Source organism: Amphritea sp., from assembly GCF_050300915.1.
GTDB lineage: Bacteria > Pseudomonadota > Gammaproteobacteria > Pseudomonadales > Balneatricaceae > Amphritea.
This window is the reverse complement of sequence record NZ_JBNKYN010000024.1, coordinates 1-55,720: the sequence shown is the minus strand read 5'-3', so window position 1 is coordinate 55,720 and position 55,720 is coordinate 1. Positions and strand designations below refer to the sequence as shown.

At 47.9% G+C, this 55,720-nt stretch carries 42 protein-coding genes and 1 pseudogene; 8 read left to right on the top strand and 35 right to left on the bottom strand.

Annotated features, from left to right (window positions below):
• Nucleotides 1–341, top strand: a pseudogene (locus tag ACQY8X_RS08655) (VF530 family DNA-binding protein); the annotation flags it as partial.
• 79 nt (nucleotides 342–420) lie between these two features.
• Here ACQY8X_RS08655 and ACQY8X_RS08650 read toward each other — a convergent pair.
• The 4 genes from ACQY8X_RS08650 to ACQY8X_RS08635 all read right to left on the bottom strand — a co-directional run bounded on the left by ACQY8X_RS08650 (nucleotide 421) and on the right by ACQY8X_RS08635 (nucleotide 5,129).
• Entirely contained in the window at nucleotides 421–801 is a 381-nt protein-coding gene (locus ACQY8X_RS08650; protein WP_091360061.1) for a RidA family protein, read from the bottom strand.
• 169 nt (nucleotides 802–970) lie between these two features.
• Complete coding sequence (locus tag ACQY8X_RS08645) at nucleotides 971–2,551, bottom strand: BCCT family transporter (RefSeq protein WP_428034747.1); 1,581 nt, start codon at nucleotides 2,549–2,551, stop codon at nucleotides 971–973.
• A 91-nt stretch (nucleotides 2,552–2,642) separates the two neighbouring features.
• Nucleotides 2,643–3,638, bottom strand: a complete 996-nt coding sequence (locus ACQY8X_RS08640; RefSeq protein WP_428034748.1) for a dipeptidase — start codon at nucleotides 3,636–3,638, stop codon at nucleotides 2,643–2,645.
• A 45-nt stretch (nucleotides 3,639–3,683) separates the two neighbouring features.
• Complete coding sequence (locus ACQY8X_RS08635) at nucleotides 3,684–5,129, bottom strand: aldehyde dehydrogenase family protein (protein WP_091360064.1); 1,446 nt, start codon at nucleotides 5,127–5,129, stop codon at nucleotides 3,684–3,686.
• A 134-nt stretch (nucleotides 5,130–5,263) separates the two neighbouring features.
• Between ACQY8X_RS08635 and ACQY8X_RS08630 the strand changes: the two genes are divergently transcribed.
• The 6 genes from ACQY8X_RS08630 (at nucleotide 5,264) to ACQY8X_RS08605 (ending at nucleotide 12,051) form a co-directional block, all read left to right on the top strand.
• Nucleotides 5,264–6,160: a LysR family transcriptional regulator gene (locus ACQY8X_RS08630; RefSeq protein ID WP_091360066.1), complete on the top strand. Its 897-nt coding sequence runs from the start codon at nucleotides 5,264–5,266 to the stop codon at nucleotides 6,158–6,160.
• A 335-nt stretch (nucleotides 6,161–6,495) separates the two neighbouring features.
• Nucleotides 6,496–8,217, top strand: a complete 1,722-nt coding sequence (locus tag ACQY8X_RS08625) for a hypothetical protein (protein ID WP_428034746.1) — start codon at nucleotides 6,496–6,498, stop codon at nucleotides 8,215–8,217.
• Nucleotides 8,217–8,966 carry a DUF3726 domain-containing protein gene (locus tag ACQY8X_RS08620; RefSeq protein ID WP_205209871.1) on the top strand — a complete coding sequence of 250 codons (750 nt, stop codon included), beginning with the start codon at nucleotides 8,217–8,219 and terminating at the stop codon, nucleotides 8,964–8,966. The genes ACQY8X_RS08625 and ACQY8X_RS08620 overlap by 1 nt, the downstream gene beginning before the upstream one ends.
• Nucleotides 8,967–9,144: 178 nt before the next feature.
• On the top strand, nucleotides 9,145–9,879 hold the full coding sequence (locus ACQY8X_RS08615; protein WP_428034745.1) for a sulfite exporter TauE/SafE family protein: 735 nt from the start codon (nucleotides 9,145–9,147) through the stop codon (nucleotides 9,877–9,879).
• Nucleotides 9,880–9,959: 80 nt separating this feature from the next.
• Nucleotides 9,960–11,141 (top strand): formate-dependent phosphoribosylglycinamide formyltransferase, encoded by a 1,182-nt coding sequence (gene purT, locus ACQY8X_RS08610; RefSeq protein ID WP_428034744.1) that lies wholly within the window; start codon nucleotides 9,960–9,962, stop codon nucleotides 11,139–11,141.
• 238 nt (nucleotides 11,142–11,379) lie between these two features.
• A complete protein-coding gene (locus ACQY8X_RS08605) occupies nucleotides 11,380–12,051 on the top strand; it encodes an ion transporter (RefSeq protein ID WP_428034743.1) in 672 nt (223 codons plus the stop codon).
• A gap of 41 nt (nucleotides 12,052–12,092) precedes the next feature.
• Here the strand turns inward: ACQY8X_RS08605 and ACQY8X_RS08600 are convergent, their stop codons facing one another.
• From ACQY8X_RS08600 to ACQY8X_RS08550, 11 genes are all read right to left on the bottom strand, one after another.
• Nucleotides 12,093–13,118, bottom strand: a complete 1,026-nt coding sequence (locus ACQY8X_RS08600; RefSeq protein WP_428034742.1) for a CobW family GTP-binding protein — start codon at nucleotides 13,116–13,118, stop codon at nucleotides 12,093–12,095.
• Nucleotides 13,119–13,258: 140 nt separating this feature from the next.
• Nucleotides 13,259–13,933: a hypothetical protein gene (locus ACQY8X_RS08595; RefSeq protein ID WP_428034741.1), complete on the bottom strand. Its 675-nt coding sequence runs from the start codon at nucleotides 13,931–13,933 to the stop codon at nucleotides 13,259–13,261.
• An 11-nt stretch (nucleotides 13,934–13,944) separates the two neighbouring features.
• Nucleotides 13,945–18,609: a protein kinase domain-containing protein gene (locus tag ACQY8X_RS08590; RefSeq protein ID WP_428034740.1), complete on the bottom strand. Its 4,665-nt coding sequence runs from the start codon at nucleotides 18,607–18,609 to the stop codon at nucleotides 13,945–13,947.
• 22 nt (nucleotides 18,610–18,631) lie between these two features.
• A complete protein-coding gene (locus ACQY8X_RS08585) occupies nucleotides 18,632–19,381 on the bottom strand; it encodes a PP2C family protein-serine/threonine phosphatase (RefSeq protein ID WP_428034739.1) in 750 nt (249 codons plus the stop codon).
• 25 nt (nucleotides 19,382–19,406) lie between these two features.
• On the bottom strand, nucleotides 19,407–20,063 hold the full coding sequence (tagF, locus tag ACQY8X_RS08580; protein WP_428034738.1) for a type VI secretion system-associated protein TagF: 657 nt from the start codon (nucleotides 20,061–20,063) through the stop codon (nucleotides 19,407–19,409).
• 1 nt (nucleotide 20,064) lies between these two features.
• Nucleotides 20,065–23,640, bottom strand: coding sequence for a type VI secretion system membrane subunit TssM (gene tssM, locus ACQY8X_RS08575; RefSeq protein WP_428034737.1), 3,576 nt, complete (start codon nucleotides 23,638–23,640; stop codon nucleotides 20,065–20,067).
• A 49-nt stretch (nucleotides 23,641–23,689) separates the two neighbouring features.
• Nucleotides 23,690–24,967: a type IVB secretion system protein IcmH/DotU gene (icmH, locus tag ACQY8X_RS08570; RefSeq protein WP_428034736.1), complete on the bottom strand. Its 1,278-nt coding sequence runs from the start codon at nucleotides 24,965–24,967 to the stop codon at nucleotides 23,690–23,692.
• A gap of 151 nt (nucleotides 24,968–25,118) precedes the next feature.
• Nucleotides 25,119–26,471 (bottom strand): type VI secretion system baseplate subunit TssK, encoded by a 1,353-nt coding sequence (gene tssK / locus ACQY8X_RS08565; RefSeq protein WP_428034735.1) that lies wholly within the window; start codon nucleotides 26,469–26,471, stop codon nucleotides 25,119–25,121.
• Nucleotides 26,472–26,526: 55 nt separating this feature from the next.
• The gene (gene tssJ, locus ACQY8X_RS08560; RefSeq protein ID WP_428034734.1) at nucleotides 26,527–26,994 is read right to left on the bottom strand and encodes a type VI secretion system lipoprotein TssJ; all 468 of its coding nucleotides are present in this window, start codon (nucleotides 26,992–26,994) and stop codon (nucleotides 26,527–26,529) included.
• 167 nt (nucleotides 26,995–27,161) lie between these two features.
• Entirely contained in the window at nucleotides 27,162–27,677 is a 516-nt protein-coding gene (locus ACQY8X_RS08555) for an Hcp family type VI secretion system effector (RefSeq protein WP_428034733.1), read from the bottom strand.
• 178 nt (nucleotides 27,678–27,855) lie between these two features.
• The gene (locus ACQY8X_RS08550) at nucleotides 27,856–28,626 is read right to left on the bottom strand and encodes a hypothetical protein (RefSeq protein ID WP_428034732.1); all 771 of its coding nucleotides are present in this window, start codon (nucleotides 28,624–28,626) and stop codon (nucleotides 27,856–27,858) included.
• A 230-nt stretch (nucleotides 28,627–28,856) separates the two neighbouring features.
• On the opposite strand from ACQY8X_RS08550, the gene ACQY8X_RS08545 reads away from it, so the two are divergent.
• Entirely contained in the window at nucleotides 28,857–29,696 is an 840-nt protein-coding gene (locus ACQY8X_RS08545) for a hypothetical protein (protein WP_428034731.1), read from the top strand.
• Nucleotides 29,697–29,753: 57 nt separating this feature from the next.
• Here the strand turns inward: ACQY8X_RS08545 and ACQY8X_RS08540 are convergent, their stop codons facing one another.
• The 20 genes from ACQY8X_RS08540 to ACQY8X_RS08445 form a co-directional block, all read right to left on the bottom strand.
• Entirely contained in the window at nucleotides 29,754–30,041 is a 288-nt protein-coding gene (locus tag ACQY8X_RS08540) for a type VI secretion system PAAR protein (protein ID WP_428034730.1), read from the bottom strand.
• A gap of 31 nt (nucleotides 30,042–30,072) precedes the next feature.
• Nucleotides 30,073–31,146 (bottom strand): hypothetical protein, encoded by a 1,074-nt coding sequence (locus ACQY8X_RS08535; protein ID WP_428034729.1) that lies wholly within the window; start codon nucleotides 31,144–31,146, stop codon nucleotides 30,073–30,075.
• Nucleotides 31,147–31,192: 46 nt separating this feature from the next.
• Nucleotides 31,193–32,191, bottom strand: coding sequence for a hypothetical protein (locus tag ACQY8X_RS08530; RefSeq protein ID WP_428034728.1), 999 nt, complete (start codon nucleotides 32,189–32,191; stop codon nucleotides 31,193–31,195).
• A complete protein-coding gene (locus ACQY8X_RS08525; protein ID WP_428034727.1) occupies nucleotides 32,188–34,074 on the bottom strand; it encodes a LysM peptidoglycan-binding domain-containing protein in 1,887 nt (628 codons plus the stop codon). Before ACQY8X_RS08525 ends, ACQY8X_RS08530 begins: the two co-directional genes overlap by 4 nt.
• A gap of 79 nt (nucleotides 34,075–34,153) precedes the next feature.
• Entirely contained in the window at nucleotides 34,154–35,044 is an 891-nt protein-coding gene (locus ACQY8X_RS08520; protein ID WP_428034726.1) for a DUF4123 domain-containing protein, read from the bottom strand.
• Nucleotides 35,045–35,110: 66 nt separating this feature from the next.
• Nucleotides 35,111–35,899, bottom strand: coding sequence for an ankyrin repeat domain-containing protein (locus ACQY8X_RS08515; protein WP_428034725.1), 789 nt, complete (start codon nucleotides 35,897–35,899; stop codon nucleotides 35,111–35,113).
• Nucleotides 35,899–37,386 (bottom strand): hypothetical protein, encoded by a 1,488-nt coding sequence (locus ACQY8X_RS08510; protein ID WP_428034724.1) that lies wholly within the window; start codon nucleotides 37,384–37,386, stop codon nucleotides 35,899–35,901. The genes ACQY8X_RS08515 and ACQY8X_RS08510 overlap by 1 nt, the downstream gene beginning before the upstream one ends.
• A 4-nt stretch (nucleotides 37,387–37,390) precedes the next feature.
• Nucleotides 37,391–37,735 carry a hypothetical protein gene (locus ACQY8X_RS08505; protein WP_428034723.1) on the bottom strand — a complete coding sequence of 115 codons (345 nt, stop codon included), beginning with the start codon at nucleotides 37,733–37,735 and terminating at the stop codon, nucleotides 37,391–37,393.
• A 49-nt stretch (nucleotides 37,736–37,784) separates the two neighbouring features.
• Entirely contained in the window at nucleotides 37,785–38,330 is a 546-nt protein-coding gene (locus ACQY8X_RS08500) for a DUF4123 domain-containing protein (protein ID WP_428034722.1), read from the bottom strand.
• Entirely contained in the window at nucleotides 38,330–40,519 is a 2,190-nt protein-coding gene (locus ACQY8X_RS08495) for a type VI secretion system Vgr family protein (protein WP_428034721.1), read from the bottom strand. Before ACQY8X_RS08495 ends, ACQY8X_RS08500 begins: the two co-directional genes overlap by 1 nt.
• Before the next feature lie 87 nt (nucleotides 40,520–40,606).
• Complete coding sequence (locus ACQY8X_RS08490) at nucleotides 40,607–42,253, bottom strand: sigma 54-interacting transcriptional regulator (protein WP_428034720.1); 1,647 nt, start codon at nucleotides 42,251–42,253, stop codon at nucleotides 40,607–40,609.
• The gene (tssH, locus tag ACQY8X_RS08485; RefSeq protein WP_428034719.1) at nucleotides 42,246–44,978 is read right to left on the bottom strand and encodes a type VI secretion system ATPase TssH; all 2,733 of its coding nucleotides are present in this window, start codon (nucleotides 44,976–44,978) and stop codon (nucleotides 42,246–42,248) included. Before tssH ends, ACQY8X_RS08490 begins: the two co-directional genes overlap by 8 nt.
• Before the next feature lie 45 nt (nucleotides 44,979–45,023).
• Nucleotides 45,024–46,295 carry a type VI secretion system baseplate subunit TssG gene (tssG, locus tag ACQY8X_RS08480; RefSeq protein WP_428034718.1) on the bottom strand — a complete coding sequence of 424 codons (1,272 nt, stop codon included), beginning with the start codon at nucleotides 46,293–46,295 and terminating at the stop codon, nucleotides 45,024–45,026.
• The gene (tssF, locus tag ACQY8X_RS08475; protein ID WP_428034717.1) at nucleotides 46,259–48,046 is read right to left on the bottom strand and encodes a type VI secretion system baseplate subunit TssF; all 1,788 of its coding nucleotides are present in this window, start codon (nucleotides 48,044–48,046) and stop codon (nucleotides 46,259–46,261) included. Before tssF ends, tssG begins: the two co-directional genes overlap by 37 nt.
• Nucleotide 48,047: 1 nt before the next feature.
• Nucleotides 48,048–48,467 (bottom strand): type VI secretion system baseplate subunit TssE, encoded by a 420-nt coding sequence (tssE, locus tag ACQY8X_RS08470; RefSeq protein WP_428034716.1) that lies wholly within the window; start codon nucleotides 48,465–48,467, stop codon nucleotides 48,048–48,050.
• 56 nt (nucleotides 48,468–48,523) lie between these two features.
• On the bottom strand, nucleotides 48,524–50,008 hold the full coding sequence (tssC, locus tag ACQY8X_RS08465) for a type VI secretion system contractile sheath large subunit (RefSeq protein WP_428034715.1): 1,485 nt from the start codon (nucleotides 50,006–50,008) through the stop codon (nucleotides 48,524–48,526).
• A gap of 51 nt (nucleotides 50,009–50,059) precedes the next feature.
• Nucleotides 50,060–50,545, bottom strand: coding sequence for a type VI secretion system contractile sheath small subunit (gene tssB, locus ACQY8X_RS08460; protein WP_428034714.1), 486 nt, complete (start codon nucleotides 50,543–50,545; stop codon nucleotides 50,060–50,062).
• A 22-nt stretch (nucleotides 50,546–50,567) separates the two neighbouring features.
• Nucleotides 50,568–52,220, bottom strand: a complete 1,653-nt coding sequence (gene tssA / locus ACQY8X_RS08455) for a type VI secretion system protein TssA (RefSeq protein ID WP_428034713.1) — start codon at nucleotides 52,218–52,220, stop codon at nucleotides 50,568–50,570.
• A 16-nt stretch (nucleotides 52,221–52,236) separates the two neighbouring features.
• On the bottom strand, nucleotides 52,237–52,959 hold the full coding sequence (locus ACQY8X_RS08450) for a SapC family protein (protein WP_428034712.1): 723 nt from the start codon (nucleotides 52,957–52,959) through the stop codon (nucleotides 52,237–52,239).
• A gap of 43 nt (nucleotides 52,960–53,002) precedes the next feature.
• The coding region (locus ACQY8X_RS08445) for a beta strand repeat-containing protein (protein ID WP_428034711.1) at nucleotides 53,003–55,720 on the bottom strand (2,718 nt) is incomplete at its 5' end.

The window sequence follows — 55,720 nt, the reverse complement described above, 5'->3', positions numbered from 1 at the left end:
TGTTCTACCTGTACAAGTTTAAAAACCTGCCAAGAGTGTCATCTGAACAGTTTGCCCTGTCACCCAGAGACCGGATTATTCCTGAAGGCCAGACACCCCGCGAACCGGCTGAACTGAGCCTGGAAGATGCTGAGCGGATGCGGGAAAAGCAGGCCAAAAAAGCCGCCGAGCATGGCAAAACCAAAAGCTATAAAGCAAACAGAAAGCCAGGTGGCTATTCCAGCAAACAGGAAAACGCCCGGGATAAGCAGGAGCGCTGGAAACCCGGGAGAAAAGCATCTGATGCTCCGAACCGCTCATCTGACTACGATGATGACCCATGGGCAAAGTGGCGGAAATAATGACCTGTCTATAACAACAAAAACCGCCTACAAAGGCGGTTTTTATCAGCTAAACGGACTTAGCCAGACATTATTTGACTCATGCGCCAGGAACCGCAGCGTATGCAACAATTTCACAAAGCATCTCTTCCCGGGCTAACCCTGCGACAACCATTGCAGCACGATTCGGATAGGGGGCGTTAAAGTACTCCGCATAAACCTGATTAAACACCGGTAGATACTCGCGATCGGTAACATAGATCAGTACCTGAGTGACATCATCCATAGTCAGCTCTGCCGCACCAAGGGTGTGTTTAAAGTTTTCCATGGTCTGGCGCGCCTGAGCTTCAATTCCGCCCTCTACAACCTGACCTTCAGCATTGATCGGGATCTGTGCCGTTGATAACTGGCCATTGGCAATAACCGCCCACTCAAGCGGGGCTTTGGAGGCAAACAGGTCAGTTTTTACAGCTTGTTTCATAGCAATTCACTTATATAAAAAATAGCAATTTGAAGTCCGAACACTGTACTTATCTGAGCGTTGCCCGTGCAGCTTGTCCGATAAGAACAAGAATAAAGTCAGGCACTGTGTCTGTCCGCTTTCTCGGAACTCGGACAAACACAGTGTTCGGACTAGGATTTCGTATTAATTAAAGTCCCTGCTCATCCGCCATTTTGCGAGCGATCTGAGGTGCGGTCCAGAGAGAAGGCAGCAAAACCAGCGAGACGGGCACCGCTGTCACCACAATGAATGACTGCAGCGCAGAGATACCGCCAGAACCTATTGAGATCAGCAAAGCGGCAACAACCCCCATCATGATGCCCCAGAAAACTCTGATAGAACTTTGTGGGTGATCCGTTCCGGTCATCACCATAGAAACGGCATAGGTCATTGAGTCACCGGTAGTCGCCACAAAGATCGTTGTCAGAATCAAAAACAGCACGGAGATCATAAAGCCCATCGGCAACTGCTCAGTAATCGCCAGTAACGCAGCAGGAAGATTGAATCCGGTAAAGGGCTCAGAGATCACTCCGGGATTCGCCAACTCATAAGCCAGCCCGCTGCCGCCAACAATCGTAAACCAGAAGCAGGTGATTACCGGAGCCACGACAGAGATCAGCAGGATCATCTCGCGGATGGTACGACCTTTGGAGATACGTGCAACAAACATGGCCATCAAAGGCCCATAGCCCAGAAACCAGCCCCAGAAGAACACAGTCCACCAGTCCAGCCAGCCGGTATCAGCCCGGAACGTTGCCATCGGAATAAACTGATCCAGATAGACCCCAAAGGATTGCAGGAAACCATCAATAATGAATGCTGTCGGGCCAAAGACCAGGATAAACGCCATCAAAATAACCGCCAGAATAACGTTAGCCCGACTAAGCATCTGAATACCTTTGGTGACGCCACTCACCGCAGAAAGGGTATAGATACCGATCAGACCTGCGAGGATCATCAACTGAGTTGAATAGGTATTGGGAATGCCAAACAGTTTCTCCAGACCAAAGCTAACCTGTAACCCAAGAAAGCCGATCGGACCAACGGTGCCCGCAACCACTGCCAGCACGCAGCTGGAATCGACAATAGCGCCCAGAGGACCGCTCATCACTTTGTCACCAAACACCGGGTACAGCAGCGTGCGGGGTTTAAGAGGCAACCCTTTTTCATAATGCAGGTACATAAACACAATACCGGTCAGGCTTCCCAGTATTGCCCAGGCCAGAAATCCCCAGTGCATAAAACTCTGCGCCAGGGCGTTATAAGCAGCCTGAGCAGTACCCGCTTCAGTAGCCGCAAAAAGCGGCGGCGCCGAGGTAAAATGCGCCATCGGCTCAGCAGCAGCCCAGAATACTCCGCCACCCGCCAGCAAAGTACACATAATCACAGAAACCCACTGAAACAGCGGCATCTCGGGGACTTTCACGCCGCCCAGCACCACTGACCCAGTGCGTCCCAACGTCAGAAACAGGCCGATCACAAAGGTTAGTAGCAGCAAAATCTGCCAGTAAGCACCGAAATATTTAGTGGAGGTAGCAAAGGCGGCGTTAACCCAGCCAGACATCATTTCTATATCATAAAGAGCCAGTACGGCAAACAGTACCAGTACACCACCACTGATCAGAAATACTGGAAGATCAACACCTGCCAGTAGTTTTTTTCCGGCCATCTCAGCCTCGTTATTGCATATCTGCTGCCCGGCAACAGTCGCTTGCGTTGTGTTACTCATTTTCGTCTCCTGATGGATCTTTATACTTATTCGTTATCAGGTAAACCTATGGCTCAGACAGGACTCTCAAAGGTTTGAGCCATAGACCTATTTACATGCTTGATTGCGGTTTAAGCCCGGCGTCAAGAAAGTTCAGCCAGTTCAAACCCATGATTTTGGCCACATCCTCACGGCTAAACCCCCGCTCCAGTAGTCCATTCGTCAGATTTGGGAAGTCTCTGCTATCCCGAAACCAGGACAGCGGTCGCGGCCAGTCGGCATTACTTTTTGAACCTTCGCCATAATCCATAGACTTTGACCAGCGTCCATTTCGCATCCATTCCAGGACAGAAAGAGGTTGCTCCTGACACAGATCGGTGCCGATACCGATCTGATCAATGCCCATCATATCGGCGGTGCTGGCGACCATGTCACAGAAGTCACCGAGGGTGCAGTCCGGGCCATTTTTCAGATGAAATGGATACAGACTGAAGCCTAATAACCCTCCGGACTCTCCCAGAGCCCGGAGCACCCGATCTGATTTATTCCGCTTTGCTTCATGAAAACTGAGCGGATTTGCATGGGAGATGACAATGGGACGATCAGAGATTTCGATCGCATCCAGTGTGCTGCGCTCACCGCTGTGGCTCATATCGACAATCATGCCCACCCGGTTCATCTCTTTAATCGCCTGACGCCCAAAGCGGGTAACACCACTGTCTTCTGCCTCATAACAACCACAGGCAAGCAGGCTCTGATTGTTATAGGTCAGCTGCATGATCATCAGATTCAGCTCACGCATCACCTCAATCATGCCGATATCATCCTCAATGGGAGAGCAGTTTTGCGCGCCGAACATGATGCCAACCTTACCCAACTGCTTTGCCAGGCGGATATCCGCGGCACTGCGCACCGGCATGATCAGATCACTGTTCAGTTCGAACAGACGATTCCACTCGGCAATGCGGGTCAGCGTTTCCCTGATCTGTTCGTGATAAACAATGGTGGCATGCACCATCGTTACGCCACCTTCACGCAGCTGTTCGAAGATCTTCCGGTCCCAGTTGGAGTACTGCAGGCCGTCGATAACGATCAACTCTGAATGCAGTGCCTGAGCGTGTTGTTCTTGTATTGATTGCATTAGTCGCCTCCGTTAACCACGGATATAGGTAGTCTTAACGACGGTATAAAACTCTTTCGCATAGCTACCCTGTTCCCGCGGCCCGAAGCTTGAATCTTTACGGCCACCAAACGGCACATGGTAATCAGTTCCCGCCGTTGGGAGGTTTACCATCACACAACCAGTTTTGGCGTTACGTTTGAAATCTGTCGCGTATTTCAAAGACTCTGTGCAGATACCGCCGGTCAGACCGAAGTTGGTATCATTCAGGGTTGCCAACGCTTCGTTATAATCTTTAACCCGGATAATACTGGCGATCGGGGCAAACGCTTCTTCACGGTTAATGGTCATTTGATTTGTGGTTTCAGTGAACAGTGCCGGCTGCATGTAGTAACCTTCCGTCTCCTCAGTCAGCACTTCGCCACCGAATATGAGGTTGCCGCCCTCTTTCTTAGCGATCTCAAGATAGTGAAGGTTTTGCTCCATCTGTCGGGCATCAGCCACGGCCCCGATATGGACCCCGGGTTTCAGTGGATGACCGACAACCAGTTTCTTCATACGCTCTATCATCGCCTCAACGAAACGGTCATGAATCCCTTCAGTGACGATCAGGCGGGAAGACGCGGTACACTTCTGCCCCGTACCACCAAAAGCGCCACCCACCGCACATTCGACTGCGTTATCCAGATCCGCATCATCGAGCACAACCAGTGCATTTTTACTGCCCATTTCCAACTGACACTTGACCAGATTGATCGCAGTAGCAGCAGCCACTTTACGACCCGTTTCAAGAGAACCGGTAAAGGTCAGCGCGTTAATGCCGCGGGAATTGATCAGCACATCACCCACTTCTGAACCCGGCCCCATCACCAGATTAAACGTTCCGGCAGGCAGTCCCTGTCGTGAGATGATTTCAGTCAGCGCCCAGGCTGATGCGGGTACCTGATTAGCGGGTTTCCAGACAACAGCGTTACCAAAAGCCAGCGCCGGAGCGATCTTCCAGGCACCGGTAGCGGTAGGAAAATTCCAGGGCGTGATAATACCGACTACACCCACCGGTTCCCGACGGGTTTCAATCTCAATACCGGGACGCACAGAGTCAGCAGTCTCGCCCATCTGGCGAAGTACTTCTGCCGCGTAATAGTGGAAAAACTGACCTGAACGATAGGTTTCACCCACTCCTTCCGCCAGTGTCTTGCCCTCTTCCCGGGCCAGCAGCTCACCCAACTCATCTTTACGGGCGATCAGCTCATCGCCAATCGCCATTAATACTGAGTAACGTTGCTCCAGACCACTCTTTGCCCACTCAGCCTGACCGACAGCTGCCGCCGCAATCGCCGCCTCAGTCTGCACCTTATCGGCCTGAGCATAGTTGCCAATCACATCGCTGATATCGGCCGGGCTGATATTTATCACCTGACCCTTATTACCCTCAACCCACTCACCTGCAATGTAATTGCGAAAAACTGAATCAGACATATCGACCTCCTGAATGTAGATGGATCAATCATAGGCCCTGTGCTTTAATAAGAATAATTAATAAATAATATCTACTGATAAGGCTTCCTTATCACACTTTATCAACGACTCCCGATGCATCTGAGGGATATGCCATGCTGCCTGAATTTAAAATTACTCAATTACGTCACTTTGTCTGGGTCGCTGAACTGAAAGGCTTTCATGCTGCCGCGGAAAAAGCTCACCGCACTCAACCGGCGATTTCGCTGTCTATTCGTGATCTTGAAAATAAACTCAGCGAATCGCTGTTTGAAAAGCGTAACGCCAAAACAGCCAAGACAGAGCTGACACCCTTTGGCGAGTATTTTCTGCCTAAAGCGAAAGAACTTATCGAACATCACGACCGGATTTCGGAAGATATGACACTGCTGGCCGAGCATAAGACAGGCCATCTGCGTCTGGCATCAGTGCCTTCCATTGCAAGCCAGGTATTACCCGAGCTGTTATTGGAGTTTGTTAACAATACGCCCGATCTGCATATCAGTTTCTTTGACGATAACTCTTCCGCGGTATACCGGATGGTAGAAAATCAACAGGTAGATTTCGGTATCGCTCACCTGTTTCATGAACAGGAACACAGCGATAAAACCTTTATTCCGATCTGGGAAGATCAGATTGGAGTGGTATGTCCAAAGGATCATCCACTAGCAGAATTCAAAGAGTTACACTGGAAAGAGTTACGCAACCATCGATTGATTGGTAACGGTACCTCCCGCCTGCTGGAAGACAGTGAAGCACGACCTCTGATCGGGCACTCACAATTCTACATCTCCAACATGATATCGCTGATCGCCATGTTAGAGGCCGGTTTTGGCGTAACGACACTACCCCGGTATGCGGTCCCCAAAGAGAGTGAAACCCTGTGCTTTATTCCGTTGAGTACGCCGGTGGTTGTGCGGCGAATCGGTATCGTCACACTGACAAACAGATCGCTGACGCCACCCGCTCAGGCATTGGTGGACTTTATTCTGGCCAGAAGTCGCCCGGCGTAAGCAGGTTCAGAATAAATTTTCAGATCTTTGCCATCTGAAACATCGCTCAGATGCATAGGAAAAATAATAGCTTGAGCTATTTTGATAAGTTTTGTTTATTAGCCGATATAACCTTCTGATTTGTATGTGATCCCTTTTATAGCCCATGATAAATCGCATACAGGCAGGGCATGACAGACAATGGCCGTGATCTCCTCCCTGTAGTGCGCCCTGTATACAATAATTACAAACGAAACCTGTAGCGCGCAGACAGGAGCCTGGACTCCTGAAGGTTTCGGACACATCTATGCTGTTAACTATAAAAAGATGTGCTGCTATTTATGAGGATAACAATAATGACCACGTCTGCTGCAATACAGGCTTCCCTGAGAGGCGATAATGCACTGCCACTGCGCCCGGTTGATCAGGTTATGGATCTGGAACGTCTGGGCGCTATTCATCAGAGCCGACTCAGTTTTATGCGCACCCTGGTCCGCCGGATCATGCGTGAGCGCTGGCAAATCGAACCAGTTCGCTTTGAACTCGACCCGCAGGGCTATGGCTCTGTCGTCTACGAAATCACAACACCCAATAAGTGCTATAGCTTTGTTCTGTTTTCCGATTACCTCTCCCCGGACGAGCGCAACGACCGGGTGATCGCCACAAAGTGGGATCTGACCATGGCGCTGGCAGATGGCCAGGTTGATGATATCTACCTGGAAAAACTGCGCCAGAATGTCCCTAAGCAGGAAGCTGGCCGCGTCGATGCGCGGGTATTCGTACTCTCCCGTGCCAATCGTAGTGCCCGGAATTTCGACTATGTTGTTGATCAGTTAGCCTGTGGCAAACAACCCGATGTCGCCCAGATAGCCCGTGTAGGCTATCTGTATCGAACCACTGCGGTTTACGGTAGCGGTAAGCTGGGTATGGCCGACTGGGAAAAGGTGTCTACCCGCCACCCCGATTTCAACCGTCCTTTCGCTGCAGAGATGTTTGTCTGTCTGATGCTGCGGAACTTCAGTCTGCTTCAGGCGGAGCATATTGCACAGCACCGCACCCCAGAAACCTATCATCCGATGCTGCCAGAGATTAAACGTTTCTTCGGTATCGGCAATTCAACCGGTCTGGGTATGGCTCCCTACCTGATCAACCACCCGTTACTGATTAACCAATGGGTGGAGATGCGGGAACTGGCGCTGGCAAGGGTGCGGGTGCTGGGTAACATCAACAAGCGTATTACTCAGCAATTTCCTGAATTACTGGAACGCTGTGCTATTCATACAGAACAAACCGTCACCGAAGATGCCTGGCAGACAGCCAATAACCTGCAGGTTCTTAAAGATCTGGAAGCGATTCGTGAGCATACGGCTAACGGCATCGGCAGCTGGGATGCTCTGCTCAGATGGAGTGAAGAAAACTGTTCACTGCAGGGACAGGAGATACTGGTGTCAGTAATGCTGGAACTCTACCCAGAACTGGTCGATGAGCTGGAAGATTATCACACCGCCGAGGAGTTTCTGGATCTGGACCCGGTGATGCCCCTGCAGCAGCTGAAGCAGGTCATCGAGCAACGTTACCAGTGGGCGCTGGTGCTGGACTTTTCTGCGGACGGCGCAAAAGACACTTTCTGGTACCGATCTGAAGAGAAAATGGAACCTCGCCTGGGTGATGCCCGGGAGGAGGATGGAAAAGAGAAACAGATGGCACTGGGGGTGGGTTATGCCGTACGCAAATGCTATGACCAGCTGTGTCAGTACATCAGTGAACATCCGCAACACTCCACTGCCCGGTTTATGGTTGCACAGCCGAAACTGCGCGGTATTGTCCGGCGGATTCAGAGTATGAACCGCTGCATCTATGGCGATATACAGGCTAATCTGCTGGACCGGGATATCCTCCCCATGCATCTGTTAAGAGCTAAACTGGCCTTTTTTGGTGTCGGTAAGTTTGATCCCCGGTCAAAACTATGGGTGCGCAATACCATGTTCCAGGGGGCTCCGCTATTGGACGATATTGGTCACACATTCAATGATGACTGGTTCATGCCTCTGGCCCCAGCGCAGCAAGGAGAACTCTGATGCATGTATCTATGATTGAGCTGAAAGCCGCCCTGCGTCGTTGCTTTGAAGCCACCGGTTACTATGTTGGCAACTATGAAGATGCTGCCAATATGATTCTCTGGCTGGAAAAACATGGCCTTAAGGGACTGGATGAGTTGCAGCGCGCCCTGCCCTATATTGGCGATGACAGCAGTAAACCCCTGAGTACTGTGATCTACGAAGACAGCACCTCAGCAATTATCGACAGTAACGGCCGCAGCGCACTGAACTGTATCGCCGCATCTGTCGATCTCGCCCATGCTAAAGCGTTGGAAAATGGCATCGCAACGGTGACAGTGCATAACTGCCATAACCGGATGTTTATCCTTAAAGCGCTGACCGATTGCGGTCGCCGTGGTATCAGTGTGGCCGCCTACTGGAAAAATGGCAATCAGACGGTAACCGAACATACGGCAGCTATTAAAGCTGGCGAACGCTATCCAAGTTACAGTGAAGCGATCACCAGCCTGCCAGCCAACGCGGAAGATAAACAGACGATGACGATTGTTTGCAGTTCGCGGGTTGATCTGACCTCATCACTGCAGCAATCGAAAGGCAACCGGAATGCCCGTTATATAAGCGCTGAGCAGATCCGACTCAATAAAGAGCACAGTGTCGATTTCGGTATCGATATCGATGAAACGCTGTGGGCCGAAATCAATAGAATCGGCGAAGGTGTTCTGGTGGAAAATAGCGAGCGTTCCCGGCAGGGAGCGGGTGGTCGCTAACTCTTCGATATCTGTGAGAGTATGGTCGGTCTGATGTTAATCGGGCTGACCCTGCCGATGACCCGGTTACAGGTTGCACCGCCTGCAACCGGGTCATCTTTTCCTTATTAACGTATACCGCTCCATCTCATCCGCTGGCATACTGACTAATTATTCACCTCAATACAGCGCCCACACCATGTTATATACCCTGCCGGAACTCCTGGCCGTCCTGATCGTAACCTGCGGTATCGCCCTGCAAACAGTGGTGGGAATCGGCTATGGCCTGGTGGCAGCGCCTCTGCTCTATCTGATCGATCCGGTCTATGTACCTGGCCCTATCCTGTTAGTGGGTTTAGGGCTGGCGCTGATGATGGTGATTCGCGAGCGCCGGGAGTTACGCTGGAAGAGGGTAATGCCCGCTATCATTGCCAGAGTTCCGGGAGCCTGGTGCGGGGCCGCTCTGCTGGTCGCGATACCACAGTATGCCCTGAGTCTGTTTTTCGGCTTTTCGGTACTCAGTGCCGTGCTGCTCAGTCTGTGGCGTTTGAGCATTCCCACCACACCGATCAACCTGACCATTGCCGGTTTTATGTCCGGCGTTACCGGTACCGCCACCTCCGTGGGGGGGCCGCCGATCGCGCTGGTGTATCAACAGCAGGACCGGATTACCGCCCGCAGTGAGATCGCCGCCTTTCTGCTGATTGGTACACCGGTATCTATCATCATGCTGATCCATCAGGGCAGCCTCGACTGGCACACCGCCCACCTCAGTCTGAAGATATTGCCGGGGTTATTTTTAGGTTTTTTCCTGGCGCGCCTGATCGACGGAAAGCTAACGACCACCTCGGCTAAACCACTACTACTGGCGGTCTCCGGCGCATCGGCATTGATGGTGACCGTTAAGGGAGTAATTGGCTGGCTGGGGCTCTGACCGCCAGGCTGTGCAATTTTAAGATTAGAGCTGATGGCGATCTTGAAATATAATGCCCCTTTTTCCAACAGGACTCCCCCATGGCAACTATCGGTACTCCCTTCTCTTCGTCGGCCACTAAAATTCTACTTTGCGGTTCTGGCGAACTGGGTAAAGAGGTGGTGATTGAACTGCAACGATACGGTTGTGAAGTGATCGCCTGTGACCGGTATGAGAACGCGCCTGCGATGCAGGTAGCGGATCGTTCCTATACCTTTTCCATGCTGGATGGCGCTGAACTGCGCCGGGTGATTGAACTGGAAAAACCCGATTATATCGTGCCGGAGATCGAAGCGATCTCAACCGATACCCTGGTTGAACTGGAACAGGAAGGTTTTCATGTGGTGCCTACCGCTAATGCCGCGCGCCTGACCATGAACCGCGAAGGTATCCGCCGTCTGGCTGCTGAGGAGTTAGGCATTCCGACCTCCCACTATCAGTTTGTCGATAACTTCACGGACTTTGAAAACGCCGTTGCCGAAATTGGTATGCCCTGTGTGGTGAAACCGATTATGAGCTCATCCGGCAAAGGACAGAGCACCATTAAAAGCGCTGCGGATATTGAAACCAGCTGGACCTACGCTCAGGAAGGCGGTCGCGCCGGCGCTGGCCGGGTGATTGTCGAAGGATTTGTCGATTTCGATTATGAGATCACCCTGCTGACCATCCGCCATATTCAGGGCACCAGCTTCTGCCAGCCGATCGGACACCGGCAGGAAGATGGTGATTATCGTGAGTCCTGGCAGCCGCAGGCAATGAGCGAGATAGCACTAAGCCGGGCGAAAGAGATCGCCGAAAAAGTCACTGGCGCACTCGGCGGCCGGGGTATCTTCGGGGTTGAACTGTTTATCAAGGGTGATGAGGTGTACTTCAGCGAAGTATCCCCCCGGCCACATGATACCGGCATGGTCACCATGATCTCCCAGGACCTGTCCCAGTTCGCCCTGCACGCCCGTGCTATCTTAGGCCTGCCGATCCCCAACATCGTGCAGCATGGCCCATCCGCCTCCGCCGTGATACTGGTCGAAGGCGAATCACAGAACCTGAGCTTTTCTAACCTGGAAGCCGCCCTCGCCGTCCCCGACACTCAGTTACGCCTGTTTGGTAAACCTGAAGTGAAGGGTAAACGTCGCATGGGTGTCGCGCTGGCGCGGGGGGTGGATATCGATGATGCTAAGGAAAAGGCTTTAGCCGCCGCAGCGGCTGTTAAAACAAGTTGTTAGACGTCGCTTCGCCTAAGAGCAGCAGCTAGACGTCGCTTCGCGACTTGCTAGTGGTTAGACGGAAACGTCGTTTACTTGCTAGAAAAAGCATTTTTAAAACCGCCAGACTGGCGGTTTTTTTGTTGGCACAAGAGGCCTCAGAGCAACAATAATGTTTGTCTGACGCTTTATGTTTTGGCACTATCGATGCAGAAAGGATATTGCAGTAAAGCTCTTAACGGTCTTAAGGAAATCAAAGATGAAGGAAAAAGGAGGTGCCGTTTATCAACTATTTCTACTGGCATTGAGCATATACGTTCTCCTTATAGTCTTCTTTGAAACATTCTTAATAACTGACCCTGAAATTTCACTTATCCTTCAAAGAATTGATCTGTGCATTTGCTTTGTTTTTCTAGGCGACTTTTTTGTCAACCTGTATAACGCAAATAATAAGCTTTCATACTTAAAGTGGGGATGGATTGATTTGTTATCCTCTATTCCTCTGGTTGACCCGTTTCGCTGGGGTCGACTTGCAAGAATCGTAAGAATATTAAGATTTATTCGTACTATAAAATCGTTGAAGTTACTTGTTTCATCCATTCAAGCCAGCAAATTTCAAAGCCTGACGTTAGTTGTTATTTTGATTACCTTCGTTGCATATACAGTCTGTGCAAGTCTGATACTGGAACTTGAAAGTAGTTATGAAGGTGGAATAAACACTGCTAATGAAGCGCTATGGTGGGCTTTCCTTAATATAATGAACGCCAAAGTGTCAATCACTCAAGCACAGTCAACCGGGGGCATAGTTGCCACAGTGGTTCTGAATAAAATTGGTTTGCTGTTATTCGCTTATTTCAACGCAATGATTATTGCCTGGTTAATACAAAAAAGAGTATCTATAAATCAAAATTTAGATGCCAACAATACCTGAAAAGCGGCTTAAAAAGCCTAAAGAAAAACAAAGTTTTTCGTCTAGCTACCAGCAGGAGCCGGAGGCTCCGTTCTAGTAAAATACGAGTATCGAGCAGCTATTTGAAGCAGCTGTTGTTCGAGTCCGGACCAGTTTGAGGGCTCATTTCCTATCACTTCTATCCTGCTATCCATCACCTCATCCAGAGCCTGAACTTTCAACACAGAATCCGCCATATTAAAAGCAAAGATGCCCTCATTGGTAATAAACACGGCTTTAAGACGTTCTGCGTCAATACCCATCAGGAGCGGCTCAAGCTCTGAGTAATCGAACTCAAACTCCGGACTAAAAATCCAGCCACTGCTGTAATAGCCTTCGCTCTGATTATCTTTACGCAGATAACCACATTCAGGTATCTCATCGTTTGCCTGAAAATGATCATGCTGATGAGAGGCTTCCGGTTGAGTCACATTGTTATGTTGTGACACAGCCTCCAGCCATCCAGGATCAAGCTGACCATCAATCGCGTTAATAACCGGCGCATCACTGCCCAGTGCCTGCAGATAGTGAATCAATTGCTCAGTTTCATTACCGTTGTACAGGTCTGCTTTATGGGCTACGACCCGATCGGCAACCTGCAGCTGCTGGTTAAAGGTATCATTTTCGGTATAGCGGGAATCTGACAGCTTACGGGCGTCCACCAGCGTAATAGTGCTGCGCAGATCGAGAACATCCTGATAGTGTGGCTGCTGCAACACCCGAATCACCTCCAAAGGGTGTCCCAGGCCAGTCGGCTCTATCAGAATACGATCAGGTTTAGCCTGACGAATTAACTGACTCAGGGCCACCTGCATCGGGATCCCCGCAGCACAACACATACAACCACCGGGCACCTCCCGCATAAACACCCCGGTCGCTTGCTGCTCATTACCCATCAGGCTGGCATCAATGCCCACCTCGCCAAACTCATTCACCAGTACCGCCCAGCGCTCATCGACAGGTTTGTGGTTTAAAAGATACTGAATGGCGGTGGTTTTACCCACGCCAAGAAAACCGGTAATAATATTGGTAGGAATCTGACTATACATCGAGGTAATCTTTAACAGGCGATTTTGTTACAATATAACAAAATATCCTTTATACGTCACAACTTTCGTCTTTCTGAAAGCACTCATCCTCCTGAATGCACGTTATGCAGGAGCAGCACAAATTGAAAGTACTGCGGCTATCAGTCGCGTAACTCTCGCTCCAGCTGCGCAAGCTTAACCATCATCGCCTCATTCTGATCCGCTTCAGCCAAAACCTGATAGATATGAACAGTATCTAAAAACTGATGATAACGACTGTCTGATTTAAGCACGCTTTTATCAGCAGATGAACTTTGCAACAACAATAAAGAGTAATCATCAATGTCTGTAGTCGACCATTTGTCCAAATCGAGCAGAGCATACATACTGCGTAATAGCGGCACAGCGGTAACAGGTTTTGCCGACAAACTCACATTACCGTCCTGCAGAACGGGTGGATTCCGATCATCCTGTATGCTTAATAGCCAAATCACCACGCCAATAACCAGCAGCAGTAAGACAATAATGACACCCCTCATGCCGGTTATGCTGTGCCTTGCCGTTTTGGCCCCAACCGCTTCAAGGTTCTCGGTAAAATCTGAGGATTTCATACTTACCTCCGATTTGTTATCAGCTGGCAGCATGTCCGGTTGCAACTCAAGCAGAGAAAAGTGAGGTTGAGTTGCCTCCTCGAGAACCACTTCAGTAGCAGGTTGAGTCCGGTCAGTACTATTTACTAAATGATCGATAAAACGCCGCCGAAGCTGTCGGTACTCATGAGTATCTAGTTCACCATTGGCATAACGGCAACATAGTTCATATAAACTCCGGCTCATAGTAGCCTCCTCTAGAGTTCTCTCACCAGACGGAATCCGGTGGTTGTATCAGTCGAACCGGATATCGGAACTGACATTGAGACCGAACAATCAGACATCTTAACCTGATAACTCCCCCCCATCGCTTCCAAACCAGATCCACTGCGCACCAGCTCCTGAGCATTTCCCAGGTAATTAACCAGTCCCCAGGCATTCGGTTTACCCTGCTGAACACTGACCAGGTCGCGCCCCTTGAGAATCTGATCTCCCCGGGTTAGTCGGCAGTTATAGTTTTGTGGCTGATTACTACCGGTTGCGGTCGCTGCATTCACCCACTCTGCTTTAGCAGGCAAACGGTAAAGGTGTCCGGTGATATTACTCAACCATGCAGCGTAGTTATCTATCTGAGCCTGACCAAGCCCTGTCGCCGGGTGCTTTTCGGCACCCGCCAGACCTTTACATTCACCGGATAACTTACAATAGAGGTTGTAATCCTGGCGGGAAATCTCAAATTTACTGATCGCCAGACTACTACCGCCATTGGGAACAACAATCATAAAGGGCGCTTTATTTTCAGCGCCTTCCGCCAGCATATCCCAGCACACAGCAACTGAGCGAATCCCTTTGCCTGCCAACTCTGAACTACAGATACGACCTGAAACTGGCGGAGACTGGCGCGCTGTTGATGATGTTGGACTACTATCTGTCTGGGACAGCACTTGTTGAGTATCTGCCTGACGCTGAGACTGTACCGAAGATGGCTCCGGCGACGGATTATCTGGTTGAGCATTTTCGCTACCTAACCTGAGTTGCTGTAGCTGAGGGTAGTCAGGAAATAACTGCTGAGCTTTTTCTAACAGCTGACGAGCCCGCGTTGGCGACCGATGCTTTAAAGCATTAACCTGCGCAACAATCGCTCTCTGCAGATCCAGACTCAGTTGCTCATACTTATCCGGCTGCATTCCCGGCTGCAACTCAGAAAGCAAGCTATAAGCCCGTTCAAGGTTGTTAGGATCCGGTTTTTTAATCGCCTGTCCAATATGATACAGACGAACACCATCCTGATAACTGGCTATACGCTGATCGATCACAGACTGATCAGCCACAAGATCCCGTGCACTTTGTAGCAGCTTTTCTGCCTGAGTGAAGCGCTGTCTTGCCGCCAGTTGATCCGCTAAGCGTAGATAAACAATCTGAAACGTCTGCGGAGCTTGCTGAGTAATAAAGGGGTCATCCTCTGCTAACAGCGTTTTTAATCGGTTAAAGGTTTGTCCTGCCGCTGTCAGGTCATTGGCTTGTATCTGGGTATCAAAAGTCTGCTTAAGACCGCCAATCTTAGCCTCGCTCTTACGCTCAGCCTGCCGTTGTCGATACAGGTTTTCTGCGCTAACTAGCGCTTTTTTTGGCTCATCCAGACTAAAGGATGGATCGTATTGCGCAGCCTTTTCAAGGCTATCTCTGGCAGCATTAAACTCATTTTGCGCCAGTAAACGCTGAGACTGCTGCGCATAAATAGCGGCAATCCGGCTATTAATACCTTGCAAATATTCCGGCTCATTCTGCTCAGCTTTAAGCCGCGCTAATAGATTGGCAACCTGTGTTTCCCATTCCGATGATACCCTGGCATCGGTTAAAACCTCTTCTATCTGCTGCTTAAGCAGCTGCTGCTGTTGCGCTTTTTCTTGCAGAGAAACCTTATCGAAACGGATCTGAAACTGCGCCAACAGGTCGGTAATGCCGGTCTGACCGGGCAATAAACGCCTGCCATCCTCAAGAATACGTATTGCCTCAGTAATATCGGTATCAGCCGCCGCAAGTGCCGCTGTGCTATAACGTTTAACAAGTCGCTGCCGTCCCTGAATCACAATTGCCGGATCTGTCACCTGCGTTTCGAGACGATCAAGAATATTCTGTGCTTTACGGGTGCTACTATCAGACAGTTGCGGATCACTTAATACTGCCTCCAACTCAGCCAGTAGTGAGTCCTGCTCCTCCCGACGCTTTTGCGCCTGCTCGGCTAATGCAGAGACCTCCAGTTGCTGCACGCTCATCTGTTGGCGCTGCTCCAGCTTCTGCTGTTCATAAACAAGACTCTGTTGCAGCTCCGGACTGACCTCTAACGATGGAATTCGGGCCAGCGTATCAACGGCACGTTGCCAGTTTTGTTGCTCCTGAGCCACACGGGACTGTTTGATCAGTGCTGAGGCTAAACGGTCAGACACCGCGATAATAATTCGCTTATCTGACACCATCGGTTGCAACTCGCCGATGCGTTGCTCAGCCTGATCGATACGCTGAGCGGAAATATCTGCATCAATATCAGCAACCCGTCGATCAATCTCTTTTTGGTATTCGGTTTGTGAGCTTTTTAATGCTTGTTCAAGCTGAACCAGGCCTTCAGGGCTGAGAAGCTGTGCAAATGTCGTCGACAGTGCAGAGGCCTGCTGCCAAAGATATTGGCGAGTGAGCTGCTGCTGTTCCGCAAGCAGTAATTCCACAAGCGTATCCTGCAACCGACTGACCCTGAGACTGCCAGGTTCCAGCTGTTTGAGTTCCTGAATATCCGGGCCTGCGGCCGCAAAGCTACTGAGACTGTTTGGCGCCAGTCTATCCAGACGTTGATTCAGTTCAGCAATACGCACTGAGCGGTTATAGCGCAACTCTTCCTGCGCAAGATTACGTCGCGCACTTTCCAGCTCAGAGTTAGCAGGAAACAGTTTACCCGAGGTTGTACCTGCTTGTCCGGCAATAGCGAATTGTCGTTGTTCACTTAATTCGGTCATCGTTTCAATAAACTTAACCGGCAGCCGGGCATCACTCAGCATGGCGCTACCTGGGTCTACCTTTCTGATACTCGCTAACAGCTGTATCAAAGACTCGGATGCCCCGGCAAATTCTTCTGCGGGAAGTTCGAGTACAGTATTCAACTCATTATTCAGGTCATTAAGTCGTGCCGCCTGCTGCTTTATCAGTTGTTCCTGTTTATCCGACAACCGCCGGGAATCTTCGTAAATTCGCAACGCACGGTCGGCCAGTTGCTGGGCACGGCTATAGGCATCTGCATCAGCATTAAGACTGACCTGTTGCAAAAAATATCGGGTCAGTTCACGCTTCACCTGCACATCGTTGAAAAATTCACTCTGCTGTTCGGCATCCATCGCCTGAATCCGTTCCAACCACTCATTTACTGCGTCTTCGTCCAGATTTGTCAGGTCATCAACAAAATTATCGATCTGCTTCTGTTGCCACAGATTACGCAGAGGAAAGTAGGATACGCCGCACACAAACAGAAAAATTAAGACCCAGACATACCACCGACTCATCAGGCTATGACGCTGGTATTGAGGCATAAACTGTTGCAAGAAAGCATCGACACTTTCGGTTCGCTGGCGTTCATCAAATGCCAGCAATTGCCTCAGTGCTTTATTCTGATTTCGGCTAAGCTGCTTCAGCTCAGCCATCTTCATCCCGGTTTTCCAGGCTTCATCAGCTGGTACTTTCTTCCCATCACGGATGAACGGGTGTTTGCCGGTTAGCAGTTCATAGATGATACAACCCAGCGCATACAGATCATCCCGGGGATCCGCATGTGGTACCCCTGCCAACATCGCTGGCGATGCATAGCTGGGTGTCAGGGCACCCAGCTCTCCGGCGTCAAAACTATCTTCCTGAGTCGTACCCGACTTTGCCGCCCGGGCAATGCCGAAATCAAACACCTTAACCTGACCACCATCAAGAAAGATATTGCTGGGTTTCAAATCAGAGTGCACCACGCCCTGTTGATGGGCATACCCCAAAGCGCCGGCCATACCTGCGGTATAATCGAGCACCGTAGACAGGGGAAATCCTGTTGGATGATTTTTTATCACTGCACTTAAAGGAGCACCACGCATCAGCTCCATGGTCATAAACACATGCTCCCGATCCCGGTCGAAGTCAAATACATTGACTATATTCGGGTGGGCCAGATTTTGTGTTTTACGCGCTTCCCGCTGCAACGACCTGAGAGATTCCGGATGCTCTCGAAAGGTTTTATTCAATACCTTTATCGCGACCAGACTATCGATATCCTGCGCATCAATACGGCGCTGATCTTCCGCTTTATAGACATCGCCCATACCGCCACAGCCAATAAACTCAACCAGACGGAACCGGTCTTTAATCAAGGTGCCGACACCGATAACCGACTCTTCTGGATTATCAGTCGTAAAGGGTTTGCTCCAGCGAGAGGTACTGGTGCCAGTTGACGTCACCGTTTCCGTTTTCGTTGTGAATGCCGTTGACCTGATCTGATTTCTTTCTGAATTGTCGCCAGGCTTTGCGGCACCTGGACAGTAGGCGGCCAGATGAGTTTTATCATCTTCGTCCTGTGGCAACCCCCTGCTTTGCGGAGCCCGCATGGAGGTTTGCTCGTCGCGGGCAATACTATCAATTCCCGCTGACACAGCAGCGCTCAGTATTTGAGTCTGTTCATCAGTGACGGCATATTCTGAGCGGCTCTGATCGATTGTCTTCATCAGGGCACTGAGGTCACCCTCACTGAGTAGTTGACGCTCGGCCATCTGCTGCAAGCCAGTCACGACTGTCGCGGTTAAATGAGGCTGATGGGAGATAAGTGTAGCAACAGTTTCAAGTAGCCGGTCGAATGTTGTATGTCCATGCAAATACTGCTTTAGCTGATGTTTAAAATCCTTCATGCGCTGTCTGCTATTCCTTTATTCAGGCAACTGCCGGATTTTCAATCAATATCAATGTAATATTATCCCGGCCACCACGTTGCAGGCAGCAGTCCATCATCTTTTGCGTCAGTTGCTCCAGCGGAAGATGACGCTGAGCCAGAAACGCCGCTATATCAGCATCAGAAAGTTCTTTATCCAGGCCATCACTGCAAATCAGGAAACGATCCCCAGCATGCAGATTACGGATATCCATATCGATATACAGAGAATCAGCAGCACCCACCGCCCGGGTAATCACATTCCGCTCAGGGTGTATCAGGGCCTCTTCCGGGGTTAACCGGCCTTGTGCAACCAGCCCCTGAGTGTAGGTGTGGTCAACGCTCTCCTGCACCAGCACGCCATTACGATAAAGATAGATGCGGCTATCTCCACACCAGTAAAGCAGATAATAGTCTGCCAACAGTACCAGGCCTGCTACTGTCGAGCCAATTATCTTCTGATCATCTCCTGCCAGCTCCAGCAGCTTACGATTAGTTTGCAGCAGGATATCTTCCAGCAGATCAACACTGTCTGAAACATGGGATTGTTGTTCAAACATCTGTAACGAATCAACAATCAACTGACTGGCAACATCCCCGGCAAAATGCCCCCCCATACCATCAGCAACAGCCCAGTGAGCCTGTTCAGGCTGGCTCAGAAAAGCGTCCTCATTATGTTTTCGTACGTTACCAACTGAGGTCAAGGCACTGCTGATATAACGACTGGAAACCAGCGGAGTTTCAACCGACATAAACCGCTCCATGGTTATAATTCATCTATCTTCCCGTTAAAAAGAAGCGAAACTGGGACGCATCCGGTAAGCCATTACTAAACCAAAGCTGAGGCTCGATAGTTTCGGAGCCTTCACTCCACCAGACCGTCGGATGGCTGTATTCAGACGTTAAATCCAGATTACGCAGATCAGCACGCTGCAGTTCAAGGTTGTGCATAACCACCACGGGTTTGACGGCCCGATACAGATCAACTGAGGGGTATGCGGGCAGCAATTTCAAACTAGCCACCTGGTGGCAAAACAGCGGAAAGTCAAAGTTATCCTCAAGTGAGTCAAACAGCAGCGTTTCAATCTGCATCAGTAACTCCTCCTGATCTTCCAGTTGTTTCAGGCAAACAAACGGGGTGGAAACCGGCACCGCTATCAGACAGGGAAACTTGCGTCCAACACTATCAATACTGGGGATAAAAACGCCCAGCCAGCCCTGACTATCGACAATGCCCGGCGAGATATAAAACTGCCAGACTGGCGCGATCATATAATGCGCGCTCCAGTTATCGTTCATATAGCCTTTACTACTGGTCATCCCTTGCTGTAACCAGCGATCGAGATTAGCAATACAGTTGCGGCTAAGGCCACGACTGACAAAATCCCCTTTGCAGGGAACTTTACCGTAAAAACCACTCTGCACCGGCCCCATATCAGAGGGATTCCTGACAGCGGAATCCCGCTAACAAATCATCAGCAAAGGGATTAATGACACTTTTAGCTCGCAGTTCAAAAGCGGCACTCAACCCCTCCTCAGAAAAGTTCACTTCGTACACCGCCCGGTTATCGGTTTTGTTCAGCTGCGATTTATTCAGCAAACGAAACCAGGCCCAGGGACCATCTTCAGTGCTGGATTTAACCTCGCCATTAAGTCCTTCGAAACGCAGACGCACAGTGTCACTATCGAGCGAAGGCCAGGTGACCGCACTGGAACGACGAGGCCCGTGACGATAGATCACTTCCTGTGAGCCGATACTGAGAAAGAACTTTGATGCATCTGTATCCAGCCTCACCGGTCGCATCACGAAAGGTACCGACAGTTCGCCATTACGAAAGAATGTTTCTTTAATATCGTTCGCTTTCTGCAGCTGAAGCAGGGTCTCCTTAGTCAGGCCGATCTTCTGACCATCGACCTCACGCTCAACCCAGGTACGCCCTTTGGTATCAATAAAATCCCGGAGGTAGGTATTAACAAAACTGTCCAGGGTGCCATCCGGACCAAAGAAGCGACTAAAATCCTCCAGGGTCACTTCGGAGCTGGCATTGGCGTTCACCGGATAACGACCTTCCAGGAAGTTTTTACACTCATAGGTCACCTGAGACTGCCACAGCTGATTCAACTCGGTTTTGGTGTTGTCCAGTACAACCGACCAATTCTGCGCCCCCAGGGCCCCCAGCCACCCCTGCATCATCTCGGGCATATCCGCCTGGTAGCTGTTCACTTTTGCCAGTGGATCGGTTTTATTGCGGGAGATCCGTCCCTGAACCGCATCAATGGCGCCGGTACTGGAGAATGATGAATTAGCAGCATCATCCATATAGCTACTCAATTCAGCCAGATCCTGACTCAACCGGTCCAACAGCGAAGAACTGCCACGCTTCTCCATTAACTTGTAGTACGGCGTATAATAACGCTCAACCTGCTGCCCAAGATCGCCTCCCAGATTATCGAGCAAGCCCGCTTTTTTGGCATCACGCATCAGGCGACTAACCTTCTGCTGCTTCACAGCTACGCCCTGATTAACACTGGAGAGCGTCCGCGCCAACTGATCAGAGCCCTCGCCCTGCTCTGCCGAAAACGGTTTTGTCAGCGTCGTCTCCTCATTCAGGGTCTCCACTAAATGACGTAACGGGCTATCCAACCCTGCGGCAACCGAGATCTGCCGGATACTTGCTTCCGCATTGGCCGGGCGCTGCATCGCCATATCATTGATCATGTCATCCCAGTGCTGAATAAAGTCGTCATAATACAATCCGAGCACTTTACGCTGCAGGGTATCGCTGTCCATATAATGACGCGACTGATAGCGATCACCCATCACCCAGTTATTGTCGATATATTCCTTTGAAAGCGTGGTGCTGTTGGGTAGAAACAGTGTGTAGAAACCCTGTTTGGTAAATACGCCAGGCATCACAAACGTCGTCAGGTCACCGCCATGCTTACTCTTAAAAAGATCAAACGCATAAGGGCCAAACACCTGATCCAGTGCCAGGTCATGTTTATGTTCCTGATTCAACTCTCTGAGGATCGCCTGATAGACCTGTTTTTCTAACGGATCGGTCGACAAGATTCGCCGGGCATGGGAGACAATCTCCTCATTCAGTGCGACCGGCAGGAAACCATTCTCCATCAGCACCTGCATATGTCCGCTCAGATCATTGACTACCTGCTCGTCAAGGGCATAGGATTCCTGCCAGTCAAGCACCGCCCAGGTGGTTAGTAGCTCAGCATCATAGGGTTTTACACCGCCATACATCAGGTAGGTTTTAAGCAGTTCATAAAGGCTGGAGGTCTGCTTAGGATCACTGGCAATAATCAGCTCTTCAATCCGCGCGGTCAGCACCGGCAGCAGTGCACTTTGCAATAAGTTCAGATACGCCGAACGCGCCCCCTCAGTAAGGGTATACCCCTGATACAACCCGAAGGTATGATCGACACCCGTATCATCATAAAGCTTGGTTGCATCACGTAACGTATTCAACTCCGGCAATACCGACAGAAAATCGGCTTCAAACATCGGCACCTGCACTGACTGCTCAGAAAAGCGGGTATTTAGCTGGGTCAGCTGCTGAATCTTTTGTTCATTATTCACGAATGACCAACTCAGCAGCCCAGTACCAAGCAGAAATACCATCAGTGCGCCGCTAACAACCAGACGTTGCATCCAGCGACGTCGCCTGATCAGTTGCTGGTCAACTCCAGCGATACCAGCTTCGACAAAGATCACCCGCTGTAACAGGTTTTTGAGAAAGAAACTTTTACCGCGACCACTGGCGCCCACCAGTGTCGAATTATTAAAGCCAAAGCTCTTTGCCAAAGTCCCCAGCAAGCGGTCAATGGGAGTCCCGGCCTGAGTCCCACTGGTAAAGTACACCCCCCGCAGCAACGCCCCCTCGCTATAGCGATTGGTACTGAAAATATCTCCCAGAAAGATCGAAATAATATCCCGAAGCCCGGCAAACTGACGGGGAAAGCCCATAATCAGAGTGCGTTTATCAGGATCCTGCTCCTGATATATCCGCTCAATCAGTTGCTGTTCCAGTCGAAGCGTCAGTGCGTCAAACCTGTCTGCATAATCATCAAGATTAAACTGCGGCCGACCAGATTCGGGCAGCTGAAACGTTTCACCCCACACCTGTGCCCGGGCGTCACGGTCATAATGGCCAAAGAACTCACTGAAACCGGAGATCAGATCACACTTAGTAAAGGTAAAATAGACCGGTGCTGAGATCCCAAGATGCTCATTCAACTCTTCGATACGACGCCGTATAGTCTGCGCATACAACGCTCTTTCGTCGTCGGATTGCTGCATCAGATCAGCCACGCTCATGGTCACCAATACGCCATTCACTGGCTGTTGCGGGCGATTCTTTTTCAGCAGATCCATAAATTGCTGCCAGGCGGCACGGTCAACCGATTCATGGCTATCCTGAGTGGTAAAGCGGCCGGCAGTGTCGATCATCACTGCCTCGTCGGTAAACCACCAGTCACAATGACGCGTGCCACCAATTCCCTGAATTGCCTCGCTGCCCATCCGGTCGGCCAGAGGAAAGTTCAGTCCGGAGTTAATCAGTGCAGTGGTTTTACCCGAGCCCGGTGGGCCAATGATGATATACCAGGGCAGCTCATACAGGTTAGTGGCTTTACCGGAGCCGCCCTTACTGTTGCGCAAAATCTGCAACGCTTCATCAAACCGACCACGAATAATTGCTTGCTCATCCTCTCGCGCACTCTCCGCCATATAGGCCTGATCCAGCTGCTCACTCCCCAGATCATCCAGCAGTTGTTCATTTTTTTTCTTTTGCCGCCAGAAAAACAGGACTGTGATGCCTGCCCAGCAGAGTACAACGATCACAATCGCCAGAAGCCGGGCAAATTCGCTGGCCAGAAAATAATTTTCGGCGATGGCAAATAATGGCCCGATAAACCAGATCAGCAATGCGAGACAGATAATCCCGATACTCTGAATAAACCATCGATTGGTGATAATCCTGATTAACTTTTTCACGTGTCTTCCTGTCAATCCCTGAACAAAACATGCTCGCATTAAGGCATTACTATTTTCGCAGCAGAATCTCGACCCTGCGGTTGAGTGCCCGGTTCAGATTGGAGTTATTCTCCACCAGCGGAGCGCTGGAGGCTTTGCCCTCAACCCGCATCACCACCCCCTCTTCCAACTGACTGAGCAACACTTCAGCAACGGACTTAGCACGGGCTTGTGACAACGCCCAGTTAGAGGGGTAACGGGTTGAGAAAATAGGCACATTATCGGAATGTCCTTCGATGATAATCGGCTTACCCACACCTTTAAGCTGCACACCGATTCGCTCTACCAGAGAGACAAACTCATGGGACAGATCGGCTTGCCCTGAAGGGAACAACCTTGCATGACGTAATCGCAATCTGACCTGATTTTCCTCATCGATCAGTTCGACGGTTCCTGCTGCGAGCTCTTCCACTAACACGGGTTCCAGCAAAGCAAAATAATCGATCTTTTCAGGCATCAGATCAGGCTCAGGCGCGGCAAACAGCGGCGCGGCAAGACGATCAATATTTACCGGTGTTACTTCAACAACAGGGGTACGACTGATACCGGCAAACAGCTCCATCAACTGATCAGACTTTTGCGTTATCTTCCAGATAAACCCCAGAAACGCAGCCATCAACAGGAAAAGACAAAATGCCCAGATCACCCAAAAAGGTACATAACGGGCAATACCAATACGTCGATCAGACACACCTTCCCAGTGAGGGGATAGCCCTTCCGGTTCATAATTGCGGTGTCGATTAATGAGGATATAAAGTTCGCTGCGCAAACGGTCCAGCTCCCGACGACCATTAGCCATGCGCCGGTATTTGCCTTCAAAGCCCAGGGAGAGGCACGCGAAATAAAACTCCAACAGCTCGAGATTACTTGCCGGACGTTTCATCAGCTCATTCAGATAACTAAAGAAGCGCTCGCCACCCCAGGCCTCCTGGTGGCGGGTAATCAGCAGACTCTCACTACCCCAGCGGCTGTTACTGCCCCAGGGAGTATTGAGTACAATCTCATCGATCAGGGCACACAAGGGATAACTGATATACTCACTGTTCTCCCGTCCTCCGGACACTCCCCAGCCCTGAGACTCATACAGTTGAATCTGATCCAGCGCATATCGACGAAACTCTTCGAGATCAGGACACTCAATCGTATTCTGTATCTTCCCCAGAAAAGCCAGCAATGGAGTGACCAGTTGAAGCAGTGGATTTTCCCCCTGCGAGAGCACTCCCTGGGCAACAGGCCCTGCACCAGAATAGTCATAATCGGTTGCAGGGGATCTCAGTGGCTGGCTCATAGGTTGCCCGTGCTGAACATAGTCGGTATGAGGAGCCGGCTGTCGCGAAGCCAAATCAGTTGGTCGCCGGTCAGGAGTTCCTGTGTTGCGGGGTTTACGCCCTCCCGGCATCGGGCGAATTACGGTTTGATCATCCATGATATACAACTATCTATCTGCGTTTAATGGCCCAGAACTGGCATTCAAGCCCTGGGAACTCGCCTCCCACATGAAAAGCGATACCGCCGGATTTATCCAGCTCTTTCCAGATCTCATGACTGGTATCGAGTTGGAAGTAGGTAAACCCTGCGTGGTACGGAATCTCCCGTGGCGCTACCGGTAACGGAGCGATGGGAATACCCGGCAATGCACTGGTAATAAGCTCGCGTATGCGTTCAACCGGACCAATCTTGATCTGTTGTGGAAACTGAGTACGGAGTTTTTCCTGAGCAACCTGAGCGCTGACGGCAAAAATGAAGTCCGCACTTTTTAGCAGTACACGATCGCGAATTCTGGCTGCCCTAATACCATACTGTTCAGGAGAGAGAGGAATACCTTCCGCTATCTGCTCAAGTACTGTGCCGAAGCAACCTTTCAACTCTTCCAGTAAGGGAAGAAACGTACCAATCAGATTATCCTGCTGATACTCAGTAAACTCCGGGGGACGCTTTTCCGGCTTCATAAAGGTCGCCAGTTCGCCCACCAGCTGTAGTAACCGCTCATACAGCTCCAGTGGTGACATCTCCGGCACCTGACGGTACAACGACAATAAAGGGTCAAATCGATTCAACAGCTGAAGCAACATAAAATCTGTCACTTCGGCAACGCCCCCTTTACCGCCGGAACTACTCACCCGGGCTGCGAGCTCCCGTGCACGGGTAGTCAACATCGATTGCAATTCAGTGAGAAAATTCTGTAACAGGTCAGACGCGCCAATATCTAACAAAGGTGGTATAAACTGCTGACGCAGACGGATCTGGCCGCCTTTTACTTCTTCAATTTGCGCAACCGCCAATCGGGTATAACCATCAGGCACCTGATTCTCCGAGTTCTGCCGGGCATCCTCAATAAACAGACGTAAGCGCAACTCTCCGACCTGAATACTGGTCTGCTCATTTTGCACCGAAACCATATCAGCGACTTCAACAGATTTTGGCAGATAGCGCACCAGACTATTACGATTGTCGTTGCTACCAACTTCCGTAATACCTGATTGTTGCAATGGAATTGCCAGATAAATTATCGCATCGGAGATCGAGTCATTAACCAGCACAGGCAGCGGTGGTGCATCGCCGGTATGCATATCAAAACTGGTACCATCAGCAAAACATCCGGCACAATCGTCCAGTGAAACCTCACCAATTTTCAGATTGGCGGAATTAACTTGCAAACGGGAAAAGCCCCAGTTAAAGCAGGTGATCGCACGAATGCGGTTATTAATTTCCTTCAACAGATATTGGTCATGCTGTTGAAAATGCTGCGGCCGAAGGAACATACCTTCATGCCAGATAACTTTATTCGTCACTCCGTGACTCCACTTCAAAATCCAAAATCAGACGCTAAATCACAAAAAAAGCTATTCAATCGAGCAGGTCAAGTGCCAATTGATTGTCCTTAAGCCGAACCTGAACCGACTGGTCCTTCTCTGCGTTTACGGCAACCACTTTTTTCATCACACCGTTGTCAGTATTCTGAAAAGCGGCCAACACACCAACAAATTCGGTATTTTTATCCAGCAATGTTTTTTTAATTGCCGATCCTCCGGGATTTACAATCATCTCATCACGTAATAACAGGTCACCCGACAACAAAGCACTGTCGTTATCATAGAGGGCAAAAAAGTCACTCTCTTTAAACAGCGCATCATCTTCTAACTGATAGATACGCACGACTGTCGGGGAGGGTCGTCCATCGAGATCCTGATTAACAGCGGAATCCGCAATAACAGAAACAACCAGCTCTGGGGGTGGAGGCGGTGGCTCATCATCAGACAGCATATCTGAAACAGTTGAGCAGCCATTTAGCAGTGTGGTGGCGAGAAGCAGCATAAAAATTTGCCGCCAAAATCGCTCCAAAAATCCCTGGAACATAATGAACTCCCTTTCTAAGAAGGTGAATTAAACCCCAAATCTCCTGTTTATTGCAATGTTCTGGAGCAATAGATATAAAAAAACCGACCCGCAGGTCGGTTATTAGCAGACATAAACCCGGGTTATCAGGCTTTTGGCAGACGCCAGTCATCAGAACCAGAGGTTCCGGCAACTTCATGAGTCCAGCTGATCTTACGATAAGTGAAGGCAACATCTTCCATGTGAGTGAAATGTTCCATTGCTGGATCCTGACAGTTAGGCATATGCGCCTTGATATCAACAATCATTGCATCTTCCAGCACATGAGTGAAGTAATGCTCTTGCTGACCCGTCATAGAGGTGCGGTACCATTTCAGCTCGATACGCGGCAAACGTTCACCACTGGTCAGCGCTTCGAACAGTTTAGGTGAAGACTTGTCATAAATTTTGGAAATAACCAGCGCATCATGAACACGCTGACCACTTGGCTGACCACTTTGTGGGTCGCGAGGAATCATGATCTGATGGGAAAAGCCCTGAACGGTAATTTCGTTCTCATGACCTTCCTGGTAACGATTCCCCATAGACTCCATGCTGTTAGCGCCTTCGGTGATATTACCCTGAGTTTCGCCCTGAATGGACATATAACCTGGTGTTGGCATTTTTTCTCTCCTTAGATAGTGATGTTAGCCTGCCAGGTTTAAAGCATGCTTCAAGCCAAAAAACAAAAATATGTTTTATTTCAAACAGTTAAATTAAATTCAAGGTGAATACCAAAGAAAAAGAAACCCCCATGCTGGGCAGTAAAATGCGCAATCAGTATCGACTGCGCAAACTCACTCAATACTCAATATTCAACAGAGACTGCAACTTAATTTGCAGCGGATTTTCAATAGCATCGATCTGGTCAACATCAATGATCTCTTCAAAGCCTGTACTTCCAGAGAACTGTGACACCATTCGCACCAACTCATTCTGAGGCCGGAATGCAGCCACCCGGGATGTCAGCACAACAAAAGGAAGCATGCCCGCAATTTTCGGCTGCCGCTCAATTGACACCGCATAACCTAAGCCTTCCAGCAAACGCACCAGTCCCGGGCTATTCTCAAGCAACAGCCAGATTACCAGCGCATTCAACACAAACGAAGTAATGGAATCGTAATGGGGCTGCTCATCTTTAAGCTTCTCTGCGATCAGCCTGGGCAGGTCATAACTGCAGTCATAGCTAAGCACCCAACGCACCGGCGAACTAAAACTCAAAATCGTCCCATCCAGATCATCACGATAAACCCAGGGTTCAGCAACTAACTCATTCTGAATGGCAGGTACAGGAGAGGACAGCTTGGCGTTGTAACCAAAGGCATCACGCAAAACAGATTTGTAGTTCTCCAATATGATGGAATAGTTTTTCTCAGCGCCAACAACTTTATCGCGGGAGGCACTCTGCATATACTCCCCCAACACCTTTCTGGGAGAAAACAACGGGGTGATGGTTTTCAGATACGCCTGAAGTTCTTTATTAAGAATGACGGAAACCGCCTTAGACCGCTCCCGCAGCTGAGTCATCTGCTCCAGCTGAATCTCTTTGATAGGCGTCATTGCTCCCTGCATCTTTTTTACTCCCTTAACGTGACAATCCTTTTGATTGACGGAGTTTACTGCAGCCAGCGATTAAAACAAAGGGCTGTGCAACAACCGCAGAAAAGTGAGAAAGAAACCGCGCAATTATTGCTTACGCACCCAAATTTGCCCGCTATTTTGTTAGAAATCGGGCCTATTGCGTGGCTTGATTTTTGCTTAAATACGATCAGGCCGTAGAGAGAAAAATAAGGATTCCAGCCATGGATAAGGTTTACCCGATTGCAATATTAATCGCCGCTATGACAATCACTGTCTCAGGCAACGCATCGGAGCGTGTGCCGCGCTTACCCTCATCCACCTATAATGTGGAGATCAGGCCAGATAACTACTATTACCACGAACAGCAACTGGGTGCCTGGTTTATCCAGTGTTATCAGCGTAAACAACCTGCAGAACGTTACTGGCATTGCAATGCCTCTGACAGCGAAACCATCCGCCGCTTCAGAACGACCCTGAAAGACCCGGCACTGGCATTAACTGAACAAGAACCTCAACCGGTTACTCAGGCGAATACCGCACCCGCCAAACAATCGACAAACACTCAGCAAAGCATTGCTCAGGCGGAAACCGCCCCCGACGCGAAAAATCCGATAGCTCAGAAAATACCGCATAAAAAGAGTGATCCTGCCACACAGCTGGCTTATATACCGACAAACAAACATCAGAAAAAAGAGTTAACGAGCAAAACCCACGAGACAGAGAAAAGTGAGACACCAACAGCCCAGACAATACAAAGCCAGAAGACACAACACCACTGGGTAATACAGAGCGCTGACTTTAACAACCCGGCATTAGAGCCGGAAACCTATTATCTGCTCCAGCTGGCGGCCTTCCAAAACAAACAGGACGCCAGTCAATGGCAACAACGCTATCCGGATATAAAAACCCAGGTGATCAAAAGCCAGGGGAAGTTCACTCAGTGGTTCAACGTCGTCACAGCGCAACCGGTTGAATATATCGAAGCCATCACCCTGTCCGAAACTATTAAAGATCAGACCGGCGAAACCCCCTGGATACGGGAGAAGAAAGAGCTTTTATAAGCAACGGTGTAAGTGGCTTGTTTAACCGTTCTGGATATCAAGCCACCCGACACTCAATCAGCCGATTGAGACAGTGCCAGAACCCGCCGCCACCGAACCCCCACAGCTAATAGAATCACCCACCCGGGCAGCAGGCCGTCCATTAATCATTACAGACGAGGAACCTGCCGCGACCGCCCTTCCATGCGGCGGACACTTGCTACAGCCGTGAGGTGCAAGAGGGTCACCTACACGAGCCGCAGGAATCCCGTCAATAAATACATCACCACTACCAGAGATAATGGGTGTTGATGGAAAACACCCATGGCCCGACCCTATATCACCTAAACGCGCAGCTTTTGGCATTTTAAACACTCCTTATTAACACTTAGTTATACTAAAACTCTCGTACTGATCGATAATCTCCATCTAATACTATAAAACCTTTCTCATTGGCAAAACCTGATACCAATTTAAATTTACGACGGGAGTAAAACTCTACCTGATCATGAGGAATATATGCCGCACAATAATATGGATTAGGCAACCCAGACTGAATTTCTAACTCTACAAAATAATGCAAATATCTTTCATACTCGTCAGTAAGGCTATCATTATGATTGTGCTTCTTTCTTAATGTTTGATAACTGTCTAAATGGACAACCTTAGCTGTAATCTTTGAACCTGACTTAATAATTTTCTCAGATAAACAGACCTTACGATTGAACTGACTAAGAGGTTTCTTAATTTTTTTCTCTATGAAAACTAGGAAAAGACAAAAGGCAGCTATATACATCATCACATAACGATAGAATTCAGCGAAAAAATCACTCATATCTTCAACAAACATAAAACTAACGGCGGGTAACTGAAGAGAACTAGCTTCACCAGTAGCAAGGTAGTTCAGATTAAAATAGAAGAACGCAAAAGAAAAAAAGCTAGTTGCCACAAGTGCAAAAAATTTAATAAATAGATTAAACATAGACGGAAACCCCAACTGCACAAGGTTTCCATCTATATCAGTACAGAGCCACAGCTTACGCCCTAGATTGGCATAAAAGAAATCAGGCTCTTTTACACCGGATCTGTTGGCGACATAAGCACTTCCTGCTCTCAATTTATGATCTAATAAGAAGAGCTGAGAATATGATTTATCCATCCCGATAACGTTACCAAGATAGACCCCCTGTACTTTCTTACCAAACAAGTACATTACAGCACTTTCTAGTACACGAAAGATGACAGACACATGCAAAACAAACAAAACTATAAAGAAGAAGTTTGTATATTTTGCCACATCATCCCAAAAGAGGAGATAGTCAAAAACTGTATATTCTGAATGTTTTTCAACAATGTAGTTATATAAATATAACGGCATCAACATAAACAGCCAAATACCTACTATAGATGACCAGTATAACGTTCCAGAGGTGCGACTCTCTATTTGAATATCGGGGTAATTATGGTACATAAAGCCCTCATGACCTGAGGAAATATTATCTCAGGCCCGACTATAACTATCGAGTGATAATCCATTGATCACCTTGGCGACGAAATACTACATCAAAATATTCAGACCCAGAGCCATCTTTGAAGTTATAAAACAACATTGCACCTTTAGATCTTGATGTCATTCTCATGAATTTTGACTCACGCATGGTAACATCCATAGCCCCCCAATACTTACCTGAACCATCACTTTTCTTTAAACTTAGTGGAGTAGCAACATCTGGATTACTAACGTTTTTGAATGATTTAATCAGTAGTTTCTCTGTTTCTCCTGGAGCCCTATACAACGCCAGATCATATTCTCGGTTACGCTCTGCAAATTTATCTTTAATCCACCCCCAATCCTGAGCAGAAATTTTAGCCTGTATCTCTTCATAAAGCGGCATTAACCGATCCCGCTCCTGATTGAAACCATCTCTTCCCAGACTAGTATAAACAGGAAGGTCATCTCCATTCTCAAAGGCCCATCGTGGTAACGACGTGTTAAATTCTGCGTTTACGCTTGCAAACTCAATTTTTTTCCAAACATCATCTTCCTTAACATCGAGTTCCTTAACAATAAGCTTTCCATCATCACTCTTATCAAAGTTCACTGTAGAATAGTTACCGGGTTCTCGGGAAGAATAATAATGTCCATTTTCAAAGCCTAAACCGAAAACAGCTTTACTATCCTTGTCATCGAAGTCTCTAAGCATAAGATTCACAGCAACTTTAGCTCCTTCCGGCATAGTACCTGTGTCCTCGTCACGGTATACCAATATTTTAATTTCATTATCGCCTGATACAATCAGATGATTAACATGAATCTTCGTTGATACTTGAATTTCTCTATCAATACTCCTATAAACTGTCAGCCCATTCATTAAAACAGCATAGGCAGCGCCATGCCCTTCGACACTAATACTAAAAAAAGGTTTTCTTTCAAAAACAGTCATATCTTCACCACAACCTACACATGTAATAATTACCAAAGAAACACAAAAAAAACGTACTAGTTTTTTGATCATACAGTTACCTCTCCTACTCCAATCCCTTCGCTATTTTTTGACTCTGGCCATTTACAAGGTTCTAGAACAACCTTCATTTTCTTATATTCCTCATTTTTTATGTCTTTATCTTTTTTGGGTAAATTATCAACATAATCGATGCCAGTTTCCTCTTCACTTGCGCTTCCATTATCCGAGGACTTTACTCCAAGCTCAGCATAGAGACATTGATAAATTGAGAGCCCCGTAAACTCTATCTCACCGTCAAAATAAGGTTTGCAGTCTTTTATTCCGGGTTTTACTTTCGCAATTAAACCGCAACCTTCACTGCTTTTTTTAGCACTTGCTGCTAATATTTTCGCACCAGCCTTTACTTCTACAATAAAAGTTTCAACCTCCATTTCTGCTTTTCCCTCAAGCTTCAGTAGTACGCTCCCCCCAATCTCATTTTTATTCTCTGTGCTATTCAGTTCCCAATCACCATTCAGCTTTTTCTCCCAGGAAAGCTTACCGAAGACCTTATTTTCGGCAGAAAGAATAATGGCCAGCACTACCCCTTTCTCTTGAGCATAACCTTTAACTTTACTCAAAAACGGACCGATTCCTGGAATAGCCGTAATAGCCCAGCCTAAGATATCGATATTAATTGTCATTCCTATCAAGGGATCCATTTCTAAATTAGCGGTACCTGTTATGTCTAAGGAGAATTCATTCTCAGCTTCTTTTGTCTCAACATCAAAACTGACTTTGACTTTTGGCAAGTCCAGCACGAAATCAGTATTAGAAACCGCTTTTCTTAGTAACCCACGAGCACCGTTCTGAGAAGCGGTAGCCGCTTCCTTATAAGAGTGGTACGCCATCTCATCTAACTTCTGGATCAAGCCATCCATTTTGCCTTGCATCCAGGGAAAGTACTGATCTATCGTTGTGTCCTTTTTATTGGTTACTTTTACTTCCGCTCCCCCAAGAACAAAACTCCCCCCATAATCGAACACAGCTTGTCGTCTTTCTCCTCCCCTATCAAAAAAAGGAACAGACTCTTTCTTTTCATCATAACCAAAAGAAACAAAAGCTGACCCTTTAAATGTGGGGACAAGTATTATGTCTGTCACTGCTTCTTTACTAGCCAGACTACACCCATGTTCCACTTTATTTAAACGATATGTCGCAAGCCTTGGTAGCCCTCCTTCCTTAAATTTGAAGGCATATTTATCAGCTATCTTAAAAATCTCTTGAAGTTGACCGACATCTCGCTCTACCTCTTCTTTTGCTTTTTCTAGTTTCCCTTCGCTTGTCAGGCCAAACTCTGCAGGTGAACTGAATTGAGTTTCTTCACCTAACTCACTGACTACTTCCACACCCGTGCACATATTACTGCCGTTTTCACAACATCCAGAAAATGTTACTTTAACTGTTTCGTGGCCATGTTCATCTGCCAAACAAAACAACTTGGGAGTGCCTTTTTGTTTCGGATCACCATTAATGGCGTCTAACTTATACTTTCTTGATGAGTGACCGCACTCAACAATCATCGTATTCAGTTCACATTCTGTATTAATTGGGCAGTTTTGCTGGCTTTTAGCTGCTGCAGAATTGCCTGCTTGCTGAGTTTTAGCTAGATTCTTTGTTGGGAGTGGTTGAGGGCCATAGACAACAGGTTTATCACTTTTAAAGTCTGATCGTGGATCTTTGGGCGTCAAGGCATATGATGGTGCATAAGGTCCTTTGACTCCGGAAACTACGGGTGAAGATTTTAATGGCAACCTAATATATTGTCCTGGCACGATATAATTAGGGTTCTCTTTTAGCTCAGGATTCTCACTCAGGATTCCATCTACCGAGATACCTTTTTTCTGACCAATTTTCCAGAGACTATCTCCAGGCTGAACCGTATATCCTTCCATAGATTTTTTCCTTTACCGTCGTATTTTACAAATTTCTATGAGTTTTAAACTTCCAGATAGTTATAACAACTTATACTGCCTAAATGTTGAGCTGTGCGCGATACTCTGCTCCAGCCTGAATCAATAAAGTTACCCTCGCTGCGCCATCAGTTATAAACGGATCTTCGACAATATTTTTTGCCCAGATTAATCCATCAGGGCCACAGAAGTCATCTCCCCACTGAATACATAAACTACAATATTCAAACAGATCAGTCCTGCCGACAATATTGAACTCTTCAGCCTTTGCAATACACAACCTGAATCTTTCTTTTAATGCTTCATCTGTCTCATTTAAGAAATGATCTGGGTATACCGCTTGTATATCTTCAACCAGTTGAGTCAGATAGTTATCCAACGCACTTAGATCCATCTTCTGCATCTGCTCTGTTGTAATCATCATCCGCCCTTTGCCGGAGTGACTTGCAGATAAAACAGTTTGATTATGGTAAGTTTCTAACGTTTCCTGCTGTATCAAGATATAGCGATCAATATTTTCAAATAGTTGATTGCGCTGCTCCTGACTTGCTATATCGATAAAGCACCCAAGCACACGAGGATCATAAAACCGAAAAACCAGGGTATTTCCTTCTGAATCATTCACTAGCAGATGCTTGCGAAGACTCTTCCGCAATTGAGTGATAGAAACCTTATCCTGACTTTTAATAAAAACTGCGCAGTCACTACGACTAGCCATTTCAAGTAGCCAATCACTAAAAGCGGTTTGTTGTGGTAAGTGAATAAGATAAGGAGCAACCTGTTCAAGATCAGGAGGCAGTTTACCGCTCCAAAGGCAGCAATGTTGAGGATTATCTTGCCAGAGCCTGTGGCGTACTTCTGGTAATGCAGCACCGTCTACCACCGCATAAAAATGACTGTCCGGTAAATTTTTAAAGTTAGACTCTGCTTTGCTTTTAGAACCCTGTAGCATTGACCTGTCCCTGGTAAATTTATCTATGACGAACTGCTGCTTTACCTATAGTTTGAATTAACCCAATTACTCTTCAGGATAACTTACACCCGGGAGACCATCTGGAATTTCGAGCCCTTTTTCTCTCAGCATTTCCAACAACTCGACCCTTGCTATATAAGCAGGGTGCTTTGGATTACCACTAAAGCGCTTCTGGAAATCAGACAATACTTCAACCACCGTTAAGCCCCCTTTCGTGGGTGTTTCTACATCAGCGCCTTGCAATATCAGCTGTTTCAAACGCTCATCCTCTGATTGCATCGCTAAATACAGAGCAACCGTAGAGTCATCTCCAGCTTTAGTGTGCAAGTGATCCGCACCGTGGGCCACTAGCATGTCATAGTGTTTCCAACGTGAACCGGATATTGTTTCGAAGATGATTGGTGTCTTTCCATTTTTAATATTCGGATCCATTCCTGCATCGAGTAGTAATTTTAGATAGACGGGATCCTCATTCATCGCAGCCCAATAACCAGCGGTACTCGCTCCTGATGTGATGAAATTAGCATCCGCCCCCTGCTCCAATAAAAGCTTTAACATTTCAGAATGTTCAGCTTTAATCGCAGCCCTTAATGGTGTGTATTCATACTTCCCTACCATATTAGGGTTTACACCTTCCGAAATAAGCTTGGCAACAGCATCACGTTTATCCTCAAATACAGCAGCTATAAGTTTTTTCTCAGCCGGGGAGTCAAAAAAAGCAGTGTACTCGCCTACGTTCATATTTTTTTCCTTTGTACAGCCCAGCAAGCTTAATATTGATAACAACATTACCAGGCTTCCTTTAATTAATAATCTATCGGTTGATAGTTTCACTAAGTATTCCTTTCAATTTGCCCCAAGTCATCGGCTTTCTGCTGTTCAATACCCGCGATTACCGAATGCATGCTATGCATATCGACTTTCTTAACCGGGTTTAGAGCGGCATTTATGTCGCCCGCTTTTGAAGGAGTCATCCCCTGGATTGACTGACCTTTAGACGTTGCATCGGCCACCTCTGCCGCATTTCCTAATAAAGGCACGTCATGTCGCTTGCCCGCCATTCCATAGCTAATAACCCCCTCTTCCTGAAAAGCACGTGTAGAGGTCGCACCACTAGCAACCAGCGCCCCTGCATAAGGTGAAATAGCAGTTGAGGCCCCGACCCCTCCGGCCAATGTAGTGCGCTGGACTGTCGGATTCTGGAGCGCCGTTAATAGTTCACCAGGAACCACCACATTATCGACTAACGGTTTTCCATTGACTGTATTGAACGCACCAGAACGTGAAAAATCCCCTTTTCTTTCCAGTGTAGCAGGATGAACTCCTGCTGGATTATATGCATACGTCTTAGCACCACTCACAATACCCGCAGCAGTTGCCATTCCGCCGCCTAGAGAATGTCCAGTCAACTCCAATTTGTCACCTAAAATTTTCTTAGACTTAATCGCGAGTTTGATAGCATTATCATAATGCTCCGTTTCTTCCCCAAATCCCTGTTTTGCATTTGTCTCCCAATCTGTAGCGCCCTGAGTACCTCTGTAAGCTAAGACATAACGTTCCTCACCATAAACTGAAGGATCCGTTTTGTAGAGTTCCGCAAAATAACCATCTTTATGCTCAGATGGCACAAAGTCTGGTTTATACTGAGGAAAATCGTCTAAGTTAAGTCCTAATGCTTGAATTTCTTCTCTACTAGGCCTTATCCAACCTTCTGGCGGGGGATCTTGACCAATACTATAAGCACTATCTGCTAATCGAGCCCGTTCAACCGCTACATTATTGAATTCAAAACGTTCAGTTGCTTTCTCCAATGCATCTTTAGCAGGCCCTTCGGGCATATTTGCCAGTTTTGCATTTGACTGATCGATCTTATTTTGCCGATATCTCACTCGCTCTGCTTTTGTACGGTTGGGGCAAAAAACAATCTTACTTCCTGCAGGCTGAGGGCCCAGATAACTTTCAACGGAATCTTTAGCCTGAACGACTTTTTGTTGAACAGCATCGGCGGTTTTTATCGCAGTTTGTTTTACATATCGACCCGCTGCAATGCTTTTATCACGGGCATATTCAGCAGCATCAATAGCTTTATCTGCGGCATATTTAGCAGCATCTACGGTTTTATCAACAGCATAGTTTGCTGCATTTAGCGTTTTATCTGCGGCGTAATTTGCCGCATCTAACAGCTTTTCTCCTGCATCCTCAGCAGTGGTAACTAACTGCTCACTAATATCATCTACCACCCCTGCTATTTCATCAAAAGCAGCTTTAGCTGACTCACTTGCATCATTGTATACCTGATAAAAACTCGTACCGAACTCCATTTCGTTACCCCTTTAGCGTTGCAAAACTCTTCTCAATGAACTCCCATAAAAATTCTGTCTTTTCATAACTGGGTAGATCAAAATTTGCTAATACATTACCCACAACAGTGAATTTTTGATCAAAATCTAATCCCATCAACCAAGCGGTAACAATGAATGCCGCGACATCTGTTTCTTGGGTTAAGTTGTAGATTGCTGCTCTATTTGTAAGGGCAGTAATCGCTGTTTCCATGTCATCGACCGGTACATCCCGTGCTTCAGGGAAACTATCATAAAGATATTTGCGCATCCGGTGAAGGTAGCTCGCTTCACTTAGTTCTTTACTTTGTAATTCCGATATTTTTAGCATCTATTCTGCCTCTAACCCATACGCTATAAGTTAATCAACTTAAGCTCGCCTAATTCATTGCGACCTGGCGAAATATCAATTCATCACTAATCTTTTTGACACTTACCAGTTCTCTTTCCAGTGGGTTCTCATACCGGAATGCGACGATATCCTGAAATAATTGCTGACTCTGCTGTCCATCAATATTACGCATAAAGGCTTTCATAATCCGAGGGTCATAAAATCGAAATATAAGCGTCTCTCCATCATCAGTAACAACTGTAAGAAATTTTCTCAAATGTTTACGAACCATTTTTATTGACGATTTTGCCGAGACAAAAATATTCCAATTGTTTGCCCAGCCATTTTCTAACAACCAAAGCGTAAAATTACTATCACGTTTTAACTGTACTAAATATGGAGCTACCTGCTTTAGATCGCTATCTAACTCACCACTCCATAAACAGACGTAGCTATGTTTGCTGGCAGATAACTTCGCTTGCAACTCACTTACTTGAGCACCATCAATCACCGCATACGTTTTTAGATCCAGTTCATTGAATAGTTCATTTTGAAACTGCTCAATATCTATTTGTAAATCCACTCGGTGCTGCATCAGGATTTCTTCGCGTCTTCACATTGCTGGCAAAAAGGAGTGCCCGCTTTAGCTGCATATATCATCGCTTTCGCTTGTGGACTAAAATCTTTAGGTTGTTGTATGCTGGACTTATTGACTGTCGTAGTAACCCGACCAACAACACTATTCAGGGCCTCTAAAGGCTTATTCGGCAATACAGCCTGACTCACTTTTGCAGGCTTAACAGGTGAAGCGCCTGGAGCACCGCCGCTGTTAAGGTTAATAGCCGGCCCGCTAATAGAGATACCACCAGGTCCAATATGTATCTTGGAGCCACCCGCTTCTAAATGAATGCTTGTTCCCGCATTAATATGGATTTGATTGCCTGCTTTTATCGAATATTTACTGCCAGTTTCATGATTAATATTAGAACTAACCTTAAGGTTATCATTTGCTCCAATCTCAGAAATACGATCTGCAGCAACCACATAGTTTTCACTGGATTCAGTTTTCTGAAAATGGTCACCTACAAATGTAAAATGGCTATCACCTTCCACTTTAATATGCTGATCGGCAATGACGGTTGTATGGTCATTATTCCGGATCTCTGCATAGCGATCATTCTCGACTATCAAATGACGATTATTGCCTACCCACTCTCGACGAATATTCTTAGTTCTGATATCAGTATCTTTTTCTGAGTGTATAAAAAGTTGCTCTTCGCCCTTTTTATCTTCAAAACGAAGCTCGTTGAATCCTCCTCCTCCCTTACTTGAATTGCTTTTTAGCGTGCTAATCGTCTTATTTTCAGGAAGTTTATAAGGAGGGCGATTCAATCCGTGATAAACACGGCCGATAATCAATGGCTGATCAGGGTCTCCTTCTAAAAAGTCGACAACTACTTCTTCGCCAATTCTGGGAATGAACATTCCACCGAAGGCACCGCCAGCAGAAGGTTGGCTAACACGGATCCAGCAGGAGCTATCCTGATCACTTTTCCCTTCCCTGTCCCAATGAAACTGAACTTTAATTCGTCCATGTTCGTCAGTATAAATCTCTTCACCTTCAGGGCCTGTAACTGTCGCCGTCTGACTTCCTTCAACTACAGGATAATGAATATCAGTTGAGGGACGGAAAGAAACGTCAAGTGGAACACAGATAAATTTATTACTGTACTTAGACCCTTCTGTTGTTGCTCCGGCTTCTAGCACTTGAGGCTGAGAACAAAAATGCTCAACCCGCGCGATTAAATACTCAACATTCAAGTCATCTCGATCATGCCCTCTCAGGGTGTAGCTATAACCAGGTGTTAAGCGATTAACATCACTACTTCCCTGGGCAGACTTACGATAACTATTTAAAGACTCTAAGCGAATAGTCGCGTTATTACGGCCTCTCTCAGAACTATAAAAACGACCAGGGTGATCATAAACCTCAAGTGCAGTATCTAGTGTAGACTTTTCAAATGCTTCTAACTTTAGATTTGGCTTCCTAAAGTCAAAATCTCTTAAGGTGACCTTCCCCGATACAATTGATTCACTGTAAGAAAATGAAAAGATATGTTGCTCACGAATAGCTCCCTGGCCATCGTGGTAACAGTTAATCTCAGCCTCTCCAATTATTACTGGGTTAACGCGTGAAGTGTCACTAAACACTAATACATGTTTTTCATCTGTATGTTCAAAATAGTAATGGACACCTTCTTCTACTAACAGTCTTTGGATAAACCCTAAGTCTGTCTCTCTGTACTGAACACAGTAGTCATACTCAGGGTACGTCTTACTAAGCTCAAAACGAAATTCACCATTTTCTATTCCACCATCAACCAACACTTTAGATATAATCGATTTAATATCCTGCTGTTGAAATATTCGGCTATTTTTTCTGTGCTGTAGAATCCATACTTTGGGCACCAGAACTATATGATAAGTACTCTGACTAACACCTTGAGCACCCAGTTTTATCTCTGCAATAAGCCCATGAATAAATCGACACTGTTCATCTATATACTCATTCTCAAGACCGCCCTGATCCATTATCGTAACGACAGCAGACTTACCTACTAAAGCGCTAATATCAATATCTGCATCATCAGAAACCACCTCAATCTCAAAATGATACAATGAGGAGATCTCTTCGGCACCCGTAAGGTGAGCCAGATGAAATTCTTCAATAGAATTCTCAACCTCAAAGAAAAAACGTTCTTCATTCGCCTTTAAAAACACCATAATTCAGTCCCTTGTATAAATAGATTCGCAGCATCAACACTACGAGGGCTTCCATATCTTTTAACAATCAAAGCAAAGCGTGTGCCATTAGTTAAGCTCACAGTTTTTTTCCCGTAGATCATAGCGTCCCAGCTTTTCCACCAGTGAACGACGGGAAACACCCAGGGCATCGGCTGTGCGGGTCTGGTTGCCATTATGGCGTTGCAAGTGACGGGCGATTACCCGGGCTTCCAGCCGCCCCATGATATCTTTCAGGCTGGCGCCGTTTTCCAGCTCCTGTTCTAACGGGGTTACCGGAACCTCATGGGTTTCATATCCGGTCAGATGTTGGGGTTCTATCACGCCCTCCTGATCTGCCAGCAACACTGCGCGCTCGACGATGTTGCGTAGCTCACGGATATTACCCGGCAGTGGCAGACTCAGGATCAGATCAAATACCTGAGGCTTTATACCGCTTATAGGTTTGCCATATTGCTGGGAAAACTGACAGATAAAATGATGCACCAGTGCAGGTATATCATCCCGACGTTCTCTCAAAGGAGGCAGTTCGATGGGAAAAACATTGAGGCGGTAAAACAGATCCTCTCTGAAACGGCCCTGTTCTATCAGTTTTGGCAGGTCCTGATGGGTTGCTGCCAACACGCGGATATTCACAGGAATACTTTCCAGTGAACCCAGTGGCCTGACTTCCCGCTCCTGTAACACCCGTAATATTTTCGCCTGAAGTTTAAGTGGCATATCGCCTATCTCGTCGAGAAACAGAGTGCCGCCCTCTGCCGCTTCAATCAGCCCTTTTTTATGGTTGGTCGCACCACTAAACGCGCCTTTGCGGTAACCAAAAAGTTCGCTTTCGAGCAGATCTTCCGGCAAGGCCGCACAGTTTTGCGCGATAAACGGCCCGTCACGGTGAGGCCCGTTACGATGAACACAGGCTGCGATCAGCTCTTTGCCGGTCCCGGTTTCGCCTTGAATCAACGCGGTTGCCGTTGAGTCCGCAATCTTTTCAATCAGGCTGAAGACTTTCTTCATCGCCGCCGATTGTCCGATGATCTCATCGACCATCAGTTTACCGCTCATGCGGTTACGCAACGCTTCGTTTTCGATCTGCAGCACCTGGTTGGTTTCATCCAGTTGCACAATCAGGTTTCGATTCTCCACCAGTAAGCGGGTGTTTTCTGCCACCACCACAGCCTGAACTGCAAAGGCCCGGACAAAGGCTTCCAGTTTTGCTGGAAACGCTTCCACCTCGCCCTTCTCACTTACCCGACGATTAAACAGTTGCATCACCCCCAGACTAACACCTTCATAGTCTGTCAGCGGAATCACCAGCAGCGAACGAGTGCGGATGCCGCTCAGACGATCCCGATGATACAGGTCGTCAAAATTAAATCCGCTGTAGGTATATACATCGCTGATATTAACAATCTGCCCGGAAAGCGCTGTATATGCCGTAATCGCTTCCATATTGGGCCGACGATCCGGTCTCAGGTCGACCTTATGCAGTGGCACAACACTGTTCTGCAGATAATCGCCCTGAATCACTTCCGGATGCAGATACCGTTTGGTTCTATCAAGAATGTATATGCACCCGGCTTCAGCTGCTGTCAGTTTACGTGCCGCCGTGAGGATTTTATCCAGCAGCAGATGCAGATCTTTCTCCCGGGTGATACTGAGATTGATCTGTACCAGCTCTTCTAACGCCAGCAGGGAGTCTTCGATACTCTGTTCAATCATGTGCGGACACTACAGTATCATCTGCTTCAATAGCCGTTGGTATTTGCGCTTCGTTTGCAACCATTGGCGGATCATAGTCATTGCCAAACGTCAGACGGAAGCCCCCTGTATCATCGATATCAAGCAACAGGCTGGTGTAACGGGTTTCATCCGCCATCCGTTCTAACACTTCAGTGGCTATCTGTGGCAGCAGAGTGCCATTGAGAATATGATCGATGTTCCGGGCCCCGGTTTCCACTTCTGTACAACGCAGCGCAATGATCTCAACCACCTGATCGCTGTAATGCAGTGCCAGCTTCTGACTGCTGGCTAAACGTTGTACCAGCTTGTTCAATTTGATACGGACAATATCGCCCATCACTTCGGCGGCGATGGGATAGAACGGCACAATCTGCATCCGTGCCAGTAACGCCGGTTTGAAATGCGCGCTGAGCACCGGACGAATCGCTTCGGTTAACGCCTCTTTTGAGGGACGCTCCCCATCAGCACACATATCCGTAATGATATCGGTAGCCAGATTTGAGGTAAGAAACACAATGGTATTGCGGAAATTAACCAACTGACCTTCACCATCCGACAACATCCCTTTATCGAACACCTGATAAAACAGGTTCAGTACCTCCAGGTCAGCTTTTTCCACTTCATCCAGCAATACCACAGAGTAGGGTTTTTGCCGGACCGCTTCGGTCAGTAATCCACCTTCGCCATAACCCACATAACCGGGTGGCGAGCCGATCAGACGAGATACTGAGTGTTTCTCCTGGAATTCAGACATGTTAATTGAAGTCAGAAAGCGCTCTCCACCAAACAGCTGGTCGGCAACCCCGATAGCGGCTTCTGTTTTACCCACACCGCTGGGACCAACGAACAGAAATACGCCCATCGGCGTTTCCGGGTTATTCACCCCGGCTTTTGCTGCCCGAACCCCCTGATCAATTGCATCAATGGCGTGATTCTGCCCTTTGATCCTCTGTTGCAGTTGCTGATTAAAGCTCAGCACACTCTGCGCTTCGTCACGCACCATTTTACCCAGTGGGATACCGGTCCAGTCGGCAATCACCCGTCCGACAACATCGGGTGACACTTCATAGTGAATCAGCGGATTGTCCTGTTGCAGCTCATTCAGTGCAGCGACTCTTTCACTGATCTCCTGACGCAGTGACTGTTCAGCACCTTGCTGTTCGACACAGTCCTCTTCAGCATCACCCGCCCGCTCCCGATGCTGAGCCAAGGTCTGACGTAACTGCACGATACTGTTGACCAGTTCCTGTTCTGATTGCCACTGAATCATCAGTATTTCCAGTTCAGCCTGATGATTACTAATCTGCTGCTCTAACGCCGTTAACTGCCCCTCATCAGCCAAAACATCACTGGATATATCACGTGATAGTGCCTGCAACTCACGTTCCAGCGTTTGTATCATGCGCTCAAGATCATCAATCGCGTCCGGCTTGGCAGTTATACTAATCTTCACCCGTGCCGCAGCAGTGTCGAGAACGTCAACGGCTTTATCCGGCAGCTGTCGCCCTGAAATATAACGGGATGAGAGTTTAGCCGCCGCTTCAACCGCATCATCCCTGACATAAACACCGTGGGCCGCTTCATAAGTCTGACGCAGTCCGCGAATAATAATGACGGCCTGTTCGACCGTAGGTTCATCCAGCTTGACCAGTTGAAAACGCCTTACCAGCGCAGGGTCCTTCTCAAAATACTTTTTATATTCAGACCAGGTTGTCGCGGCAACGGTGCGCAGCTCCCCTCTGGCCAGCGCAGGCTTCAGCAGGTTTGCCGCATCGCCACTGCCGGCGGCACCGCCAGCACCAATCAGTGTATGCGCTTCATCAATAAACAGAATAATCGGTTTAGGCGATGATTTAATCGCATTAATCACACCATTAAGACGATTTTCAAACTCACCTTTAACGCTGGCACCGGCTTGTAACAAGCCAAGATCAAGACCGTAGAGTTCAACGCCCAGCAGTACGTCAGGAACATCACCCTGAGCAATTTTCAGGGCTAAACCTTCAACCACTGCACTTTTACCTACACCGGCATCACCAACACAGATAGGATTGTTCTTGCGTCGCCGCCCCAGAATATCGATCATCTGACGAATTTCAACATCACGACAGAACACCGGATCGATGTCTCCAGCCCGGGCTTTAGCGGTGATATTGCTACAGTATTTTTCCAGAATACTCAGGTCCGCGTCAGCAACGGCACTGGCAACAGCGCCTTTCGAGGCATGACGAACTTCGCAGGAGCCTTCAGTCACCGCCTGATAATGTGTTTTAAGATCATCGTAGGGCACGGTATTGAGATCATCAACATAGCTGGCCATTCCGTGACGCCGTTGGTTCGCTAATATCGCCATCACCAGATGCCCGCTACGAACCTCAGGTGCCCCCAGTTCCAGAGAGGCAATCAGCCAGGCATCTTCCAGCAGCCCAACTAAAGTCTGAGAAAAGACCGGCTTACCCTGATTACCTTTTTTATCCAGTTCGATGCCGTGCTGAATGCGTTTGACAAAGTTAACCACATTGATGTCGTAGTGCACCAGAATCCGCGCCAGATCATTTTCCTCTTCTAGCAGCTTCATCAGATAGTGATCAACACTGACCTCGTACCCTGCCTGCGACACACAGAGGCCTGCGGCAGCCTCAAGTGCTCGGGTGCAGTTGCTATTAAGCCGCTCAACCAATGATTTAAGCTGAATCTTTTCCATCTTTAACGTCCCTGTTGCAGTTCAGAACTCTAACGCCTGAACCAGTTAACCAATACCATGCAGTATTACATTACGATCATCAGTGTTTGGATTCCCAAGCCAGCCAGACCAGCCAAGATAACAACTACCGTCGCGTCCCAGTCTTGATTCTGGAACCTGATCGCCCTGTAAAACCAGTTCAATATCAAAGCAGAGCTGTTCTGGCATTAACATCAGAATCATCTCTTTAAGGGCCGCATAATGCTTCCCACTGGGCAGAAAGTCTGCAAAATGCGAGTATGCCATCGGCCCTAACTGCACTATAAACTTGCTATTAAAATCTTTTACCCGGCTTCCCAGGGTAATATCTTCACCCAATAGACTCGGCCCCTGGCCTAAACGATTCTTTTGCTCATCAGGTACCGATGCCCAGCGCTCAACGTGTTCAATAATCTGCACCGGTATATTATTAAAATAACCACTGACGATCTGACGCAGAACACTGGCTGAATTTCCCTGCATCGCAATCAGGCCGGAAAAACCGAGTAACCGGGGCCAATTAATTGCTGACACCGACCTGGACGCCTTTTCAGGAGCACCCATCAGAGCAAACAACCACTCAGAAAAATCATCTCCAGCACCCGCCTGATATTGCAAAGCGGGCCTGTATTTATGCCAGACCCGGTATAAAAACGCGGTCAGGCGATGATTGAACAGATCAAGAAAATCCCGCTGACGGGAGGTTGGCTGTTCAAAAACCTGAATAACTAACTGCCCGTTTCTGAAACCAGTCTGTTCTGTAAGGCTCAGAAACTCGTGTAAGCTCTCGCCACTGCGCAATTGTTCCAGCTCATCATTGCTCAAAGAGCGGACGCTGAGAACGCCCGCACGAATTTGCTGCTTATACTCAGCAGCGCGCAGCACCATCTTGGATATATCCAACCGATGATCCCGCAACGCTCTGATCTGCTGTTCAGAGGTCAGGAAATATTCAATTAACTCCTGATTCTCAATCTGCATCTGTTCGGCAATGATCGATTCAGTAACATGCGCAGGCATCGGCGATGCTGGCCCATACAAGCCAATAAAATTATTCTGCAGCTCCAGCTGGCCTTGTCGGTTTATACTCGCATGCTGAATATCACTCGCCGGAAATGCCAGGCTTGGATGGCCTTTAAAGCGAATTGCTTCTTTCGCTACCGGCCCCTGATAACCAACAGGGGCTCCCTCATGTAAAGACTCCAGCAGATTCACCGCTTTGAAAAACTCAAAGCTATGGGCAGTCCGCTGCAATTCGTTACTTAAAGTAAGAAATGCTGACCGCTCTGAATCTGCCATCGATAGATCTCTCCGTTATCCAGCCCTTCGACTTCCAGTTCATGGTGAGCATTAATATTTGCATACTGACTGAAAAAACCGTTCAGCACAGATGCAAACAAAAACATCGTACTCTCACCCTGAATACCTTTCGCGCCAAACTTACTCTCTCTCAGCTGCAGCTTCGTCTGCAAAGTTCTCACAGGAACGCCTTTTATGATCCGGTCACGGGTTTCTGTAGAAATACTCTGAATACCTTCCAGCATCTGCTGACTGGCGCGCTCAGCCTGACGATCAAAAAAAGCGCGAAAGTCATAACAGGCCAGCAGCGTTCGCAGTGAATCCAGTCTCGATAAGGACCGATAGTGCAACGCCATCTGAGAGATCAGTTGCCAGTGCAAACCGTCCCGCAATGGCGGCTGCAGCGCATTTGTAACCCGGGTAATATTGCGAAATGAAGCGAACTCGACTGAATCTGCCGTTGGATAAATAATATCCCCGGCGCGTAAAACCTCAGGCAACTTGCGATTGGTACAGGTCAATTCCAGCGAGATCGTCTCCGTCGGGGGGACCGTATCCCGGCTATCAACATGCACAAAGCTGATAAAACTGTCCAGGCCACTCTGTAAGGTCGACAACCGTCGCTTGAGTGAAAAAAATACCTGCTTATCGTTGCTGTCACTGCGAATCTCATGGTCAAAGCTTTCAAAAGCCGGATAATGATAACGCTTACTCTGACCTCGTAAGCTGCCGCTGACATGATCGATAGAGAAGAGCTCTATATGCTCTTGCTTCTCATGACTGGGGCGGACCATATACTCCTGTCGACGATGATCAACCCGTATCGGATCTGCATCGGCACTGAACAGGTTGATAATCGGAGTACAGTGCAACCGGACATGTCCTTTCTGAAGTCTCAGCTGCGAATCAAACTTACGATTAAACGTAAACTTAAGACTGAACGACTCAATCATCGGCATCTGCAGATGCTCGCCCAGGTTATTGATATCAACAAAGAGAAACTTTTCCGGAAGACTAAAGTATTCCTGCAGCAAGCGATAACCATTAAATGAACGATTCGTATAGGGCAGCAATGCTTCATCATCCGCAAAACCCACCGGAGTGATCGCCTTCGTTCCCAGTTGTATCCGAGTTTGCTGACCGGAGCGCAACTGCACGCAGAGTTCCAGCTTATCCAGATAACGAAACAGCCAGAGATACAGCCCCTGACTGATGTGCATTTCACGATCCCCATGCAGGAACAGGCGTAACTTATCCAGCCCCAGGTTCTCAGAAGCTGCACCTGGTTCCAATTGAAAATCCAGTGTCAGTGTTGCGCCATCACTCTGATTTGAAGAACTCAGCTGATGAAGTTCGATTGGATAGATATCGACATCGTAGCAACTACGAAACCGGCAGCTGGTATTTTCTACTTCAACCGACTGTACTTCCTCACCCCGAGCAATCCGTTTTCCTTCAATTAATGCGTTTTCAATGGGCTTAAACTCCAACACACTCATTGATGGCAAAGGCCGCAGGTAGTGAGGCCAGAGCAATCCCAGCAGGGCATGGGTTACTTCCGGTAGTTCGTCATCCAGTTTCTGCCGCAACCGCCCGGTCAGAAAGGATACGCCTTCAAATAGGCGCTCAACATCCGGGTCATTTCCCTCTTCTGAGAGGAACTTGGATAATCCAGGGTTCTGGCGAGAGAACTCCGCCCCCATGTCCCGCAGATAGGAAAGCTCATCCTGATAGTATTTATTAAACGCCATGTTAACCGACTACCTTACACAGGCCGTCATTCGCCATCATCGTTTGAAATCTCACCCGCACAGGGCTTTCCGGTATAGCCATATGCGCATTGATTTCGAAACGAAGGTCGAGTGGGTTTTCATCATTTTGCAGATAACGAACTTTGACCCGGTCAAGGCGAGGCTCATATTTTTCCAGCGCCAGCTTGATCGCTTTACGCATCTCAGTCACGGCCTTCATATAGCCGCTACTCATATCAAGATCGTTGAAGTCAGGCAGCCCATAATCATCAAGAGCGGTCACGCTACCCTGGCGTACATTGAACATATTCTGCATGTGCATCTGTACCGACTCACGCAACTTATCTTCATTAACATCCAGTGACAGCTTGGCCCCCTCATCCCCCAGCGCTACGCGCTGCAGAAGGGTATAGTGCAACATACCTGTATTCCTTACCGCTCTCTCACGAGAGCGGTTTTTCAAGTACCGTTAATCGATCAGGACTTATCCAGCTTGCCCACCAGGGACAAGGTGAAATCAGCCCCCATATACTTGAAATGAGGACGGACATGTAGCGACACTTTGTAGAAACCCGGTTCACCTTCGACATCAGAGACTTCAATAGAGGCTTCCCGCAGTGGACGTTTACTGCGTACATCAGCACTGGCACCATCCTGATTGGCAACAAACTGACGAATCCAGACATTCAGTTCCTCTTCCAGATCATTGCGCTCTTTCCAGCTACCAATATTCTCACGCTGCAGTACTTTAATGTAATGCGCCAGTCGGTTGACGATAAACATATAAGGTAGCTGCGTACTGAGCTTATAGTTCATTTCGGCCTGTTTACCCTCTTTGCTCACGCCAAAGAACTTAGGCTTTTGCACCGAGTTAGCCGAGAAAAACGCTGCGTTATCGCTGCCTTTACGGAAGGTCAACGGAATAAAGCCCGCTTCCGCAAGTTCAAACTCCCGACGGTCTGATACCAGCACCTCTGTCGGAATCTTGGTTTCAATCTGCCCCATCGCTTCGTAGTGATGTAACGGCAGGTCATCTACCGCACCACCGCTTTGAGGTCCGATAATATTTGGACACCAGCGATATTTAGAGAAGCTCTCGGTTAGCCGGGTGGCAAATGAAAAGGAAGTATTTCCCCAAAGATAGTTTTTATGATCACCCGAAATACTTTCATTGTATTTGAATGCTTTTACCGGATTATCGCGCTCGTCATAGGGCAGACGCAGCAGGAAGCGAGGCATGGTCAGACCAATACTGCGGGCATCTTCGCTTTCACGGAAAGACCGCCATTTAGCATATTGAGGTCCTTCAAAAATAGATGCGATATCGTTCAGGTTTGGCAGTTTCTGGATATCATCCACACCAAAGAACTGTGGGGCCGCTGCCGCAATGAATGGCGCGTGGGACATCGTCGCCACACTGGCTACACTCTGAAGCAAGCTAATATCGGGGGCACTATGATCGAACTCATAGTTGGCAATCATTGCGCTAACCGGTTCACCACCATGCTGCCCAAACTCTGCCGTATAGACCTTCTTATACAACCCTGTCTCTGTGATATCTGACGCATCTTCAAAATCCATTGCCAGATCATCTTTAGACACATTCAGCAGCTGTATCCGGTTATTTTCACGAAACTCTGTGCGATCAACAACGAACTTGAGGCCACGCCAGGCGGACTCCAGCTTCTGAAATGAGTCATTATGGATAATTTCATCCACCTGCAGACTCAGTTTCTCATCAATTGATGCAATCATCTCATCGACCAGCTGCTTGCGGATACGTTCGCTTTTTTCTCCTGACTTCAGAATCTCTGCAATAAAAGCCTGGACACCTTTTGATGCGACGTCATAGGCTTCGTCGCCGGTTTTCATATTAGTTTGTTGCATGATCTGATCAAGCAACGAGCCTTCACTGGTTAACTCTACAGCGGCCTGAGTGGCTATCTGTTCCTGTTCTGACATAGTTCAATCCCTTACTTCGTGGTTCACCGTTATGCTTCAGTGACGCAGTTACTATTCTTCGATGCCCAGCTCAGCCATCAGTTTCTTACGGGAATCATCATCCCCCAACAGCTCCTCTATCTGCTTGCGGAATGCAGGTACGTTACCCAGCGGCCCTTTAAGAAATGAGAGAGCTTCACGTAGTTCAAGAAGTTTCGCCAGCTCAGGTACCTGCTTAACAACAGACTCTGGCTCAAAATCCCGCAAATTATTAAAGGTTAGCTCTGCTGAGATTTCAGCATCCTCTTCGCCGGAGAGTTTATTTGGTACTGTCATCTGCACGCTTAAACGCTGACTCGCCATGACATCGGAGAAATTCTCCTTACTGACATCAATAAGTTCGCGATCCTGCAGGTCATCCTCCTCTTCGCGCAGCGTATAATCACCCAGCATCACAATCTTGTTTGGCAGCTCAATGTCCTGTTTGCCATCGCCTGTTGCTGCTTTGTAAACAATATTGATCCGTTCTTTCGGTGCCACTGATCCATCTTTAGCCATGAGTTATCATCCCTCTTAAAATTTATAGAGCCAGCGCGCTCAATGGATCCATCAGGCACAAGGCCATTTTCAGCTGATCCACTTCGTCCTGCTGTTCCTTGGTATATTTCTGCTTTACTTGTTTCTGACTGTGGCCGCTTAGCAGTAGTTTTATTACATCCAGATAGAGCTCAGGCTCCCATCGCTCCAGACCTTTTACCTGCAGCATTTGATGCAGCATTTTCAGCTGTGACATAGCCACGTCCAGATGACCTGCATCAAAACAGAACTGAGCTTGTTGTAGCTGCCAAAAACAACGCTGGCGCTCACCATTCGCATGAGCAGCACCGTCACTTAGTAGTTTTAATCCCTCGTCGAAACGCCCTTTCAGTGCAGCTTGTTGCGCTTCTCCATACGCAGAAATCCATAGCGGAGCATTGACCTGCTGAGAATCAGAACTATCGCTTTCGCCGGTTAAGCTCAGCTCACTTTCAATCCATGACTGAGTTAACGGGTCAACAAACCCTTCGCCATTAGCAAACTTACTCTTACTGAATTCAGGAAACCGTGCCAACAGATGGCTGACATTGTGGATAACCGCTTCGGCGGCTTCAACAGCTGACAACTCCTGTAATGCCCGACAGACCATACGATGCAGACCGAGCCAGAAAATAGCACCACCGGCATAACTTTTTTCGCATTCCTGAATCAACACCGGCCAGTTACCGGCTTGCTCCAGAGCTTGTAACTCCTGAATTCTGCTTTCTGAAGGTATTTTTGGCAGTACACCACTGGGCGGGAGCTTTTCCAGAATCATCCAGGTACCGGAACGCAGCAAGTGATATGGGTATGGGTCTGTGATGCGTTGCTCTCGCAACAACTGACAGATTTTATCGACTGTCCGGTTATTGGTTGTCAGCGCTTTTTCTATATCAGCCGTTGAAGCCACCGATTGTGCCTGCGCTGTAATTGGCGCTGCGGGTTGCGCTTGCACATGGCTTTGGGTGACTGGAGGATTCTCTGGTACGCGCTCAGCTACAGCCTTAGAGGGAGCCGCTATGGACGTATGTTCAAGCGACGTTGCAACAGAATCAACAGGGGCATCTGGCGACTTTTTTCCCTGTTCAGCCAGAATATAGTCTGCGTCCTGACAGAAACGGTTAAGTTGATTTTTGAATTCAAACAGAAAGGGAGCATCATCGCCAAGGCGTTCATTAATCGCTAGCTCCAGACGCTTATACTGTTCACCACAAAGAATTACATCACTAGCAGTAGCGGCCGTTACCTGAAACTCCGATAAGGGTCGTTCCAGTTTTTTTACCAGCCATTCAAACGCTGCGGCGCGTAACTTGTTCGGCTTTTTTACCCGGGTTGGAAAAATATTGTCCCAGTAATCGGCCTCAAGCATAGAGGCCAGCAATGCCACTCCATTTACCAGACCGGCAAAACCATTTCTGAAATACAGAGCAACACTGAGGCGGCTGGCAACTCTCAGATCTTTAGAGTGTTCACACAGAATTGTTTCACCAAGCACCTGAACGCGCGTCCAGTCGATCGGCTGAATATCAATCCCTTCACCTTTCTTAATCTCGTCATCCAGCTCACTATAAATATCCTCATGCTGGATATCCCTGCCAGTTGGTTCAGATGCACTGATCGGTGAAGTGGCGAGCTTTTCTGCCCAGTCTTGCTCCATTATTCCCATAGTTGGCTCAGCTAGTTAACGGGTTTGAGTTAAACAGAGCAGAAAAGCGGGTCAGGGACGCGAGGTGCAGATAGATCAGTTCCAGCGCACCCGATTGATGAAGCGCTTGCACATCAGCTGGATCCAGCTGTTTCAAGCGTTCGCGATTGATAACAAAAAAACCATCCAGCTTCCGCCCTTTCTCTGCACCTTCAGGAATGAACGTTGCTTCCGTCGACTCAAGCAGATCCAGTTCAACTAGTTTTTCAGTAAAAAGGCGGTTACGTCTGAAATCCAGCTCAAACTGCTGCAAAAATTCGCTGATCTTGAGTAAATAGTCCGTCTGACTTTTATCTTCATTGAACAGGGCATCGCCACGCCCCTCACGATTACAACCTGAATAGGTTTCATCAATACAGACGGTCAGACTTCGACTCTGCTCTGATACTGAAGCTACCGTAAAAGGGTAACGGCGGACATAGGCAGGCAGATAAGGGGCTAGCCACTTCCCCTCAGCATCGACAAATAGATTTTTCCCAGCTTCAGTACCGACCACAGAAACCGGTGAATATCCTGTATCCGCTTTTATAAATACAATGGGGTAATGAAATAACAGCTGACTAAACTCAGAAACCCCCACCGGGATAATGTTAGCTGACCCGGCAAACCGGTAATCACTTAGTTCAATATTCAGATCAGTGTGTGCGGCAGAGCTGACTGCGGTGAGTCGGTTGTAAAACATCGGAAGCATTTCAAAAGTCCTTTTTAGTAGTTGCCTATCCCTGGGCAGATCATTAACCGGCAGCGATCATATCACGCTGTGGCACGGTTAATGTAAATACAGTATCGTATTTTTGCCAGAGATCAAAGAGTTGTTTAAATTTTTCTCCCTGACGAATATAGCCAACGGGTCTACTTCCCTCTTTGATATACGCAAAGATGTCATCTTTTTGATCTTCTGGAAGCATTATACCATCGCTATTTACGTCAAAAATAATAACAAATTCATTAAAGAGTGCTTCATCTGCACCAAATAGATAGTTCAGGAAATCAATCATACTGGCAGATAGAACAGTATCCGTCAGAGCCGAGCGAAACAGAACTGAGGAGCCACTGGTATTCAGCCGTACGGCTAATAAGTTTGCCTGAGTAGTAATGAAAGCATTATCACCCAGCAAGCTAAGCGTTGAGGTTGAGTAATCGCCATTAATACCGGTAAAGGTGAAATCGATTGGGTTAGTCGATGTGCCAATATTCTGCCCAGCCTGAACCTCCAGATGAAGGTTGTTCTGAACATCCAGTGTCAAGCCGGCATCAGCGGTGATACTTCCCAGTTCAGAGATCAGTGTCAGATCATCTGCTCTACCCATCGCAATATGCATGCTATCATCTTCTATCACAGTTACCTTACGGGCCCTGTCCCGATCCAATCCTGAGACTGAAAGCGCCCCAAAACGGGTTACCTCGCTGCCCCCCCAGCTTCCTAAATCAATCTCATTATTAGCCCTGAATACCCCTAAGCCTGCGACAGAAATATGACCGTTATCATAAATGCTATCGACCGACGTAATCGTCAGATCTTCTGAAGTGTGTACACTATTGAGAATGATACTATTACTGTCGCTTAATGATGCATTTCTGGCGCTGATATCAACGGTGTTGAAGTCATTAAATTCGCTCATCAAGTTGACATCTCTAGCCGAGTCAACAACCAGGCTTCCTGCAATCTCTATTCCCTGAGTGCCAGATATATCTCCATTCGATTGTAAAAACACATCACCGTTAACCATGACATGCTGCAGACTAAAGCCTGAATCAGAATTGATATCAAGATGAGTCAGGGCAGTATTTACGCCAATATCACCTGTTGAAAAACGGTTAGTTAAGAGCGTTAAAGCATGCCCTCCATCCACTGACCCAACGAGGATGTCAGAACCAGATAAGGTAACATCATTACTTATATTTACAGCCCCACCAAATAATTGAGTTGCGGCAGTTGCTACATTACCAAACAGTTCGGCGTTACCCGCAACCGTTACATTTTGTGCATTGACCTCTGCACCGAATACAACATCAGCACCCATGATTGCGTTTTCGACATCTATAGCTCCTGCAAAAAGCGTATTTCCACTAATTGCTAGATTCTGCAGCATAACTGTGCTATTGAAATCAGCGATGCCATCAATAGACAGGTTATGGTTTCCACTCATAGCACCAGTACTAATAACCGAACCGGTCAGGTTAACATCACTCATAAGACTTACTTCACCGGTATAAGTCTGCTCAGCAACCGTAGTAACATCTCCTCCCAGGTCAGTCGTTCCAGTGACGGTCAGGCTTTCTGCATTAATGCTATCCTCAATTACGCTGCTACCGCCCACACTGATCGCTTTGGCATTGACCGTTGAAGCGAAACCAGTATTACCACTGACAGACAAGTCATTTACCGCGATGGCACCGTTCAGGTCGGCATCGCCCATTATTGTCAGATTCTGAGAACCAGCTACCCCATTAGCGGTGACACGGGTGCCGGTCAGCACTACATCATGCGTCAGGGTGATGTCGCCGGTATAGGTTTGTGTGCCAAAGGTGATGACATTGGCTGCTATGTCACTGTTACCTGTGATATTCAGGCTATCCGCCGTCAGCAGATCATTAATAATAGTGTTGCCAGTAATACTGATCGCGTTAGCATCGACCGTCGATGCAAAGTCAGTATTACCATCCACGGACAGATCATTCACCGCGACTGCGCCGTTCAGGTCAGCATCACCTTTAATCGACAGGTTATGAGCGCCGTTAACTGTGGTAGTGGTTACGCTAGTCCCTGTCAGGGTGACATCGTTCGTCAGCGTGATAGCGCCGTTATAGGTCTGTGAACCAGAAGTGGTAACATCGGCACCCAGGTCTGCAGTGCCAGTCATTTCAAGACTGCCTACGGTAACAAGATCGGCAATAGTGGTGTTCCCCGCAATGCGTACCGCACGGGCCTGAACTGTCGATCCAAAGCTGACATCACCGTTAACTGAGAGGTCGTTTACTGTGACTGCACCGTTCAGATCCCCACTGCCTGTAACGATCAGGTTATATGGACCAGTCACAGATTGAGCGGTTACATCACCGTTCAGGATGACATCATTGCTCAGACTCAGGCTGTTCATATAGGTCTGTATGCCGGCATCAATATCGACCCCCAGGTCGGTTGCCTGCATAAAGACAACTTCGCTCAACTGCTCATCGCCACCTACATCACCTGACAGATTGACTACCGCATCCAGCACCAAACGGTGATTGCCATTAACGGTGCTACCAAAGTTAACGTCTGTGGCTGACAGCGCGACATCATTAACAAGGCGAACTGCACCGTTATAGGTCTGTGCTGCAACCGTAGTAACGTCGGCTCCGAGATCAGTTGTGCCAGCAACAGTAAGGCTTTCTGCGGTAACGGTATCACCGATAACGCTGTTGCCACCTACACTGATCGCGTTAGCATCGACCGTAGATGCAAAGTC

Coding starts and splice junctions, on each gene's coding strand:
- ACQY8X_RS08650 (WP_091360061.1), bottom strand. CDS start 801: ATGAAACAAGCTGTAAAAACTGACCTGTTTGCCTCCAAAGCCCCGCTT.
- ACQY8X_RS08645 (WP_428034747.1), bottom strand. CDS start 2,551: ATGAGTAACACAACGCAAGCGACTGTTGCCGGGCAGCAGATATGCAAT.
- ACQY8X_RS08635 (WP_091360064.1), bottom strand. CDS start 5,129: ATGTCTGATTCAGTTTTTCGCAATTACATTGCAGGTGAGTGGGTTGAG.
- ACQY8X_RS08630 (WP_091360066.1), top strand. CDS start 5,264: ATGCTGCCTGAATTTAAAATTACTCAATTACGTCACTTTGTCTGGGTC.
- ACQY8X_RS08625 (WP_428034746.1), top strand. CDS start 6,496: ATGACCACGTCTGCTGCAATACAGGCTTCCCTGAGAGGCGATAATGCA.
- ACQY8X_RS08620 (WP_205209871.1), top strand. CDS start 8,217: ATGCATGTATCTATGATTGAGCTGAAAGCCGCCCTGCGTCGTTGCTTT.
- ACQY8X_RS08615 (WP_428034745.1), top strand. CDS start 9,145: ATGTTATATACCCTGCCGGAACTCCTGGCCGTCCTGATCGTAACCTGC.
- purT (WP_428034744.1), top strand. CDS start 9,960: ATGGCAACTATCGGTACTCCCTTCTCTTCGTCGGCCACTAAAATTCTA.
- ACQY8X_RS08605 (WP_428034743.1), top strand. CDS start 11,380: ATGAAGGAAAAAGGAGGTGCCGTTTATCAACTATTTCTACTGGCATTG.
- ACQY8X_RS08600 (WP_428034742.1), bottom strand. CDS start 13,118: ATGTATAGTCAGATTCCTACCAATATTATTACCGGTTTTCTTGGCGTG.
- ACQY8X_RS08595 (WP_428034741.1), bottom strand. CDS start 13,933: ATGAGCCGGAGTTTATATGAACTATGTTGCCGTTATGCCAATGGTGAA.
- ACQY8X_RS08590 (WP_428034740.1), bottom strand. CDS start 18,609: ATGAAGGATTTTAAACATCAGCTAAAGCAGTATTTGCATGGACATACA.
- ACQY8X_RS08585 (WP_428034739.1), bottom strand. CDS start 19,381: ATGTCGGTTGAAACTCCGCTGGTTTCCAGTCGTTATATCAGCAGTGCC.
- tagF (WP_428034738.1), bottom strand. CDS start 20,063: ATGGGGCCGGTGCAGAGTGGTTTTTACGGTAAAGTTCCCTGCAAAGGG.
- icmH (WP_428034736.1), bottom strand. CDS start 24,967: ATGAGCCAGCCACTGAGATCCCCTGCAACCGATTATGACTATTCTGGT.
- tssJ (WP_428034734.1), bottom strand. CDS start 26,994: ATGCTGCTTCTCGCCACCACACTGCTAAATGGCTGCTCAACTGTTTCA.
- ACQY8X_RS08555 (WP_428034733.1), bottom strand. CDS start 27,677: ATGCCAACACCAGGTTATATGTCCATTCAGGGCGAAACTCAGGGTAAT.
- ACQY8X_RS08550 (WP_428034732.1), bottom strand. CDS start 28,626: ATGCAGGGAGCAATGACGCCTATCAAAGAGATTCAGCTGGAGCAGATG.
- ACQY8X_RS08545 (WP_428034731.1), top strand. CDS start 28,857: ATGGATAAGGTTTACCCGATTGCAATATTAATCGCCGCTATGACAATC.
- ACQY8X_RS08540 (WP_428034730.1), bottom strand. CDS start 30,041: ATGCCAAAAGCTGCGCGTTTAGGTGATATAGGGTCGGGCCATGGGTGT.
- ACQY8X_RS08535 (WP_428034729.1), bottom strand. CDS start 31,146: ATGTACCATAATTACCCCGATATTCAAATAGAGAGTCGCACCTCTGGA.
- ACQY8X_RS08530 (WP_428034728.1), bottom strand. CDS start 32,191: ATGATCAAAAAACTAGTACGTTTTTTTTGTGTTTCTTTGGTAATTATT.
- ACQY8X_RS08525 (WP_428034727.1), bottom strand. CDS start 34,074: ATGGAAGGATATACGGTTCAGCCTGGAGATAGTCTCTGGAAAATTGGT.
- ACQY8X_RS08520 (WP_428034726.1), bottom strand. CDS start 35,044: ATGCTACAGGGTTCTAAAAGCAAAGCAGAGTCTAACTTTAAAAATTTA.
- ACQY8X_RS08510 (WP_428034724.1), bottom strand. CDS start 37,386: ATGGAGTTCGGTACGAGTTTTTATCAGGTATACAATGATGCAAGTGAG.
- ACQY8X_RS08505 (WP_428034723.1), bottom strand. CDS start 37,735: ATGCTAAAAATATCGGAATTACAAAGTAAAGAACTAAGTGAAGCGAGC.
- ACQY8X_RS08500 (WP_428034722.1), bottom strand. CDS start 38,330: ATGCAGCACCGAGTGGATTTACAAATAGATATTGAGCAGTTTCAAAAT.
- ACQY8X_RS08495 (WP_428034721.1), bottom strand. CDS start 40,519: ATGGTGTTTTTAAAGGCGAATGAAGAACGTTTTTTCTTTGAGGTTGAG.
- ACQY8X_RS08490 (WP_428034720.1), bottom strand. CDS start 42,253: ATGATTGAACAGAGTATCGAAGACTCCCTGCTGGCGTTAGAAGAGCTG.
- tssH (WP_428034719.1), bottom strand. CDS start 44,978: ATGGAAAAGATTCAGCTTAAATCATTGGTTGAGCGGCTTAATAGCAAC.
- tssG (WP_428034718.1), bottom strand. CDS start 46,295: ATGGCAGATTCAGAGCGGTCAGCATTTCTTACTTTAAGTAACGAATTG.
- tssF (WP_428034717.1), bottom strand. CDS start 48,046: ATGGCGTTTAATAAATACTATCAGGATGAGCTTTCCTATCTGCGGGAC.
- tssE (WP_428034716.1), bottom strand. CDS start 48,467: ATGTTGCACTATACCCTTCTGCAGCGCGTAGCGCTGGGGGATGAGGGG.
- tssC (WP_428034715.1), bottom strand. CDS start 50,008: ATGTCAGAACAGGAACAGATAGCCACTCAGGCCGCTGTAGAGTTAACC.
- tssB (WP_428034714.1), bottom strand. CDS start 50,545: ATGGCTAAAGATGGATCAGTGGCACCGAAAGAACGGATCAATATTGTT.
- tssA (WP_428034713.1), bottom strand. CDS start 52,220: ATGGAGCAAGACTGGGCAGAAAAGCTCGCCACTTCACCGATCAGTGCA.
- ACQY8X_RS08450 (WP_428034712.1), bottom strand. CDS start 52,959: ATGCTTCCGATGTTTTACAACCGACTCACCGCAGTCAGCTCTGCCGCA.